Source organism: Streptomyces humidus, from assembly GCF_014649655.1.
In the GTDB taxonomy this organism is placed as follows: Bacteria; Actinomycetota; Actinomycetes; order Streptomycetales; family Streptomycetaceae; genus Streptomyces; species Streptomyces humidus.
This window is the reverse complement of sequence record NZ_BMTL01000004.1, coordinates 193,876-251,546: the sequence shown is the minus strand read 5'-3', so window position 1 is coordinate 251,546 and position 57,671 is coordinate 193,876. Positions and strand designations below refer to the sequence as shown.

At 68.5% G+C, this 57,671-nt stretch carries 46 protein-coding genes and 1 pseudogene (2 of these 47 only partly in view); 26 read left to right on the top strand and 21 right to left on the bottom strand.

Translation table 11 applies throughout. The features are described from left to right. The 4 genes from cydD to hisC form a co-directional block, all read right to left on the bottom strand. Nucleotides 1-2,884: the 5' portion of a thiol reductant ABC exporter subunit CydD gene (gene cydD / locus IE239_RS06220; RefSeq protein ID WP_229877838.1), read on the bottom strand. It extends 665 nt beyond the left edge of the window; only the first 2,884 of its 3,549 coding nucleotides appear in the window; its start codon is at nt 2,882-2,884; its stop codon lies off the left edge, out of view. A gap of 93 nt (nt 2,885-2,977) precedes the next feature. Next, nucleotides 2,978-3,982: a cytochrome d ubiquinol oxidase subunit II gene (cydB, locus tag IE239_RS06215; protein ID WP_190148233.1), complete on the bottom strand. Its 1,005-nt coding sequence runs from the start codon at nt 3,980-3,982 to the stop codon at nt 2,978-2,980. Between the two features lie 20 nt (nt 3,983-4,002). Then, nucleotides 4,003-5,511 (bottom strand): cytochrome ubiquinol oxidase subunit I, encoded by a 1,509-nt coding sequence (locus IE239_RS06210; RefSeq protein WP_190148232.1) that lies wholly within the window; start codon nt 5,509-5,511, stop codon nt 4,003-4,005. A 215-nt stretch (nt 5,512-5,726) separates the two neighbouring features. Next, entirely contained in the window at nt 5,727-6,806 is a 1,080-nt protein-coding gene (gene hisC, locus IE239_RS06205) for a histidinol-phosphate transaminase (RefSeq protein ID WP_190148231.1), read from the bottom strand. 426 nt (nt 6,807-7,232) lie between these two features. Here hisC and IE239_RS06200 point away from each other — a divergent pair, with 426 nt between their 5' ends. The 3 genes from IE239_RS06200 (at nt 7,233) to IE239_RS06190 (ending at nt 11,229) form a co-directional block, all read left to right on the top strand. Then, on the top strand, nt 7,233-8,345 hold the full coding sequence (locus tag IE239_RS06200; RefSeq protein WP_190148230.1) for a LacI family DNA-binding transcriptional regulator: 1,113 nt from the start codon (nt 7,233-7,235) through the stop codon (nt 8,343-8,345). Nucleotides 8,346-8,997: 652 nt separating this feature from the next. After that, nucleotides 8,998-10,083: a metallophosphoesterase gene (locus IE239_RS06195; RefSeq protein ID WP_190148229.1), complete on the top strand. Its 1,086-nt coding sequence runs from the start codon at nt 8,998-9,000 to the stop codon at nt 10,081-10,083. A gap of 270 nt (nt 10,084-10,353) precedes the next feature. Then, entirely contained in the window at nt 10,354-11,229 is an 876-nt protein-coding gene (locus IE239_RS06190) for a hypothetical protein (protein ID WP_190148228.1), read from the top strand. A gap of 377 nt (nt 11,230-11,606) precedes the next feature. Here the strand turns inward: IE239_RS06190 and IE239_RS06185 are convergent, their stop codons facing one another. Beyond that, nucleotides 11,607-13,136 carry a VWA domain-containing protein gene (locus IE239_RS06185; protein WP_190148227.1) on the bottom strand — a complete coding sequence of 510 codons (1,530 nt, stop codon included), beginning with the start codon at nt 13,134-13,136 and terminating at the stop codon, nt 11,607-11,609. A 288-nt stretch (nt 13,137-13,424) separates the two neighbouring features. Beyond that, a complete protein-coding gene (gene thiC, locus IE239_RS06180; RefSeq protein WP_229877836.1) occupies nt 13,425-15,332 on the bottom strand; it encodes a phosphomethylpyrimidine synthase ThiC in 1,908 nt (635 codons plus the stop codon). Between the two features lie 475 nt (nt 15,333-15,807). Here thiC and IE239_RS06175 point away from each other — a divergent pair, with 475 nt between their 5' ends. Next, entirely contained in the window at nt 15,808-17,502 is a 1,695-nt protein-coding gene (locus tag IE239_RS06175) for a YibE/F family protein (RefSeq protein ID WP_373308065.1), read from the top strand. 166 nt (nt 17,503-17,668) lie between these two features. Here IE239_RS06175 and IE239_RS06170 read toward each other — a convergent pair whose 3' ends face one another. The 4 genes from IE239_RS06170 to IE239_RS06155 all read right to left on the bottom strand — a co-directional run bounded on the left by IE239_RS06170 (nt 17,669) and on the right by IE239_RS06155 (nt 20,007). Further along, entirely contained in the window at nt 17,669-18,115 is a 447-nt protein-coding gene (locus tag IE239_RS06170; protein ID WP_190148226.1) for an SsgA family sporulation/cell division regulator, read from the bottom strand. Between the two features lie 99 nt (nt 18,116-18,214). Beyond that, a complete protein-coding gene (locus IE239_RS06165) occupies nt 18,215-19,078 on the bottom strand; it encodes an IclR family transcriptional regulator (protein WP_373308061.1) in 864 nt (287 codons plus the stop codon). Between the two features lie 216 nt (nt 19,079-19,294). Next, nucleotides 19,295-19,507 carry a DUF5326 family protein gene (locus IE239_RS06160; protein WP_190148225.1) on the bottom strand — a complete coding sequence of 71 codons (213 nt, stop codon included), beginning with the start codon at nt 19,505-19,507 and terminating at the stop codon, nt 19,295-19,297. 182 nt (nt 19,508-19,689) lie between these two features. Next, on the bottom strand, nt 19,690-20,007 hold the full coding sequence (locus IE239_RS06155; protein ID WP_190148318.1) for a cupin domain-containing protein: 318 nt from the start codon (nt 20,005-20,007) through the stop codon (nt 19,690-19,692). Between the two features lie 58 nt (nt 20,008-20,065). On the opposite strand from IE239_RS06155, the gene IE239_RS06150 reads away from it, so the two are divergent. The 6 genes and pseudogenes from IE239_RS06150 to IE239_RS06130 all read left to right on the top strand — a co-directional run bounded on the left by IE239_RS06150 (nt 20,066) and on the right by IE239_RS06130 (nt 24,590). Beyond that, nucleotides 20,066-20,443, top strand: coding sequence for a phage holin family protein (locus IE239_RS06150; protein WP_190148224.1), 378 nt, complete (start codon nt 20,066-20,068; stop codon nt 20,441-20,443). 7 nt (nt 20,444-20,450) lie between these two features. Beyond that, nucleotides 20,451-20,942 carry a low molecular weight protein-tyrosine-phosphatase gene (locus tag IE239_RS06145; RefSeq protein WP_190148223.1) on the top strand — a complete coding sequence of 164 codons (492 nt, stop codon included), beginning with the start codon at nt 20,451-20,453 and terminating at the stop codon, nt 20,940-20,942. Then, on the top strand, nt 20,939-22,096 hold the full coding sequence (locus tag IE239_RS06140; RefSeq protein ID WP_190148222.1) for a cystathionine gamma-lyase: 1,158 nt from the start codon (nt 20,939-20,941) through the stop codon (nt 22,094-22,096). Before IE239_RS06145 ends, IE239_RS06140 begins: the two co-directional genes overlap by 4 nt. A 217-nt stretch (nt 22,097-22,313) precedes the next feature. Further along, nucleotides 22,314-22,841: pseudogene (locus IE239_RS41820) on the top strand (hypothetical protein); the annotation flags it as partial. A gap of 59 nt (nt 22,842-22,900) precedes the next feature. After that, the gene (locus tag IE239_RS06135; RefSeq protein WP_190148221.1) at nt 22,901-23,383 is read left to right on the top strand and encodes an NUDIX domain-containing protein; all 483 of its coding nucleotides are present in this window, start codon (nt 22,901-22,903) and stop codon (nt 23,381-23,383) included. A 340-nt stretch (nt 23,384-23,723) separates the two neighbouring features. Continuing rightward, nucleotides 23,724-24,590 carry a GNAT family N-acetyltransferase gene (locus IE239_RS06130; RefSeq protein WP_190148317.1) on the top strand — a complete coding sequence of 289 codons (867 nt, stop codon included), beginning with the start codon at nt 23,724-23,726 and terminating at the stop codon, nt 24,588-24,590. Between the two features lie 92 nt (nt 24,591-24,682). On the opposite strand, the gene IE239_RS06125 is transcribed toward IE239_RS06130, so the two are convergent. Further along, nucleotides 24,683-25,900, bottom strand: coding sequence for an MFS transporter (locus tag IE239_RS06125; protein WP_190148220.1), 1,218 nt, complete (start codon nt 25,898-25,900; stop codon nt 24,683-24,685). A 143-nt stretch (nt 25,901-26,043) separates the two neighbouring features. On the opposite strand from IE239_RS06125, the gene IE239_RS06120 reads away from it, so the two are divergent. Further along, nucleotides 26,044-26,514 (top strand): MarR family winged helix-turn-helix transcriptional regulator, encoded by a 471-nt coding sequence (locus IE239_RS06120; protein ID WP_190148219.1) that lies wholly within the window; start codon nt 26,044-26,046, stop codon nt 26,512-26,514. Between the two features lie 10 nt (nt 26,515-26,524). After that, the gene (locus IE239_RS06115; protein WP_190148218.1) at nt 26,525-26,977 is read left to right on the top strand and encodes a GNAT family N-acetyltransferase; all 453 of its coding nucleotides are present in this window, start codon (nt 26,525-26,527) and stop codon (nt 26,975-26,977) included. A gap of 81 nt (nt 26,978-27,058) precedes the next feature. On the opposite strand, the gene IE239_RS06110 is transcribed toward IE239_RS06115, so the two are convergent. From IE239_RS06110 to dnaB, 3 genes are all read right to left on the bottom strand, one after another. Beyond that, nucleotides 27,059-28,444, bottom strand: coding sequence for a serine hydrolase domain-containing protein (locus IE239_RS06110; protein WP_190148217.1), 1,386 nt, complete (start codon nt 28,442-28,444; stop codon nt 27,059-27,061). A 361-nt stretch (nt 28,445-28,805) separates the two neighbouring features. Continuing rightward, a complete protein-coding gene (locus IE239_RS06100; protein ID WP_190148216.1) occupies nt 28,806-29,648 on the bottom strand; it encodes an alpha/beta fold hydrolase in 843 nt (280 codons plus the stop codon). Nucleotides 29,649-30,138: 490 nt separating this feature from the next. Then, nucleotides 30,139-31,617 carry a replicative DNA helicase gene (dnaB, locus tag IE239_RS06095; protein WP_190148215.1) on the bottom strand — a complete coding sequence of 493 codons (1,479 nt, stop codon included), beginning with the start codon at nt 31,615-31,617 and terminating at the stop codon, nt 30,139-30,141. Nucleotides 31,618-32,074: 457 nt separating this feature from the next. On the opposite strand from dnaB, the gene IE239_RS06090 reads away from it, so the two are divergent. Then, on the top strand, nt 32,075-33,412 hold the full coding sequence (locus IE239_RS06090; protein WP_190148214.1) for an MATE family efflux transporter: 1,338 nt from the start codon (nt 32,075-32,077) through the stop codon (nt 33,410-33,412). 120 nt (nt 33,413-33,532) lie between these two features. Here IE239_RS06090 and rplI read toward each other — a convergent pair whose 3' ends face one another. From rplI to rpsF, 4 genes are all read right to left on the bottom strand, one after another. Next, entirely contained in the window at nt 33,533-33,979 is a 447-nt protein-coding gene (gene rplI, locus IE239_RS06085; protein ID WP_057609128.1) for a 50S ribosomal protein L9, read from the bottom strand. 18 nt (nt 33,980-33,997) lie between these two features. Further along, nucleotides 33,998-34,234, bottom strand: a complete 237-nt coding sequence (rpsR, locus tag IE239_RS06080; RefSeq protein ID WP_020130672.1) for a 30S ribosomal protein S18 — start codon at nt 34,232-34,234, stop codon at nt 33,998-34,000. 81 nt (nt 34,235-34,315) lie between these two features. Further along, a complete protein-coding gene (locus tag IE239_RS06075) occupies nt 34,316-34,918 on the bottom strand; it encodes a single-stranded DNA-binding protein (RefSeq protein WP_190148213.1) in 603 nt (200 codons plus the stop codon). A gap of 76 nt (nt 34,919-34,994) precedes the next feature. Next, nucleotides 34,995-35,285 (bottom strand): 30S ribosomal protein S6, encoded by a 291-nt coding sequence (gene rpsF, locus IE239_RS06070; protein WP_006604399.1) that lies wholly within the window; start codon nt 35,283-35,285, stop codon nt 34,995-34,997. Nucleotides 35,286-35,572: 287 nt separating this feature from the next. On the opposite strand from rpsF, the gene IE239_RS06065 reads away from it, so the two are divergent. The 3 genes from IE239_RS06065 (at nt 35,573) to IE239_RS06055 (ending at nt 38,325) form a co-directional block, all read left to right on the top strand. After that, complete coding sequence (locus IE239_RS06065) at nt 35,573-35,884, top strand: hypothetical protein (RefSeq protein WP_190148212.1); 312 nt, start codon at nt 35,573-35,575, stop codon at nt 35,882-35,884. A gap of 211 nt (nt 35,885-36,095) precedes the next feature. Continuing rightward, entirely contained in the window at nt 36,096-37,217 is a 1,122-nt protein-coding gene (gene femX / locus IE239_RS06060) for a peptidoglycan bridge formation glycyltransferase FemX (protein WP_190148211.1), read from the top strand. A gap of 76 nt (nt 37,218-37,293) precedes the next feature. Next, entirely contained in the window at nt 37,294-38,325 is a 1,032-nt protein-coding gene (locus IE239_RS06055; protein ID WP_190148210.1) for an alanine racemase, read from the top strand. A 106-nt stretch (nt 38,326-38,431) separates the two neighbouring features. Here the strand turns inward: IE239_RS06055 and IE239_RS06050 are convergent, their stop codons facing one another. Together IE239_RS06050 and IE239_RS06045 are read right to left on the bottom strand one after the other, a co-directional pair. Continuing rightward, complete coding sequence (locus IE239_RS06050; RefSeq protein ID WP_190148209.1) at nt 38,432-39,931, bottom strand: glycosyltransferase family 87 protein; 1,500 nt, start codon at nt 39,929-39,931, stop codon at nt 38,432-38,434. A gap of 132 nt (nt 39,932-40,063) precedes the next feature. Beyond that, nucleotides 40,064-42,739 (bottom strand): transglycosylase domain-containing protein, encoded by a 2,676-nt coding sequence (locus tag IE239_RS06045; RefSeq protein WP_190148208.1) that lies wholly within the window; start codon nt 42,737-42,739, stop codon nt 40,064-40,066. A gap of 353 nt (nt 42,740-43,092) precedes the next feature. On the opposite strand from IE239_RS06045, the gene IE239_RS06040 reads away from it, so the two are divergent. The 4 genes from IE239_RS06040 (at nt 43,093) to IE239_RS06025 (ending at nt 46,901) form a co-directional block, all read left to right on the top strand. Next, entirely contained in the window at nt 43,093-43,776 is a 684-nt protein-coding gene (locus tag IE239_RS06040; RefSeq protein WP_190148207.1) for a PadR family transcriptional regulator, read from the top strand. Between the two features lie 44 nt (nt 43,777-43,820). Continuing rightward, nucleotides 43,821-44,903, top strand: a complete 1,083-nt coding sequence (locus IE239_RS06035; protein WP_190148206.1) for an inositol-3-phosphate synthase — start codon at nt 43,821-43,823, stop codon at nt 44,901-44,903. 94 nt (nt 44,904-44,997) lie between these two features. Next, nucleotides 44,998-46,260 (top strand): MFS transporter, encoded by a 1,263-nt coding sequence (locus IE239_RS06030; RefSeq protein WP_190148205.1) that lies wholly within the window; start codon nt 44,998-45,000, stop codon nt 46,258-46,260. Nucleotides 46,261-46,385: 125 nt separating this feature from the next. After that, complete coding sequence (locus IE239_RS06025) at nt 46,386-46,901, top strand: LppU/SCO3897 family protein (RefSeq protein WP_190148204.1); 516 nt, start codon at nt 46,386-46,388, stop codon at nt 46,899-46,901. Nucleotides 46,902-47,010: 109 nt separating this feature from the next. On the opposite strand, the gene IE239_RS06020 is transcribed toward IE239_RS06025, so the two are convergent. Then, nucleotides 47,011-48,477, bottom strand: a complete 1,467-nt coding sequence (locus tag IE239_RS06020) for a CCA tRNA nucleotidyltransferase (RefSeq protein WP_190148203.1) — start codon at nt 48,475-48,477, stop codon at nt 47,011-47,013. Between the two features lie 257 nt (nt 48,478-48,734). Here IE239_RS06020 and IE239_RS06015 point away from each other — a divergent pair, with 257 nt between their 5' ends. The 6 genes from IE239_RS06015 to trxB form a co-directional block, all read left to right on the top strand. Continuing rightward, nucleotides 48,735-51,134, top strand: coding sequence for a DUF6049 family protein (locus IE239_RS06015; protein ID WP_190148202.1), 2,400 nt, complete (start codon nt 48,735-48,737; stop codon nt 51,132-51,134). A 44-nt stretch (nt 51,135-51,178) separates the two neighbouring features. Continuing rightward, nucleotides 51,179-53,488: a murein biosynthesis integral membrane protein MurJ gene (murJ, locus tag IE239_RS06010; RefSeq protein ID WP_190148201.1), complete on the top strand. Its 2,310-nt coding sequence runs from the start codon at nt 51,179-51,181 to the stop codon at nt 53,486-53,488. 188 nt (nt 53,489-53,676) lie between these two features. Next, on the top strand, nt 53,677-55,395 hold the full coding sequence (locus IE239_RS06005) for a protein kinase family protein (protein WP_190148200.1): 1,719 nt from the start codon (nt 53,677-53,679) through the stop codon (nt 55,393-55,395). Between the two features lie 27 nt (nt 55,396-55,422). After that, a complete protein-coding gene (gene sigM, locus IE239_RS06000) occupies nt 55,423-56,148 on the top strand; it encodes an RNA polymerase sigma factor SigM (protein WP_190148199.1) in 726 nt (241 codons plus the stop codon). Then, complete coding sequence (locus tag IE239_RS05995; protein ID WP_190148198.1) at nt 56,145-57,071, top strand: anti-sigma factor family protein; 927 nt, start codon at nt 56,145-56,147, stop codon at nt 57,069-57,071. Before sigM ends, IE239_RS05995 begins: the two co-directional genes overlap by 4 nt. A 179-nt stretch (nt 57,072-57,250) precedes the next feature. Further along, a protein-coding gene (gene trxB / locus IE239_RS05990) for a thioredoxin-disulfide reductase (RefSeq protein ID WP_190148197.1) crosses the window boundary here: on the top strand, nt 57,251-57,671 show its start. It continues 548 nt past the right edge of the window; the window shows 421 of its 969 coding nt (coding positions 1-421); its start codon is at nt 57,251-57,253; the stop codon falls past the right edge of the window.

The following is a 57,671-nucleotide window of genomic DNA, read 5'->3' as shown; positions in this document are numbered from 1 at the left end:
GCGCCAGCGTGGTCTTGCCGGACCCGGAGGGCCCCACGACCGCGATCCGGCGACCTCGGGTCAGGGTCAGACCTACTCCGGTGAGCGCGTTCCGGTCCTGCCCGGCGTACCGGGCGGACAGGCCCTCGACGACAAGCGGGAAGGGCGACGCGGGCGCCTGACGGGGCCGCTGCGGCTCTCGTACCGGCTCGGGGGAGTCCAGCACCTCGAAGACCCGCTCCGCGCTCCTGCGCACTCGCTGGCGGTACTGCACGGCCAGAGGCAGTCCCAGGACGGCCTCGAAGGCGGCCAGTGGGGTCAGGACGACCACCGCCATGGTCACACCGCCCAGCCGCCCGTCACCCACCGCCTGGGCTCCCACGAGGGCCGCCGCCGCGACGGTCAGGCCGGAGACGAGGGCGGTCAGCCCGGCCCCGAGCGCGGTGGCGGTCGCCGCACGCGAGGCGATCCGGGTGAGCACGCCGTCGGCCGCACGCACCTCGGCCGCGCGGGCCGGGAGCGCGCCCGCGACGGTCAGCTCGGCGGTGCCGGTGAGCAGGTCCGCCGTGCGGGTGGCGAGCGCCCCCCGGGCAGGGGCGAGCCGGTGTTCAGCCCGGCGCGCCACGGCGCCGGTGACGAGCGGGACGCCCACCCCCGCCGTCACCAGCCCGGCGGCGAGCACGGCCCCGGCCTCGGGCAGCAGCCACGCCGTGAAGGCGACCGACCCGGCCGAGACGACGACGGCCGCGCCGGCGGGCAGCAGCCAGCGCAGCCAGTAGTCCTGCAGGGCGTCCACGTCGGCGACCAGCCGGGTCAGCAGATCGCCCCGGCGGGTCGTGCGCAGTCCGGCGGGCGCCAGCCGCTCCAGCCGCCGGTAGACGGCGACCCTGGTGTCGGCCAGCATCCGCAGCACGGCATCGTGGGAGACGAGTCGCTCCGCGTATCGGAACACCGCCCGCCCGATACCGAAGGCACGGGTCGCCGTCACGGCCACCATCAGGTACAGGACCGGCGGCTGCTGCGCGGCCCGCGAGATGAGCCACCCGGAGGTGGCCATGAGGCCCACGGCGCTGCCGAGCGCGAGGCTGCCCAGCAGCAGGGCGAGGCCGAGCCGGCCACGTCGGGCGCCTGCCATGGCGCGGACGCGGGCCAGGACACCGCCGACGGGTGTCGCGGCGCCCGTCCCGGGGTCCCGCCCGACGGGCGCTGCCGCCGTCGTCTCCTCCGGCAGGACGGGGCCGTCCTGGGGAAGGACCGTCACGGGCCCGCGCGTCTCGGTCTCGGCCAGCCGGACCACACGGTCCGCCACCGCCAGCAGCGCAGGCCGGTGCACGACGAGCAGGACCGTCCGCCCGGCCGCGAGCCGCCGTACAGCCGCCACGACCTCCGCCTCGGTCTCCCCGTCGAGCGCGGCCGTCGGCTCGTCCAGCAGCAGGACGGGACGGTCCGCGAGGAACGCACGGGCGAGAGCGAGCCGCTGCCGCTGCCCGGCGGAGAGCCCGGTCCCGTCCTCACCGAGCACCGTGTCGGCCCCGGCGGGCAGCGCGTCGACGAACTCCAGCGCGCCCGCGTCCGCCAACGCCCGGCGCAGGGCCGCGTCGTCGGCCTCGGGACGCGCCAGCCGTACGTTCTCGGCGATCGTCCCCGCCGAGAGGTACGGGCGCTGCGGCACCCACGCGACCCGCGACCGCCACTGCTCCAGGTCGGCCGCCGCGAGGTCGACTCCCCCGGCCAGCACCCGTCCCTCGTCCGGCCGTACGAAGCCCAGCAGGGCGTGCAGCAGCGTCGACTTGCCCGCGCCGCTCGGGCCGACCAGCGCGACCGTCTCCCCGGGCTCGACGATGAAGCTCACGTCCGTGACGGCGTCGCCGGAGCGTCCCGGGTAGCGGACGGTCACGCCCTCGAAGACCACCCCGCCCGCGGTCACCGCAAGAGTTCCGGGCGTCGGAACCGGAGTCTCGAGCACCTCGAAGATCTCCTCCGCGGCCGCCAGTCCCTCGGCGGCCGCGTGGTACTGCGCGCCGACCTGCCGAAGCGGGAGATACGCCTCGGGAGCCAGCACCAGGATCACCAGACCGATGTACAGATCCATCTCGCCGTGGACGAGTCGCATGCCGATCGTCACGGCGACGAGGGCCACCGAGAGCGTCGACAGCAGCTCCAGCGCGAACGACGAAATGAACGCGATGCGCAGCGTCCGCATGGTCGCCTGCCGGTACTCGCCGGTGATGCGCCGGATCGACTCGGCCTGCGCCTTGGCCCGCCCGAACACCTTCAGTGTGGGCAGCCCTGCGACGACGTCCAGAAAGTGCCCGGACAGCCGGGACAGCAGCCGCCACTGGCGGTCCATCCGTGACTGCGTGGCCCAGCCGATCAGCATCATGAAGACCGGGATCAGCGGCAGGGTGGCGACGATGATCGCGGCGGACACCCAGTCCTCGGTCACGATCCGCGCGAGCACCGCCACCGGCACGACCACCGCCAGGCCCAACTGGGGCAGATAGCGCGAGAAGTAGTCGTCGAGGGCGTCCACGCCCCGGGTGGCTAGGGCCACCAGCGAACCGGTGCGCTGTCCGCTGAGCCAGCCGGGCCCCAGGGCGGTGGCGCGCTCCAGCAGGCGCGCCCGCAGCTCCGACTTCACGGCTGCGCTCGCGCGGTGGGCGGCGAGTTCGGTGAACCAGGCGACCAGCGCGCGACCACCCGCGACAGCCGCCAACAGCATCAGGGGGGTGCGCAGTTCACCGACCGACATGCCGTGCTGGAACGCGCCGACCACCACCTCGGCGATGAGCATGGCCTGAGCGATGACCAGCGCCGCCCCGACAGCGCCCAGACCGACGACCGCCACCAGGAAGACGCGCGTGGCGCCGGCGTAGCGCAGCAGACGCGGGTCGATCGGTTTCACGTGAAACACCCTCTTCTCCAAGAGCACGTTTCACGTGAAACACGCCCTCTCCTCATGGGGTGTGTTCCACGTGAAACACACCCCAACAGGGACTCAGTGAGCAGGCTCGGCGATGTGCTGCGTACCGATCCGCTTGCGGAACACCCAGTACGTCCACCCCTGGTAGAGCAGCACCAGCGGCGTGGCGACCCCCGCACACCAGGTCATGATCTTCAAGGTGTACGGGCTAGAGGAAGCGTTGGTCACCGTCAGGCTCCAGTCCGCGTTCAACGTGGACGGCATGACGTTCGGGAAGAGCGTCAGGAAGAGCATCGCCACGGCGGCCACGATGGTGACCCCGGAGAAGGCGAACGACCAGCCTTCACGCCCCGCCTGATTCGCCACGAGCGCCGCGACCAGCGCGGCCACCGCCACCACCAGCGCGACCAGGCTCTTGGCGTCACCGCTGTCGATCTGTGTCCACAGCAGGAAGACCAGAGCGACCGCGGCGGTCACGACACCCACCTTCAGCGCCAGCTTCCGCGCACGCTCCCGGATGTCGCCGACGGTCTTGAGCGCCGTGAACACCGCACCGTGGAAGGTGAACAGGGTCAGCGTCACGAGGCCACCGAGCAGCGCGTACGGGTTGAGCAGGTCCCACACATCGCCCACGTACTCGAAGTTCCGGTCGATCTTCACGCCCCCCACGATGTTGCCGAAGGCGACGCCCCACAGAAACGCCGGCAGCAGCGAGGTCCAGAAGATCGCGGTCTCCCAGTTGCGCTGCCAGTGCTCTTCGGACCGCTTCGCCCGGTACTCGAAGGCGACGCCGCGCACGATCAGGCAGATCAGGATGAGCAGCAGAGGCAGGTAGAAGCCGGAGAAGAGTGTGGCGTACCACTCGGGAAAGGCGGCGAAGGTCGCGCCGCCCGCGGTGAGCAGCCATACCTCGTTGCCGTCCCAGACGGGCCCGATGGTGTTGATGAGCACCCGCCGCTCGGGCCGGTCTCGGGCGAGCAGCTTGGTGAGGATGCCGACCCCGAAGTCGAATCCCTCCAGGAAGAAGTAGCCGGTCCACAGGACGGCGATGAGGACGAACCAGACGTCGTGAAGTTCCATGGCAGTGCAGCTCCCTCGGCCTAGTAGGAGAAGGCCATCGGCTTGTCGGCGTCACGGGAGTCGCCGCCGATCTTCGTGGGCGGGGTGAGGTCGGCCTCGGTGAGCTCGGGCGGGCCGGCCTTCACGTACTTGGCCAGCAGCTTGACCTCCACGACGGCGAGGACGGCGTACAGCGCCGTGAAAACGAGCATGGAGGTGAGCACCTCGCCCTGGGAGACCCCGGGCGAGACCGCGTCGCGGGTCTGCAGTACGCCGTAGACGGCCCAGGGCTGGCGGCCCATCTCGGTGAAGATCCAGCCCCAGGAATTGGCGATCAGCGGGAAGCCCAGGGTCCAGATCGCCGCGAGCCAGTAGATCCTGGTGAGCTTGGGTCCCAGTGCCTTGTTCCGGAAGAGCACCACATGGGGTACCTCGTCCTCGCCGACCCTCAGGTGCTGCGGCAGCAGGAACTTCTTCCGGGTGAGCCAGAGTCCGGCCAGTCCGATCGCGAAGGACGCCATGCCGAAGCCGATCATCCAGCGGAAGCCCCAGTACGCGACCGGGATGTTGGGCCGGTAGTCGCCGGGACCGAACTTCTCCTGTTCGGCCTTGTTCACGTCGTTGATGCCGGGGACGCGCGAGCTGAAGTCGTCGTTGGCGAGGAAGGACAGCAGTCCTGGGATCTCGATGGCGACCTTGTTGTGCCCCTCCTCGACGTCGCCGTAGGCGAAGACCGAGAAGGGCGCGGGCGCCTGGCCGTCCCACAGCGCCTCGGCCGCAGCCATCTTCATCGGCTGCTGCTTGAACATGACCTTGCCGAGCACATCCCCGCTGACGGCGGTGAGCAGACCGGCGATGACCACCGTGACCAGGCCCAGCCGCAGCGAGGTCTTCATCACGGGGATGTGCTTCTTGCGGTACAGGTGGAAGGCGGCGATGCCGACCATGAAGGCGCCACCGGTGAGGAAAGCGGCGGACAGGGTGTGGAAGACCTGGCTGAGCGCGGTGTTCTGGGTCAGCACGGCCAAGAAGTCGGTGAGCTCGGCCCGGCCCTTCTCCTTGTTGATCCGGTAGCCGACCGGGTGCTGCATCCATGAGTTGGCCGCGAGGATGAAGTAGGCCGACAGGATCGTGCCGATCGAGACCATCCAGATGCAGGCCAGGTGGATCTTCTTCGGCAACTTGTCCCAGCCGAAGATCCACAGACCGATGAAGGTGGACTCGAAGAAGAAGGCGATCAGGGCCTCGAAGGCCAGTGGCGCACCGAACACGTCGCCGACGAAACGCGAGTAGTCCGACCAGTTCATGCCGAACTGGAACTCCTGCACGATGCCGGTGACCACGCCCATCGCGATGTTGATCAGGAAGAGCTTGCCCCAGAACTTCGTCGCCCTCAGGTACTTCTCGTTCTCCGTCCGCACCCAGGCGGTCTGCAACCCGGCGGTGAGGGCCGCGAGGGAGATCGTCAGAGGAACGAAGAGGAAGTGGTAGACGGTGGTGATGCCGAACTGCCAGCGCGCCAGTGTTTCCGGCGCCAGAGCCAGGTCCACGTCGTCACTCCTAACCTCACACTCGTGGATCACGCTTGTGAAAGCGTTCACATTCACAAGCAAGTATGCCGCATACCCGTTCGGCACCGAAGAGGAGGGGGGTCCCTGATCCGGACCGACAGACCCAAGGGGCGTTGGACCAGTCGGCCCCTTGGCATGCGAAAGGCGCCTTGGTTCCACGTGAAACCAAGGCGCCCACAGCTCATGACGGTCGTCTACAGATCCCTGCGGAACCCTTCCGCCACCTTGAGGAAGATGTCGTTCGCCTCATTCTCCCCGACCGTCACCCGCACACCCTCGCCCGGGAACGGCCGCACCACGACGCCGGCCTGTTCGCACGCCCCCGCGAAGGGGACCGTGTGCTCGCCGAGCCGCAGCCACACGAAGTTGGCCTGCGTCTCGGGCACCGTCCAGCCCTGCGCACGCAGGCCCTCGACCACGCGCAGCCGCTCGCACACCAGGGAGCCGACCCGGCCGAGCAGCGCGTCCTCGGCACGCAGCGAGGCGATCGCTGCCTCCTGTGCCAGCTGGCTCACCCCGAACGGCACCGCCGTCTTGCGCAGCGCCTCTGCCACCGGCTCGTGGGCGATGGCGAAGCCGACGCGCAGCCCCGCGAGGCCGTATGCCTTGGAGAAGGTCCGCAGGACGCACACGTTGTGCCGGTTGCGGTACAGCTCGACGCCGTCGGGCACCTCGGGGTCCCGGATGAACTCCCGGTATGCCTCGTCGAGCACGACCAGCACGTCACCCGGCACGCGGTCGAGGAACCGCTCCAGCTCGGCCCGCTTCACGACGGTGCCTGTGGGGTTGTTGGGGTTGCAGACGAAGATCAACCGGGTCCGGTCGGTGATCGCGTCGGCCATCGCGTCCAGATCATGCACGTCGCCCGGCGTCAGCGGCACCTGCACGGCCTTTGCGCCGCTGATCTGCGTGATGATCGGATACGCCTCGAAGGACCGCCAGGCGTACATCACCTCGTCGCCGGGGCCCGCGGTCGCCTGCACGAGCTGCTGGGCGACGCCGACGGAACCGGTGCCCGTGGCCAGGTGCGAGGCGGGGACCCCGAAGCGCTCGGCGAGCTCGCTCACCAGGCCCGTACAGGCGAGGTCGGGGTAACGGTTGAAGGAGGCGGCCGCGGCCGTCACGGACTCCATCACGCCCGGCAGCGGGGGATAGGGGTTCTCGTTGGACGACAGTTTGTAGGCCACGGGGCCGCCGACCATCGCCGGCCTGCCCGGCTTGTAGGTGGGGACCCCCTCCAGCTCGGCGCGCAGCTTGGGGCTCGTCTCGCTCACCGCAGTCCTCCTCATGACCACCACCGGCTTCAATACTGCTCACCTTATGAGGATTCGGCCCGGGTGCGTACAGGGTGCGTACACGCTGTCGACCGGAGGCCTCGTCCGGAACTGAGGGACGTCTCCGACTTATGCGGATGAAGGCACCCGAAGGCGTACTCGCCGGGGGCGCGCTCTACATATATCTACGCGCCGGTGGCTCACTCCGTGGCGCGCATCCCTCGTGCAGGTGAGTTGAGACCTCTTCGAAACATCCGCGTCTTGGCAGGCTCATGCGTGTAGACACGTCACGTCCTGGCATGGGAGCAACCAATCAGCTTTGTTTCCAAGGGCTTTGACCCCTGAAAGCCTTGCAGAAACGTGCCTGTCAACGCGTGCATATGCGTCCGCCCTACCCCACCTGATGAGCCCTACTATCGGCTCGCCATGACAGCAGCAGGGAAGCACCAGGTGAGCCGCGCGGAAACCTCACGCCGAGGCAACCGGCCGGGCCGGGCGGGCATCAGGGACGTGGCCGCCGCCGCCGGAGTCTCCATCACGACCGTCTCCGACGCCCTCAACGGCAAGGGCAGGCTCCCCGACGCCACCCGACGCCATGTCCGCGAGGTCGCCGACCGATTGGGCTACCGCCCCTCCGCGGCCGCCCGAACCCTTCGTACCGGCAAGTCAGGACTGATCGGCCTGACCGTGACCACGTACGGGGATGAACCTTTCACTTTCACCGAATTCGCGTACTTCGCGGAAATGGCGCGCGCCGCGACCTCGGCCGCGCTGGCCCGCGGCTACGCGCTCGTCATCCTCCCGGCGACCTCGCGCCACGACGTGTGGTCGAACGTCGCCCTGGACGGCACGGTCGTCATCGATCCCTCCGACCAGGATCCGGTGGTCAGCGAGCTGGTCCGGCAGGGCTTACCGGTCGTCTCCGACGGCCGCCCGGCCGGTGCTCTCCCGGTCACCGCCTGGGTGGACAACGACCACGAGACCGCCGTCCTCGACATCCTCGACCACTTGGCCGACGCCGGCGCCCGCCGCATCGGCCTGCTCACCGGCACCACGACCGACACGTACACACACCTGTCGACCAGCGCGTATCTGCGGTGGTGCGAGCGCGTGGGCCAGGACCCCGTCTACGAGGCCTACCCCGCGCACGACCCCTGCGCCGGCGCCGTCGCCGCCGACCGGCTGCTGGCGCGCCCCGACCGGCCCGACGCCGTCTACGGCCTGTTCGACCCCAACGGCACGGACCTGCTCGCGGCAGCCCGCCGGTACGGGCTGCGGGTGCCGGAGGACCTGCTGATCGTCTGCTGCAGCGAGTCCACGGTGTACGCCAACACCGAGCCGCCCGTGACGACCCTCTCTCTGAAGCCGCGCCGCATCGGAACAGCGGTCGTCCAACTGCTCATCGACGCGATCGAGGGTGTGCACGCGGACGGACCGGTCGAGCAGGTGATACCGACCGAACTGATGGTGCGGACCTCGTCCCAGCGCCGCCCCCCACGCACGACGGTCAGCCCGCCGAGGGCCCCGGAGGGGAAGTAGTCCGAGCCGCCGCAGTCCCACCGCCCGTCCTCACGGGAGCGGGACTGCGGCGGCCGTTCGGGCGAGTGGACGCCGGTCGGCGCCGGCCGGTCCGCATGGGGACGCCGGCCGGTCCGTATGGGGGCGCTTCGGCGCTCGTCAACGCAGTTGAGCGGAAGGCACGTATGGGCGATTTCCCTGAGGCTTGCCGCACGGCCGCCGACGGCGTGGGCCGATCACCAGGACGGTGGGGAACGCCGTCCTCCGGTTCCGTGGTCGGCGGCCTCGGCGTCCCCTCGCGAGCGCCGTGGACCGCACTCCGCGGCCGCCCGAGACCGGGCACGGCCCGCGAGAGGCGTTTCCCTTCCCGCAGCCGGAATCACCCCACCCCGCCCGAAACGGATTTCCGCCCCGGCCCGCGGAGCGGACCGAGGAGCCGACCGCGGAGCTGGTACGCGAGTGTGGGCACAGAGCACAGCGCGTGAGTCCGTGTTGCCGAAGACCGGCCCAATCGGGGCGAAAGCCGCGACGAACTGGAGCCTTGCTCCGATTCACCACCCCTGGGTCATCACACGGCACGATCCGCATTCCTATGATGGGCGCACGGCACCGCGGGCCGCTGCGACCAAGCAGCCCGCAGGGTGCAGCTGCGGCGCGATGGTGGAGGGGTCTGATGACTCAGGGGGCCGGTCAGGGACCCGAGGTGGAGCGGACGGCGACGTTGCGCGACTTCCGGGTGCCCGCGTACGTCAACGAGACCGGTCCGTTCGACCACGGCACACTGCCCGGCGATGCGGCGCCGCCCCTCGATGAGCCGCTGGAGCACCCCGACGGCTACACGCCCACCCAGCGCGACCTGCCCGTCATCAACCGCCGCGGCGACACCCTCCAGGTGGTCGTGGACCCGGCGACCGTGCAGGCTCCGCTGCCCGCGACCGGCCCGGGCCCGCTCTTCGTCGTCGGCGACGTGCACGGCTATCTCGACGAGCTGGTGGCCGCACTGCAGGAGAAGGGCCTGATCGACGACTCCGGCAACTGGTGCGCGGGCACCGCCCGGCTGTGGTTCCTCGGCGACTTCACCGACCGCGGTCCGGACGGCATCGGCGTCATCGACCTCGTCATGCGGCTGTCCGCCGAGGCCGCCGCGGCCGGCGGGTACTGCAAGGCCCTCATGGGCAACCACGAACTGCTGCTCCTCGGTGCCAAGCGCTTCGGCGACACCCCCGTCAACTCCGGCGCGGGCACCGCCACCTTCCAGGCGGCCTGGCTGCTCAACGGCGGCCAGAAGTACGACATGGACCGTCTCCAGGATCACCACCTGCAGTGGATGGCCCGGCTCGACGCCGTCGAGGAGGTCGACGGTCACCTGCTCGTCCACTCCGACACCACCGCCTACCTCGACTACGGCGACTCGATCGAGGCCGTCAACGACACCGTCCGCGAGACGATCACACGCAACGACGCGGACGAGGTCTGGGACCTCTTCCGTAAGTTCACCAAGCGCTTCTCCTTCCGCGACGAGGGAGGTGCCGACGCCGTCCGTTCCCTGCTCGATACGTACGGCGGCACCCGCATCGTTCACGGCCACAGCCCGATTCCCTATCTCCTGGGCGAAGTCGGCTCCGAGGAGGACGAGGACAACGACGGCCCGCATGTCGCGGGCCCGCACGTCTACGCGGACGGGCTGGCCATCGCGATGGACGGCGGCGTGACGATGGCCGGAAAGCTCCTGGTTCAGCAACTTCCCCTGGAGAGCTGAGCGTTCCGGGGGACTTCCGGGTACGGTCCCGGAGGCTTTCCCAGGGCCTGCCCGGGCCTTTCCCGGGTCTTCTCCAGGCCTGCCCCGGGCGGGCTCAGCCCCGTTTCCGGACCGCCGGCGGCATCACAGGCCGGAGTCCAATTTCGGCAAACCCCCTGTCACCGCATGCCGTCGCCGCTCTACCATCGGCTTATCCGTAGCAGGCTCCCCTCCGTTTCTGCCCGACGGCTCGTTGGCATGCGAGCCCCAAGCCCTACGGAGCATCGGGGGATGCACATGAACAGCGTTCCGCAGCACCTGCACAGCGAGGACCGCCAGGAGTACGAGCGGATCCTCGACGAGGTGCTGCGCTCCGCACCACACCACCCGGACCTCATCGCTGTGGGACAGCGGCTCAACTCCGAACAACTGCGCACCATGGCGCTCAACGCCTCCGCGCTCATCACGGTGGCCGCGGCGGCCGAGTACCAGCACTACGTGAAGGTCCGCGAGGAACTGCGCCACCCCGCACCGCCCACCGCGACGACCGCACCCGAGTCCGGCTCCGCCGAACCGGACGTCGCCACGACGGGCCTCGCCACCACCATGGGTGAGGCGGCTCAGGCCGCCGAGGCCGCGGGGGCGGGTGCCGTCGCCGCCGTCCTCACCCCCGTGCTCGCCGGGACCGCCGCGGTGATCTTCCTGCTCGTCGGCTACACCCTCAGAGCGCTCGCCCCCGAACAGGCGTTCGCGCGGACCATGGTCGCGGCCGGCTGGGCGTTCGGCACCGTGGCCGCCGCCGCGATCCTGGTCGCCACCGTCGCGCTGCTGCTCACCGCCCTGCGCAACCGGCCCTCGCTGGAGGCCGAACCGTACGGCGAACAGAACGAGGAGGTCATCCAGGCCAAGGACGCCTGGCGGGAAGCCCTGCTGGAACGCGGCATCCTGCCGTTCCTCCGGGAGGCCCTCGCCGACCCCGGCCCGGCGGCCGCCCTGCACACCGAACCGGCCCCTCCGGCTCCCACCGGCCGACTCCCGAAAATCGGCTACGGCCGCCCGGGATTCAGCAGCCCCGACGACGGCCGCTCGACCGGCCCGCGGCCGAGCTTCAGCAGCCCGGACTACACCAGCCCCGAATTCGGCGGCCCGGAACACCACCCGGAATAGGCACCGCCGCGGCACACGGCGGGGCACACTGGCCACATCGGGTCCCGGACCACATCGGTCTCGGGGCCACATCGGGTCTCCGGGCCACGTGAGGTCCGGGCCGCATCGGCTTTGACCGTACAGGCCCGGATCCCTCGGTGTGGGCTGTCATGTTGCCCTGTGGGTAGTTCGGCGTGCTCGACACCAGACGGTTCTGGCCGAAGCCCAGCGAGGTCCAGCGATGTCCAGCAGTGCCTGCCGACCGACCGGGGACGATCCCGGCGCTCAGTCTGCGCCGGCCCAAGCAACGCACCGCAGAGGCGGACACCCTGCTTCCGCCACCCCGCCACCCCACCGGACCCACTGCCCCGTCAGACCCACCGGACCCACCGGACCCGTCAGAGGATGCCGGCCCGGGTCGCCGCCTTGATCCAGTCGGGGAACTCGGAAAGAAGCCGGTCGTAGAGCTCCTGATCCGGGACGGTGCTGATGTCGTCCACAGCGAAGAAGCCCACGTTGTCGACGCGCCGCCCGGGCAAAGTGTCGAACCGCTCCAACACCCCGTAGTTGGACCTCCCCAGCCCCACGAACTGCCAGAAGACGGGTTCCTCGACCGCCTCCCGCAGCTCCCGCTCGATGGCTGCATCGCGGTACACCCCTCCGTCGGAGAAGAACAGGACCAAGGTCGGAGCATCGGCGGGATTTTCCCGAACATAGGCTCTGACCTGGGCGATCGCCTTCTGTTCCTCGTTCTGGATGCCGACCGTGCGCATGTCGACCTGTCCCGGCTCCATCCCCTTACGAGGTTTCCTGGACCGGCGGAACAGACTCATCTCGCCCACACGCACATGCAGCCTCAGCCACTCGGGAAGTTCGCCGAGCCGCAGGTCGGGAAGACGAGCCGCCTCGCTGGCGAACGTCCAGGCCTGCATCTCCCCGTCGTCGTCGAGCTGCGCCGCCACGGCTGCCATCCGTTCCACGACGTCCGCCACCACGCCCTTGGAGTACAGGAACGACATGGACCCGGAGGCGTCGAGAACGAGCAGGATGCGCGCGCTGATCCCGGCCACGCCGCGCTTGTTCAGGCTGACGGCTACCTGCTCCTTCCTCAGCGACAGCCGCTTGCGCATATCGACAGGGAGCCGCTCCTCGCCCTTCGTCAGACGCGGCCCCGAAGCCCGGTCGGTGGGAGCCGATTCCGGACGGCCGGCCGAAGGAGCGGTCCGGGGCGTGGCTGGGACAACAGTCAGAGGCGAGTCCGGACGGCTGGGCGGTGGTCCGTCTGCGTGGGCGGGCCTGGACGACCCAGGCTCAACGGGCGGAACAAGAGGAGCAGGCGGAGCAGGCGGAGCAGGCGGAGCAGGCGGAACGGTCGCCGCGGTCGCCTCCTCCGGTTCCTCGTCGACCGTGATCCCGAAGTCGGTGGCCAGCCCCGCCAGTCCGGAGGCGTACCCCTGGCCGACTGCCCGGAACTTCCAGCGCCCTTCGCGCAGATACAGCTCGCCCCCGATGAAGGCCCTCTCCGTGTCGGCCTGCATCTCGAAGCGTGCCAGCTCGGACCGACCGCCCGTGCCGAACAGTCGCAGCGTCAGACCGGCCACCTGCCCGAAGGCGCCACCATCGGCGGACGCGCACAGCACCACCCGAGTGATCGCGCCCTCCAGCGAGCGGAGGTCGACGTGGACGGCGTCGGTCATGACGCCGCCGTCGCGACGCTTGCCGACGTGCCTCACGGCGCCGGATGCGTGAAGCGGCTGGTTGTAGAACACGAAGTCCCCGTCGTCCCGAACCCGCCCGCCGTCGGTCAACAGCAGCGCCGAGACGTCGATGTCCGGTCCGCCTGCGTCCTCGGCCCAACTGAGTTCGGCCCGGACATCCGGTGAGTCGACCGGGAGATTGGCGCCCTTGCTCATGGATCGCGCTGTCATAGGGGCAAGTCTGCCGACTCGACGTCCGACTTCAACCGAACAGACAAGAACGTCTTCTCCCGATTCGGCGCCCGCCCTGACGACCCTCCGACCCACCCTCCCGCCACACCTCCTGCCGGCTCCGCAGGACCTCTGCCGGTGCTGCTGCGAAACTTCGCTTCGGCCCGTCGGCCGGCCGCCATTCCACCGGTCCCCCACCGGTCCCTCCATCGGTCGCCCCTGTCTGTCCCCCATCGGCGCCGCGCTGGGGTCGAGCCCGAGCCGGCAGCGCCGATGGGGAACGGCTGTTCAGTCGGCCAGCGGCAGGTACACCCGATTCCCGCTCGCGGCGAACTCCTTCGATTTCTCGAGCATGCCCTCAGCGATCTCGTCCGCCGACGCGCCCTCGGCCGCCCCACCGCCGAACCGCTCGGTGATGCTCTGACTGATCTTCATCGAGCAGAACTTCGGCCCGCACATCGAGCAGAAATGGGCCGTCTTCGCGGGCTCGGCCGGCAGCGTCTCGTCGTGGAACTCCCGTGCCGTATCCGGGTCGAGAGCGAGGTTGAACTGGTCTTCCCAGCGGAACTCGAATCGCGCGTCGGACAGCGCGTCGTCCCACTCCTGCGCGCCGGGGTGCCCCTTGGCGAGGTCGGCTGCGTGGGCGGCGATCTTGTAGGTGATGACGCCGGTCTTGACGTCGTCACGGTTGGGAAGCCCCAGGTGCTCCTTGGGCGTGACGTAGCAGAGCATGGCCGTGCCCCACCAGGCGATCATCGCGGCGCCGATGCCGGAGGTGATGTGGTCGTACGCAGGCGCGACGTCGGTCGTCAGCGGGCCGAGCGTATAGAACGGAGCTTCATCACAGATCTCCTGCTGAAGGTCGATGTTCTCCTTGATCTTGTGCATCGGGACATGTCCCGGGCCTTCGATCATGGTCTGTACATTGAAACGCTTGGCGACCGTGTTGAGTTCCCCGAGCGTCCTCAACTCCGCGAACTGGGCCGCGTCGTTGGCGTCCGCGATCGAGCCCGGCCGCAGGCCGTCGCCGAGCGAGTAGGTGACGTCATAGGCGGCGAGGATCTCGCAGAGTTCCTCGAAGTTCTCATAGAGGAAAGACTCTTTGTGGTGCGCCAGGCACCAGGCCGCCATGATGGAGCCTCCGCGCGACACGATTCCGGTCTTACGGTTGGCGGTGAGCGGGACGTACGGAAGCCGGACGCCGGCGTGGACCGTCATGTAGTCGACGCCCTGTTCGGCCTGCTCGACGACCGTGTCCTTGTAGATCTCCCAGGTCAGCTCCTCGGCGCGGCCGTCGACCTTCTCCAGTGCCTGGTACAGCGGCACGGTGCCGATAGGAACGGGGGAGTTGCGCAGCACCCACTCTCGGGTGGTGTGGATGTTGCGTCCGGTGGACAGGTCCATGACCGTGTCGGCGCCCCACCGGGTCGCCCAGGTCATCTTCTCGACCTCCTCCTCGATGGAGGACGTCACAGCCGAGTTGCCGATGTTGGCGTTGACCTTCACCAGGAACCGCTTGCCGATGATCATCGGTTCGATCTCCGGGTGATTGACGTTGGCCGGCAGCACGGCACGACCGGCTGCGATCTCCTCGCGGACCACTTCGGGAGAAACGTTCTCTCGGATGGCCACGAACTCCATCTCGGGTGTGATCTCCCCTTGACGCGCATACGCGAGCTGGGTGACCGCCTTGCCGTCCCGGCCGCGGCGCGGCAGCCGGGGCCGACCAGGAAAGACGGCATCGAGGTTGCGCAGGCCACCGCGCGGCGAGGTGTGCTTGATGCCGTCGTCCTCCGGGCGGACCGGACGGCCCGCGTATTCCTCGGTGTCTCCGCGCGCGATGATCCAGCTCTCCCGCAGCGGCGAAAGGCCCCTGCGGACATCGGTCTCGACGTGCGGATCGGTGTACGGGCCGGAGGTGTCGTACAGAGTGACCGACTGCCCGTTGGTGAGGTGCACCTGCCGGACCGGCACCCGGAGATCGGCGCGAACGCCCTCGATATACCCCTTGTGCCAGCCGATGGACTTCCTGGTCTCGGCGTTGTTCCCTTCGACCGCGTTCCCTCGGACCGTGTTCGCGTTCCCGATGAGTGCGGTCTCATCCACCGCGGTCTCATCCATCGCGTTCTCACTGACCGCGTTCTCGCTGGTCGCGTTCTGCATGGAGGCAGGCGTGCGTGCGTCCTTGTTGGTCATGAGACCTACTCCCTACGCCGGCATTACCCGGTAACAGGTTCAGCGGTCGACGCAGCAGCTACCGTCTGCCGACGTTTCATGTGAAACATCACTCGATGTGAGAGACGTTCCACGTGAAACATCGCGAAGACGGAGGTCAGCGCCCTCTCAGCCCGGTGCTCCGAGCTCCCGCGTGTGCAAAAGTGCCTCCACGCTAGCGTCAATTCGGGCGCGGTGAACAGAGGGCCCCTGCCGTTCTTGCGATGATCGGTCGGTGACCAGGACACCCCACCCCTCGCTTCCGTCCGAGCCGCCCCGTCGGCAGGGTGCCGGAAACGGCCCCGCCAACAGCCCCAGAGGCGTCTCCGAAGGTGGCCCCGAAGACGATCGGGACTTCGGCCGTGGTGGTCACGAGCATGGGACTCCTCGCCATCCCGGGTACGCCCAGGGACGCGACTCGGAACAGGAGTCCGGGTATGCGGGAGGCCTGGGCGGCCTGGCACGAGGTCGGACGCCCAGCGGTCAGGGGCCCGGCACCGGCCCTGAGACCGTCGCGGGCCCAAGGCAAGCACAGGGGAACAGGTACGAGTACGGGCACGGGCACGGCAGCAGCGGCCTCCAGGAGGGCGGCCAACACGGGCACGGCTACGGTCCTCGCCCCGGAACAGGCCCAGCCCCCGGCCCTGAAGTCGAGGACTGGGCCGGGTCCGGCGGTCACGGCGAGGGGCACCGCCACCGCGACGGGCGCGGGTCCGGCCACGGCGAGGGGCCTCGGCCCGGTCACGGCGAGGGTCAAGGGCATCCTCACGGCCACAGCCACAGTCACGGTCCGGCCGCCCCCGTCTCCCAGCACCTGCGCAAGGTCATCGCGGCCATCCTCATCCCGTTCGGCGCCGCGGTGCTGGTCGGGCTCGTGGTGCTGTGGCCCGGCGGTGCCCCGGCGCACGAACGCACCGGGGTCGGCTTCGACCGGCAGACCCAGCAGGCCACGGTCAGCAAGGTCGTGAGCGTGAGCTGCGCCTCGGTGAACGCCTCCGGCGACACTCCGACCGGAGACACCTCCACGGCCGAGGGCTCCTCGGCGCAGCAGCAGGCGAAGGGCACCTGCAAGAAAGCCACGATCCGGGTGGACACCGGCGACGACAAGGGCCGTACGTTCACAGAGATCATCCAGCCGGACCAGACACGGCAGTTGGACCAGGGCGAGAAGGTGGTGGTCGCCTACGAGCCCTCTGCGCCGAAGGATCTTCAGTACTCGGTCACCGACGTGAATCGCCGCATCCCGATGTCCTTGCTGGCCGGCATCTTCGCGGTCGCCGTCGTGGTCGTCGGGCGGCTTCGGGGTGTGATGGCGCTGGTCGCGTTGGCCATCAGTTTCCTGGTGCTGAACTTCTTCGTCCTGCCGGCGATCCTGCAGGGCTCGAACCCGTTGGTCGTGGCAGTGGTGGGATCCAGCGCCATCATGCTGATCGCGCTCTATCTGTGTCACGGCCTGTCGGCCCGCACCTCCGTCGCGGTACTCGGAACGCTCGTCTCACTGCTGCTCATCGGCGTCCTCGGTTCGCTGTTCATCGACTGGGCTGCGTTGACAGGCAACACGGACGACAACACAGGCCTGATCCACGGCCTGTATCCGTCGATCGACATGAGCGGTCTTCTGCTCGCCGGCATCATCATCGGCTCGCTCGGCGTCCTCGACGACGTGACGGTCACCCAGACGTCAGCGGTATGGGAGCTGCATGAAGCCAACCCGTCGATGGGCCGACGAGGGCTCTACCGGGCCGGCATCCGAATCGGACGTGACCACATCGCCTCAGTGGTCAACACACTCGTCCTCGCCTACGCCGGTGCCGCCCTGCCCCTGCTGCTGCTCTTCTCGATCGCGCAGAGCAGCGTGGGCGCCGTCGCCAACAGTGAGCTGGTGGCGGAGGAGATCGTGCGCACGCTGGTGGGATCGATCGGCCTGGTGGCCTCTGTGCCGGTCACAACGCTCCTGGCCGCCCTCGTGGTCTCCGCCGACCGTCCGGGAGCCGGCACGGCGGCCGTGCCGGCTCCGGCGGGTCGGGCGCGTCCGGCGGCTCCGTCGGATCGGATCGGTTCGGTGGATCAGGTCGGTTCGGCGGCTCCCGTGGAAGCGGCACCGCATACCACTCCGGCCCGGAGCGGCCGAGGCAGGCGCCGCAAGCACTGACCCTGCTGCACGACACCCGGCATCCATAGGGGCGTCGTGCGCGCGACCAGCCGTTCGAGCCGACCAACGGGCCTATGGGCGGGTGGGCGGATGAACCGATGAAGAAGCGTTCCTGCGCCCCCCTGCCCCATGACGAGGCTTTCCGCCGCCGCTCACTGTCGCCTCGTCAGCCCGCGCTCTGCTCCTCCGCGAGGATGCGGTCCAGGGCCTTGTCCAGATGTGCGTCGAAATCGGCGAGCGCACCCTCCTGACCGAGAGGCACCAGCTTGTCGGTGCGATCGAGGAATGCCACCAAAGGGGCCGCCGAGGAGCGGAACACAGCCTGTTCCCCGCACACCTGAAGCCGGATCAGGACCTCTCCGAGCACGTCGGGATCCACGGGCGAGACGCGGACGTCGCCCTCGCCGCACGGCCTGCCCACTCCGTCGATGAGCAACTCTCGACCGAACGCCCAGGTCACCGGGGCGTCACCAGGCAAGTGGAAGGTGAGCCGCACCGCATAGGGATCGCACGACTCGTAGCCCAGCTCCACCGGGATGCGGAAGGAGAGCTCCTCGGAGACGAGGAAGCTCATCATGACCTCTGCCTGTACTGCCTGCACGGACTCACGCATCGCCTAACCTGTCATTTGCCGTCGATTGGCCGGGAATGAACCTTCTGACACTGCAGGCATCTTGCTGAACGTACACAACAGATCACAAGAAGTGAGTTTTCAGATACTGATAGAGATCGCAAGGGAACCCAGCAGGCGTCCGACCTCGTGCTGCAGCTGCCGGGCCGCGGCGTGCAGCCGGTCAGCGTGGTGAGCGGGCAGCGACAGCGCGATCGTCGCCGCCGTGGTCCCCACAGTGATCGGAATCGCCGCACACACGGCACCCAGTGCGTACTCCTGTCGTTCGACGACCGATTCCATGCGCGGCATCCGTTCCAGGCGCCGCAGCAGAGTGTGGTTGTCACGCACGGTGTACGGAGTGATCGACTGCGCCGGGTAGCGGTGGAGGTGGTCCCGGCGCGCGTCCTCGTCCAGTTGGGAGAGCAGACACTGGCCGATGGCGTGCGCGTGTCCCGTCTCGCGGAAGTCGGCCCATTCCTCCACGGCTGGGTTGCCCGGGGTGTCGGAGACGCACATGACCTCGATCTCGCCGTCCCGGTACCGCGCGTAGTACAAGGGGACACCGATCGAATCACGCCACCGGGCGAGCATGTCGGCAACAGTGCTGCGACGTTTCTGCGCGGCCCCGCTGCTGCCGAGCCGCTCCGCGGCCTCACCGAGGAAGAACAGCCCTTTGTCCCGGCGTAGATAGCCCTCGTGCACGAGGGTGCGCAACAGGTGGTAGGCCGTGGGCAGGGCGAGGCCCGTCTCACGGGCCAGTTGCTTCGCCGGGGCTCCGAACTCGTGCTCCGCAACGGTCTCCAGCAGCCGCATGGCGCGCTGTACGGAGCCGATCAGGGTGGCCGCCGGGTTCGGCTGCTGGGGAACAGCGGGGCTCGGTGGCCGCTGGAGCGGGGGCGCGAGAGAACGTGGCGGGGTGAGGGATGCGTACGGTCCTGCGGTTGCGGTGTCGACGGTGGACAAGGGGGGCACTCCCGAAGCGCGAGGGGGCGGTCCGTGCGGGGGAACACGGGAGGGGCGTACGCCGCTCGCGGGGTGTCGTCCCCGCGTCGAATTCCGGACTTTAACCTTCTGCCACCACTTGCAGACGGGCTGTGGGAAAACTTCCCCCGGCCGAGGGAACCGGTGATTCCTGTTACCGATCACCGGTCTCCGGCGGGACTCACCGGCCGCCGCGCGTCACCACTTGCCGCCCGACGACGAACTCGACGTGAACTTCCGTACGACGTAGATCAGTCCACCGACCAGCGCCACGAAGACCAGAAGCTTGAAGAGCAGGCCGATCACGAAGCCGACGACGCTGGCTATCAACCCGCCGAACACGACCAGCGCGATGACCGGCACCGCGACCCACTTCACCCACCACGGCAGTCCCGTGAAGATCTCTTGCATCGCCCTCGTCCTCATCCTCTACGATCGACTTCCGGCGCTTGTGCCGCGCCGGATCATTTCGATGTCCTGCGTCGATGCTAGGTCCGAAGGCGGCTGTGACGGAGACCTCGCACCCCTTGTCCTCCCCTGATCGAACCCCTAGGGAACCCCGAGGCCGCACGTCGGCAGCAAGACGGAGACGCTCAGCCCTCGGGCGGCGAGAACACCACCAGGACCCGCAGATCCTCGCTGATGTGATGGAACTTGTGGGCGACGCCGGCCGGGACGTACACCACGCTCCCGCGGGCCACCTGGGTGGTCTCCAGGCCGACGGTGATCGAGGCCCGCCCGCTCACCACGAAGTACACCTCGTCCTGGCTGTGCGGGTTCTGTGGATCATGGGTGCCGGCATCGAGCGCGTACAGGCCGACGGACATGTTCCGTTCGCGCAGAAACTGCAGGTACGCACCGTCATTGGCGGCTCTCTCCGCCTCCAGTTCATCCAACCGGAATGCCTTCATCGACCTTGTCCGCTCTCGTCCGGTGCTCATTGGTGATCTCTCTGCCACGATCAGACACATGAAGAATTTCGTAGTCAAGACGATCGCCAACGCAGGTGCCCTGGCGGTCGCCGTCTGGCTGCTCGACAAGATCACCCTGACCGGTGACAGCACGGGCAAGAAGATCGGCACCCTCCTCATCGTCGCACTGCTCTTCGGCCTGGTGAACTTCCTGGTCAAGCCGGTGGTCAAGGTGCTGACCTTCCCCCTGTTCATACTTACGCTCGGCCTGATCACCCTGGTGGTCAACGCCCTGATGCTGCTGCTCACTTCATGGCTGGCCGACAAGCTCGACGTGAGTTTCCATGTGGAAGGCTTCTGGACCGCCGTTCTCGGCGGCCTGATCATCTCCGTCGTCTCCTGGGCGCTCAACGTCATGCTGCCCGACGAAGACTGAGCCCGCGATGACCTACCGCGTCTGTTTCGTCTGCACCGGCAACATCTGCCGCTCGCCGATCGCCGAGTCGGTCTTCCGCGCGCGGGTGGAGAGCGAAGGTCTCGACGGGCTGGTCGAGGTCGACAGTGCCGGCACGGGCGACTGGCACGAGGGCGAGCAGGCCGACCCGCGTGCTCAGTCCGTCCTGGAGGAGCACGGGTACGCGCTCGACCACACGGCTCGGCGCTTCGAGTCGTCCTGGTTCGCCCGCCTCGACCTGGTGGTCGCCCTGGACTCCGGTCATCTCAAGGCACTGCGCCGCCTCGCACCCACCGAGAAGGACGCGGCGAAGGTTCGGCTGCTGCGTTCCTACGACCCCGCGGCAGTCGGCGACCTCGACGTTCCCGACCCCTACTACGGGGGCCGCGACGGCTTCGAGGAGTGTCTTGAGATGGTGGAGGAGGCGAGCGCCGGTCTGCTCGCCTCCGTGCGCGAGGACGTGGAAGGACAGGTGGCATGAGCGGTTCCGCTTCGAAGGAGGGGATCTCCCCGGGTTCCGGCGACGGCACGCGCGCGGTGCGGGCTGGGCTGCCCGAGCCCGTGAAGTACGAGCCCACGCTGCCGGGGCCGGTGTTCGCGGCACACTTCCACCTGCCGGGAGACCCCACGGGCCCCTACACCTACGGCCGTGACGAGAACCCGACCTGGACGCACCTGGAGCACGCCATCGGCGAACTGGAGGCGCCGGGGCAGGACGGCGTCGAGACACTCGTCTTCGCCTCCGGCATGGCCGCGATCTCCTCGGTGCTCTTCTCTCAGTTGCGAGCCGGGGACGCTGTCGTGCTGCCGGGCGACGGTTACCAGGCGCTGCCCCTGGCCCGCGCCCAGTTGGAGGCGTACGGCATCGAGGTGCGCACGGCCCCGACCGGCTCGGACGGCCAGATCGAGGTACTCGACGGTGCGAAGCTGTTGTTGATCGAGTCCCCCTCGAATCCGGGGCTCGACGTGTGCGACATCCGCAGGCTCGCCGATGCGGCACACGCGCATGGCGCGCTGGTGGCCGTGGACAACACGCTCGCCACCCCGCTCGGGCAACGCCCGCTCGAACTCGGCGCCGACTTCTCGGTGGCAAGCGGCACCAAGCAGCTCACGGGTCACGGCGACATCCTCCTCGGCTATGTCACCTCGCGAGCCGGCGAGCCGATGGCGGCCGTACGGCGTTGGCGCAAGATCGTCGGGGCGATCCCCGGTCCCATGGAAGCCTGGCTCGCGCACCGCTCGATCGCCACGCTGCAGATGCGCGTCGACCGGCAGAACGCGACCGCCCTGGCCGTCGCCGAGGCGCTGCGGGGTAGGCCCGAGGTGAGCGGGCTGCGGTATCCGGGGCTGCCCGGCGATCCCTCACACAGGGTCGCCTCGCAGCAGATGCGGCGTTATGGATGCGTGGTCTCCTTCACGCTCGCCACGCGTGCGCGGGCCGAGCGTTTCCTGGGTGCTCTGCAGCTCGTGGACGAGGCGACGAGCTTCGGCGGGTTGCGCTCCACCGCGGAACGGCGCGGGCGCTGGGGCGGGGACGCCGTGCCGGAGGGGTTTGTCCGGCTGTCCGTCGGCGCTGAGGATCCCGAGGACCTTGTGGCGGATGTACTGCGTGCGCTGGAGGAATCGGAGCGATGAGTGGCTTGCGGACGCCCTGTCCCGTGACGGGCCCGTCGCCTTCACCGACGGCGGGCGGCTCCGCCACGGATCCCGCCGACCGCACGCGACAGACGGTCCGAGCCTCCCCCTCGTGGCTCGGACCGGACTCGGTTCTGCGCGCGAAGAACTGTGTTCACAAGGCGAGTTGACTGTGCGTCAGCGTTTCATCACAGTAGCGGCAGGGGCTTGTCGACTCCTCACCGAGACCGGTCTCGACGAAGAGTCCCCCGTATGGACGCTGCACCTTGCCGGTGCCTCCGGGTGCACCGCCGAGCGGACCCGTCCCGCGCTCACCGAGCTGTCCGGCCACGGCGGTCGGGGGTTCGCCCTACGTACGGCTTTCGGCGACTCCGAGGAGGTTCTGGAGGGCCTGGCCGCAGGCCACCACGGCCCGGCCATCAGTACGGCCCGGCCGTGAGGAGGCCTGCTCAAGGCCACCCCGCCGTGCGATGAGGAGCACGCGCTGCTCGCCGGTTCCCGGTGTCCGGGCAGTCCTCGCCTGCGCGGCCGTGGGAGCCTGTCTGGCGGCCCTGTAGCGCTATCCGTGCGCGATCACTCTCGCGCGCGGTGACATCGTCGCGGTGCACGAGCCGCGCTACGGACGCCTGTCCGGGCGGTGCGCACCGGGACATCGGCCATGCCTCGTGTCGCGCGGGCACACGACCGACGGCGGGCGCAGCCGCCGCACGATACCGACCCTGCGGACAGCCAAGTCACGGGGTGAGGTCGACCAGTGACTCCTCGCGATGTTTCACGTGGAACCAGCGGGGCCACATTTCTCCCATGACCGTCCGACCCGTGGTCAAGCGCACCGCACGAGCCGTTCTCCTGGACGGCGACAACCTGATCCTGATCAAGCGCACCAAGCCCGGTGTCGATCCTTACTGGGTGACGCCCGGTGGCGGGGTCGAGCCGGACGACGCGACGGTCGTGGACGCACTGCACCGGGAGGTACACGAAGAGCTCGGCGCCAAGATCACCGATGTGGTTCCCTGCTTCGTCGACACCGTCGAGCACATCGGCGCGGACGGCGGCGCGACCGGTGTGAAAGTGCAGCACTTCTTCGTCTGCCGTCTGGAATCCATGGACCCGGCGCTGCGGCACGGGCCCGAGGTGGAGGAGCCTGCGGGCGAGTACGAAATCGTCCGTGTGCCGTTCACCCGGGTCGGCATCGCTTCTGTTCACCTCGTCCCGCTGTCCCTGCGACACTATCTGGACGGCAACATCGAGGGCGTCCGGGCCATGCACGCCCCCGACCTCGGCTGAGGTCCATGTCCCGGTCCCGCCCGCGTCCGCGACTCGCTCGTCAACTCCTGCTGGGGACGAGCTCCTCGGCCCGCCCTCGCCGTTCCGCACAGCGCCCGCAGACCTGCTCAGCGCGCCGCTGAGGTACTAGCCGACAGCCGGACAGCGCTCGGCCCGGGTGCCGCACTTGCGCCCGCGGCCCAGGTTCCGCAAACGGGGCAGTTCCTCTGATCGTCTGTTTCACGTGAAACGCTGCCGGCTCGTCGACGCACTGTGCCGTAGGCCATGGCATGGCCAAAAGCACGCCCGCCCCGAGGAATCAGGTGGACGCCGACCGCACGGTTCGGACAGCCTGACCTGCGTGCCGACTCCTTCTCTCGCCGCTCTGCCCATCCGCCGTCTGACGCACCGCGATCTGACCGCCTGTGCCGACTTGTCGGAGGATCGGGGGTGGCATCGAGAGGAGCACAAGTGGGGCTTTCTCCTTTCCGCCGGGCGGGGCTACGGCGTCGACGATCCTGCAGGAGGCCTCATCGCCGCATGCGTCGTCACCGAGTACGGGCCGCACGGGCAGCCTCGTCTCGGTGCCATCGGCATGGTGCTGGTCGCTGAGCGACACGCCCGGCAAGGTGTCGGCCGGCGGTTGATGCGGCATGTCGTGTCTCTGATGGACGCCACCCCCCTCACCTTGCACGCCACCCCCAACGGGCGTCCGCTCTACGAGGAACTGGGCTTCACATCCACAGGCCGGGCAGAAATGGTGTGCGGGCACTTCACTCCGACGAAACCGGCTTCAGGCGTGGTGACCCGTGCTGCCACAGCCGAGGACCTCAGATCGATTCTGCGACTCGACGAAGAGGTGTTCGGCGCAGATCGCACGCATGTGATCGCCCGTCTTCCCGCGTTCGCCGACCAGTTGCGGGTCGCGGAGGACGACGGCAGGATCATCGGCTACGCCGCCGCATGGCCCAATATGGAGACCCAGGTCGTTGGCCCACTGATCGCCCGGGACACGGACACAGCAAAAGCCCTTCTGGCCTCCCTCGCCTTCCGCACGGATCGGCCACTGCGTACCGACATCGACGTCCGGCACGAGGAACTGCTGGACTGGGTGAAAGCGCACGGTCTGGAATCCGTGGCCTTCAACTCCGTGATGACCTACGGAATCGCGGAGCTGCCGGGCGACTGGCGTCGCCGTTTCGCTCCCCTGACGGTGGCGGCCGGCTGACGGCGCGCGGGCACGCGTGATGAGGCAGCCGGAGATGCACGGAGGGCTCGGCTGGTCGCCGGGACGGTCCTGGCCCGGCGAATCGGACGGGCTCAGTGCCGGACGGCCCTCTGCCGCTCGGCGACGGTGCTGCCGGTGACGACGTGCCCCGATCCGCCACGGGCGCTGTCCCGGCGCTCCAGTGCGGCCGAGACGACGGCGAGCAGCAGCGCACCCGCCGCCAGGGCGGCGCCGACCCAGTTCGGCGCGGTGTAGCCCAGTCCCGCGGCGATCACGAAGCCTCCCAGCCAGGCGGACAGCGCGTTGCCGAGGTTGAATGCACCGATATTCACCGCCGACGCCAATGTGGGAGCGCCGTGTGCCTGGTCCAGGACACGCTTCTGCAGCGGCGGGACGGTCGCGAAGCCCAGGGCACCGATCAGTGCGATCGTGACAGCCGCCAGCACCTTGTCGTGGGCGGTGAGCGTGAAGAGCGCCAGGACGACGGCCAGAGCCCCCAGAGAGACGTACAGCATGGGCATCAATGCCCGGTCGGCGTACCTGCCGCCGATCAGGTTGCCGCCTACCATGCCAAGACCGAACAGGACCAGCAGCCAGGTGACAGAACCGTCGGCGAAGCCGGCGACATGCGTCATCATCGGCGCGATGTAGGTGATGGCCGCGAAGACCCCGCCGAAGCCGAGAACGGTCATCGCCATGGCGAGCAACACCTGAGTGTTCTTGAAAGCGGCCAGTTCGTGCCTCAGCCGCACGCCCCGCGCCCGCGGCACATCGGGTACCAGCCTGGCGATGCCGACCAACCCGACGACACCTAGCGCGGCGACGACGGCGAATGTGACCCGCCATCCGACGTTCTGCCCGACGAGGGTGCCCAGGGGGACGCCGACCACGTTCGCGACAGTGAGACCGGTGAACATCATCGCGATGGCCCCGGCCTTCTTGTCGGGGGCGACCAGGTCGGCCGCGACGACCGAGCCGATGCCGAAGAACGCGCCGTGGGCGAGCGAGGCGACCACGCGGCCGATCAGCATCACGGAGAAGACCGGAGCGATCGCGGAGAGCAGGTTGCCAACGATGAACAGGCCCATCAAGAGCATCAGCATCCGCTTGCGGGAGACCTTCGTGCCGAGGACCGTCATGAGCGGGGCGCCGAACAGGACCCCGAGCGCGTAGCCGGTCACGAGGAAGCCGGCGGTGGGGATGGAGACTCCGAAGTCGTCTGCGATCTCGGGCAACAAGCCCGTGATCACGAACTCGGTCGTTCCGATTCCGAAGGCCCCGATCGCTAGGGCCAGAAGCGCGAGAGGCATAGGTGGTGACCCTTCCCAGATGATTGCAGGAGCGCTTAACGCCCTTCGACAATAATTGCACACGCGGGTTACATGCAAGCACGGGCAATTGCAGAGGTGCTCTATCCTGGTTGTCAGCCGTTACGGGACGGAGGAGAAACGCCATGACTGCGACGGACCCCGCGCTCACCGCCCTCGCCCAGGGCTGGTGCGCCCTCTCACTGCTGCACGGGAAGATCGAGGCCCACATCGAACGCGCACTGCAGGCGCACCACGACCTGAGCGTGCGCGAGTACTCCCTGCTCGACGTGCTCAGCCGGCAACACGAGGGCGACGGCGAGCATCTGCAGATGAAGCAGGTGGCCGACGCCGTCGTCCTCAGCCAGAGCGCGACCACCCGGTTGGTGACCCGTCTCGAGGACCGCGGGCTGCTCGAGCGCTACCTGTGCCCCACCGACCGCCGCGGCATCTACACCAACGTCACCGACGCTGGCCTGGAGCTGCTCGCCGAAGCTCGTCCGACCAACGACGCCGCCCTGCGCGAAGCTCTCGACGAGGCCGCCAGAAATCCGGAACTGGCCCCACTCGTAAGGGTCGTGGAGTCACTCAAAGCACCTGTGACCCTGCCTGCATAGAGTGGCGACCATGGGAGATCTTGAGATACGGGCCGCCGTCGCCGAGGACCTTCCCGCGGTCGTCGCCATGCTCGCGGACGACGTTCTGGGTGCACAGCGCGAGACACCGGACGACCTCGACCCCTACCTGGCCGCGCTCGAACGACTCACCGCCGACCCGAACCAGCGCCTGGTCGTCGCCGTCCGCGAGGGACGCGTGGTCGGGACCCTCCAGCTGACGATCGTCCCGGGTCTGTCCCGACGGGGGTCGACCAGATCCATCGTCGAGGGCGTCCGCGTGCACGCCGACGAGCGCGGAAGCGGCCTGGGCACACGGTTCATCGAGTGGGCGATCGAGGAATCCCGACGGGAGAACTGCCAGTTGGTGCAGCTGACCTCCGACAACACACGCACGGACGCCCACCGCTTCTACGAACGGCTCGGGTTCGTCGCCTCACACGTGGGTTTCAAGCTGCAGCTCTGAGAACTCCGCTCCAGGAGAACTGCGTTGCTACAGCGGGGAGGCCCTGTTTCACGTGAAACAGGGCCTCCCCGCTGCGGGCGCCTAGCCGATCCCCCGCCACCCGGCCGGGTCGACGCCGCCGGGCACTGCCACGCCCTCCTCGTACGGCTGGCGCGTGAATACGAAGGACCCAAGGTCCAGGTGATCCACTCTCCCATCACCCCGCCGCACCGCCTGCAAGAGTTCCCCGGCGTAGTACCCCTCCAGTCCGGTCCAGGTACCGTCCCCGTTCGGCCGGAACCGCGAGCGCCGACCGCCGCCGGACAAGGGCCCCAGGGAAAGGAGTCCGTCGGCTGTCACCCGCAGGGCGACGGGGCTGGTTCCCCAGTACCACTGACCCGCCAACTCCAGGACCGAATCCTCGACCTCCCGCAGCGGACGCCACGGCTCTGGGATCCGCGGCTCGGCCTCGGCGACGATTCGCACAAGGTCGGCCGCCACCTGCGACGTCAGCAGGCCCGACGTGCAGTTCGCGAGCACGACGGCGGCCACGTCGTCCTCGACGCCGACAGTGAGCGTGGCCAGGAAGCCGGGGACCGAGCCGGAGTGGCCCACGAGCAGCCGTCCGTCCCGGTGCAGAATTTGCAGTCCGAGTCCGTAAGACGCGCCGTCCGCCAGATCCGCCGGTCCGGCCGGCGCTGCGGGCGTCCCCATCTCGCGCAATGTCTCAACACTCAGCACCCGCTCGTCGCCCCGCGCCAGAAAGACGGCGAACCGGGCGAGGTCGCCCGTGGTGGACCAGAGCTGGCCCGCTGAGGCCATCCGCCCGAAGTCCTCGGCAGGCTCGGGCAGCATGACGTCGGCCCACGGATGCACTGCCCAGCCACCCGCGGCCGGAGCCTGGGGGCGGGTACTCGTGCGACGAAGCTGTAGAGGTTCGAAGACTTCGCGCCTCAGCACCTCTTCCCAGGGCGCCTCGCGGAGCTGTTCCACGAGGGCTCCGAGCACCGTGTAGCCGGGATTCGAGTAATGGAACCGGCGGCCGGCCGGATGGGCAGCGGCCCCGTCACCCAGGACGTCGGCGAGTTCGGGCCGCAGTGAGCCCGGAGTCCGTTCCCACCACGGACCAGGTGTCTCGGCCGCCAGTCCGCCCGTGTGGGCGAGCAGTTGAGCGATCGTGAGCTCGCCGACGCCCGTGTCGGGCAGATGCCTCTCCACCGGGTCGTCGAGGCCGAGCACTCCCTCGTCCCGCAATCGCAGCACCAGGACTGCGGTGAAGGTCTTGGTGATCGAGCCGATCCGGTACTGCACGTTCTCGTCCGGGCCATGTCCGTCGACCGAGGTCCGCGCCCCGTGCCACACGGCCCGCCCGTCCCTCACGACGGCAGCGACAAGCGACGGCGCCCGCCCTTCGGCCTGCGCCACGGCGATCCGGTGGAGCAGCGCACGCCGGGTGCCGGGCAGAAGCTCTTCTTGAGGTGTCGTCATAGGGCCAGTCCACCCGGCCCCACGGCTCACGTCGAGTCCATTTCGCCCTGGCCGTCCAGCGTCACACGCCACGTGCGTCGCGCCACCTCAACGCGTCAGCGCTGACCTGCGCCCCGGCCGGTCCGGTCCCTTCGGCGGCGCGTCACCTGGAGATGCGGCCTTCGATGCCGTCGGGCAAAAAGTCGAGGCCGATGCTGAAGGTGTCGTCAGCGTCCAGGTGGGCGGCATCACGCACCACCGTGGCCACCCCCGGCAAGCGGCTGGACGAAGGTCCGCTCCAAGCGCAACCATGACCGCGCCCACCGTTCACGGCTGAGGCCGGCCTTCAGGTTCTCGGCGGACCGGCCAGGACGACCGGGATTCAGTTCGGGGTGTGGAAGGCCTTCCGCAGGAGTTCACCGAACTCGGCGGGGTGGGTGGTCAGGCCGATATGACCGCCGGGGAAGTGCCGGAGCTCCGTGCCGAGACGCTCTGCCAGGACCGCGGCCGAGCGGTAGGGCAGCTCGCCGCGTGATTCCTGGCCACCGACGAGCACGAGTCGCTCCGACAGCGCCTCCAGCCGACGCGTGTCCGGGGCGTAGGACATGAAGGTGGGGATGATCCGCCCGACGAAGAACGGCAGGTTGGCCATCGTCTGCTCGGCCCGTGCCGCTGCTTGCGGCGGGAGCTTCGTCTCGGCCTGCGGTTCGGTGGTGTCGCCGTCCTTTTTCAGGCCCGCCGCGAACACGGCCATCGCCGGCATGAGCCCTTGAGTACGGAACGTCACCTCCACCCGCGCGATGAGCGCGCGGTGTTCAGCTGCGTCCGGCAGGACCTCCACTACCGGCGGCTCGTGCACCACGACGCGCGCGATGCGCTCGGGGTGGGCGGCGAGCAGGTGCAGGGCGGTGATCGCGCCCGAACTGGCGCCGAACACCCGGGCGGGCTCATCGGGTGACAGCAACTCCAGCATCCGGAACGCGTCATCGGCGTGTTTGGCCACCTGCTGCTCGGCGTCGGGGTCGTCCAGCGTGCTGCGAGACATACCGCGCGGGTCGTAGGTCGCGACGGTGTATTCGGCGGCCATGTCGTCGGCGATGCCGTCGAAGGAGGCCGCGCCGCCCGTCCCTCCGGGGATCAGCAGCAGGAGGGGACCCTGGCCGCGCACTTCATAGTGCAGGATCGCGCCGTCCACGCGCAGGCTGCCGCTGGTCGGATCGGTCACGCGGAATCTCCTTCTCGGTAAGGGAGCGTCACACGCTCCGTCGTCAGCCCGGCCCGTGCCATGCACCCCCCGATCCTTGGTCCTCTAGTTTTAACCTAGGATCCCTAGGTAAGCAATGCGGTGGGGCAGTCGCCACAGGCGGGCCGCGGCTCGCGGACGGCCGCCAGTACCTCGGTCGGCGGGCTGGTCGTGGCGTCAGCCGGTACCGACGGCTCCGCCGTCGTAGTGGCATGCCGAGACGGTCAGCCGGGCCGCGGAGGCGGTGGCCGGTGCGCAGGCGCGTCGGAACGCAGAGTCAGGGCGGCTGGGCAGCCGGTCGGCCCCGCAGCCTCGCCACGCGTCATCCCGCCCGGAACAGCCCGCGCCGCCGCATCCGGCAGGTCACCGGAAAGAGCCGGTCACAGCGGCTCCGCACCTGCCAGAACTGCCGCCGCCATGGCATTCGGCGGAGAGAACGACGCCGGACCCAGAGCATCTACCGGCCGGGAGATCAGGTCTGCGCCATGTCCACGAAGCGCGAGTAGTGGCCCTGGAAGGCAACGGTGATCGTGGCCGTGGGGCCGTTACGGTGCTTGCCCACGATGATGTCCGCCTCGCCCGCGCGCGGGGACTCCTTCTCGTAGGCGTCCTCGCGGTGCAGCAGGATGACCATGTCGGCGTCCTGCTCGATCGAGCCGGACTCACGCAGGTCGGACACCATCGGCTTCTTGTCCGTGCGCTGCTCGGGACCACGGTTGAGCTGCGAGAGCGCAATCACCGGCACCTCGAGCTCCTTGGCCAGCAGCTTGAGGTTACGGGACATGTCCGAGACCTCCTGCTGACGGCTTTCGGAGCGCTTGGAGCCGCCGGCCTGCATCAGCTGGAGGTAGTCGATGATCACGAGCTTGATGTCGTTGCGCTGTTTCAGTCGGCGGCATTTCGCGCGGATCTCCATCATCGACAGGTTCGGGGAGTCGTCGATGTAGAGCGGTGCGGAGGACACCTCGGGCATTCGGCGAGCCAGGCGGGTCCAGTCCTCGTCCGTCATCGTGCCGGACCGCATGTGGTGCAGGGCGACCCGGGCCTCCGCGGACAGCAGACGCATCGCGATCTCGTTGCGCCCCATCTCCAGGGAGAAGATGACGCTCGGCAGGTTGTGTTTGATCGACGCCGCGCGCGCGAAGTCCAGCGCCAGGGTGGACTTGCCCATGGCGGGACGGGCGGCGATGACGATCATCTGACCCGGGTGCAACCCGTTGGTCAGCGAATCGAGATCGGTGAAACCGGTGGGCACACCTGTCATCTCGCCGCTGCGCGAGCCGATCGCCTCGATCTCGTCGAGGGCGCCCTCCATGATGTCGCCGAGCGGAAGATAGTCCTCGCTGGTGCGCTGCTCGGTGACCGCGTAGATCTCCGCCTGGGCCCGGTTGACGATCTCGTCGACATCGTCGTCGGCCGCGTATCCCATCTGCGTGATGCGAGTGCCGGCCTCCACCAGGCGGCGCAGGACTGCCCGCTCGTGGACGATCTCGGCGTAGTACTCGGCGTTCGCCGCGGTCGGCACGGTCTGGACGAGAGTGTGGAGATAGGACGCGCCGCCGACCTTGTTGATCTCGCCGCGCTTGGTGAGCTCGGCGGCGATCGTGATCGGGTCGGCCGGTTCTCCCTTGGCGTAGACGTCGAGGATCGCCTGGTAGATCGTCTCGTGCGCGGGCTTGTAGAAGTCGTGGCCCTTGAGCACCTCGACCACGTCGGCGATGGCGTCCTTGGACAGGAGCATGCCGCCGAGGACGGATTGTTCGGCGTCGAGGTCCTGGGGCGGCACCCGCTCGAAGGCGGTTCCCCCTCCCTCCCACTCTCCGGTGTCGCGGCCGCGATCATGCTGATCGTCCCGGCCGCGGCCGCCATCGCCGCGTCGGCGGGAAGCGGGGAGACGATCACTGGGGCCGGTGTCGGCCCACGGGTCGTCCAAGGGCTCGGAAATGCTCACCGAGCCACCTCCTCCCGTCCGCCGAGCGGACCTCGCCGTGCCTCTTTTCTACGGCACGACACTGACAATTGAGAGGCCCAACTCCGTTTGTGGCGCGTCGTTTTTGTGCGGTTTTCTTCGACCCACGGCGGAGCAGGCGCCGGACCACGGTAGGCCCGCGGGCACCTTCAGCCAATCTGGTTATCCACAGGCCATGTGGACGACGGCCCCGATGCTGTGGACAACCCCGCGAAACCTGTGCACGACCCGGTGGACAGTGTTGTGAACAAGCCCTCTACTTTTCTTTTCGGAACTCGCTGACCTGCAGTTTCCTCATCCACCGGCTGTGCAGAAGAAAAAGTTTCCCCATCGGGCCAAGATCTCCTCGAACGAAGGGCGAGCCTGCGCGCCGCACACACAAAAGTAAGGGTCACATGGCGATTGCATCACTTACCTGTGGACGATTAGATTGGTGGCCATGACACAGGCTCCCGCGCCACCCAGGGCCGCTCGGCGACAGCACGATCGAGAGATCGTCGCCCTGGCCGTCCCGGCCTTCGGCGCACTCGTCGCCGAGCCGCTGTTCGTCATGGCTGACAGCGCGATCGTGGGGCACCTGGGCACCGCCCAACTGGCAGGCCTCGGCGTCGCCTCCGCCCTCCTCACGACAGCCGTCGGCGTCTTCGTCTTTCTTGCCTACGCCACTACCGCAGCAGTGGCCCGCCGTGTGGGCGCGCACGACCTTTCGGCGGCCATTCGACAGGGCATGGACGGCATCTGGCTGGCGCTCCTGCTCGGCACCGCCGTGATCTCAGCCGTCCTGCCCACCGCCCCAACTCTCGTGAAACTCTTCGGCGCGTCTGATACGGCGGCTCCCTATGCGATCACGTATCTGCGCATCTCGGCACTCGGGATCCCGGCCATGCTCGTCGTGCTGGCCGCCACCGGCGTTCTACGCGGCCTCCAGGACACGAGAACACCGCTTTACGTCGCTGTCGGGGGTTTCGTCGCCAACGCGGGCCTGAACGCCGGCCTGGTCTACGGCGCAGGGCTGGGCATCGCCGGTTCTGCTTGGGGCACTGTGATCGCCCAGTGGGGCATGGCCATGGTCTACCTCCTGGTGGTCATACGGGGAGCCCGTCGCCACGGTGCGTCCCTGCGACCCGACGCGGCAGGCATCAGGGCCTCCGCACAGGCAGGTGCACCACTCCTGGTGCGCACACTCTCCCTGCGGGCGATCCTGATGATCGCCACCGCGGTGGCGGCCCGCCTCGGGGACGACGACATCGCGGCGCACCAGATCGCTTTGGGCCTGTGGAGTCTCCTCGCGTTCGCCCTGGACGCGATCGCCATCGCCGGGCAGGCCATTATCGGGCGCTATCTCGGCGCCGACGACACTCAGGGCGCCCGGGAGGCCTGCCGCAGGATGGTCGAGTGGGGAATCGCCGTAGGGATCCTCCTCGGCCTCCTCGTGGTGATCGCCCGGCCACTGTTCCTGCCACTGTTCACCAGCGATCCGGCGGTGAAGGACGCCGCACTGCCGGCCCTTCTCGTGGTGGCGCTTTCCCAGCCCGTGTGCGGCATCGTCTTCGTGCTGGACGGCGTCCTGATGGGAGCGGGAGACGGGCCCTATCTGGCCTGGGCGATGGTGCTCACACTGGCCGTCTTCACTCCGGCTGCCCTGCTGATTCCGGTCATCGGCGGCGGTCTCACCGCGGTGTGGGGGGCGATGACGCTGATGATGGTCGTGCGGATGGTGACGCTCTGGCTGCGCGCCCGCTCCGGCCGCTGGCTCGTCACCGGCGCGACCCACTGATCGTTTCACGTGGAACTGACGACCGCGTAACTCTTGCGTTTCACGTGAAACACGGCACGCGGAAGGGGCCGCACCCAGAGGGTGCGGCCCCTTCTCAGCTCTACGAGCCGAACGCAGCGATCAGGCCGCGACAACCTCGATGCTGACCTTGGCGGCAACCTCGGGGTGCAGACGCACGGACGTCTCGTGGGCGCCCAGGGTCTTAATCGGCGAACCGAGCTCGATGCGGCGCTTGTCGACCTCGGGGCCACCGGACGCCTTGATCGCCGAAGCGACGTCGGCCGGGGTGACGGAACCGAAGAGTCGACCGGCGTCGCCGGAGCGGACGGCCAGACGGACCTTGACGCCCTCGAGCTGGGCCTTCACAGCGTTGGCCTGCTCGATGGTCTGGATCTCGTGGATCTTGCGAGCGCGACGGATCTGCTCGACGTCCTTCTCGCCGCCCTTGGTCCAACGGATCGCGAAGTTCCGCGGGATCAGGTAGTTGCGAGCGTAGCCGTCCTTGACGTCGACGACGTCGCCTGCGGCACCGAGGCCGGAGACCTCGTGGGTGAGGATGATCTTCATTTGTCGGTCACCCTTCCCTTATCGCGCCTGGGCGGTGTAGGGCAGCAGCGCCATCTCACGGCTGTTCTTGACGGCCGTGGCGACGTCACGCTGGTGCTGCGTGCAGTTGCCGGTCACGCGACGGGCACGAATCTTGCCGCGGTCGGAAATGAACTTCCGCAGCATGTTCGTGTCCTTGTAGTCCACGTACGTGACCTTGTCCTTGCAGAATGCGCAGACCTTCTTCTTAGGCTTGCGCACAGGCGGCTTCGCCATGGTGTTTCTCCTGTGTGATCAAGAAGTTGGGATACGACCCGCCTTCGACCCGAGCAGGCCCGGACAGCCGGACCCGCAGGTCTAGAAGGGGGGTTCGTCCGAGTAGCCGCCGCCGCTGCCACTGCCGCCGCCGGAGTTTCCTCCCCAGCCGCCACCACTGCTGCTGCCCTGGTTGCCACTGGCGGGAGCGCTGGTCGCCCACGGGTCGTCGGCGGGAGCGCCGCCGCCCTGCTGGCCGCCACCGGAGTTTCCACCCCAGCCGCCGCCGGCCTGGCCGCCGCCACCGCCGTAACCACCCTGGCCGCCCTGGCCACCGCGGCCGGAAGCCTTGGTGACCTTGGCCGTGGCACTGCGAAGGCTGGCGCCGACTTCCTCGACGTCCAGCTCGTAGACCGTGCGCTTGACGCCCTCACGGTCCTCGTAGGACCGCTGCTTCAGCCGGCCCTGCACGATGACGCGCATGCCTCGCTGGAGCGACTCCGCGACGTTCTCCGCCGCCTGACGCCAGACCGAGCAGGTCAGGAACAGGCTCTCGCCGTCCTTCCACTCGTTCGTCTGGCGGTCGAAGGTGCGGGGAGTGGACGCGACACGGAACTTCGCGACCGCCGCACCGGAGGGGGTGAAGCGCAGCTCGGGGTCGTCGACAAGATTGCCGACGACCGTGATGACGGTCTCGCCTGCCATGGGGGAACCTCTCGGCGGGTTTGCTGCTGGCTGCTAGTGCTGCTACTCAGAATCCCGAGATCAGCTGAGCGTGAGCTCAGTGGGTCTCGGGACGGAGGACCTTGGTCCGGAGGACCGACTCGTTCAGGTTCATCTGGCGGTCGAGCTCCTTGACGACCGCAGGCTCGGCCTGCAGGTCGATGACCGAGTAGATGCCCTCGGGCTTCTTCTTGATCTCGTACGAGAGACGACGACGGCCCCAGGTGTCGACCTTCTCCACCTTTCCGTTGCCCTCACGGACGACGGAGAGGAAGTTCTCGATCAGCGGGGAGACAGCGCGCTCCTCGAGATCGGGGTCGAGGATGACCATCACTTCGTAGTGACGCATGTGGAACCCACCTCCTTTGGACTCAGCGGCCACGGTCGATCCGTGGCAGGAGGGTTGTGATGCGTACGCAACGGTATCGGCCGCCACTGACAGTCGGGGGTCGACTGGCGACTTCCCCGGCCTGAGCTGGGTTGACTCCCTGGCTCTGGCTGGGCAGACACCGGTGCAGAGGGTACAGAGTACCTGCACACACGCTTCCGGTTGAAATCCGGCGTGGTTCACCGTCAGTCTGTACACGTCGGGTGTGTATGGCGCTACGATGCGCCGCCTTCCGCAGGAGGTGCCCCATGGCACAGGCATTGCGACCGAACACCGCCGGTTCTCTCTTCGCCACCGACGGCAAACCCCATCCCCTCCAGGACACTCTGCTCGCGGTGACGCTGGTGCTGGGTGTGACGGCCTTCGTCACGTCGTTCTTCCACAGCCTGCATCTGCTCAGCTCCTGGACCGGTCTGGTGGGAATCCTGACCGGCGCGTACGGACAGTGGATCTCCGAGACCACGCGTGAGCGCTTCGGCCTGATCCTCGGTCTCGGTGCCGCGGGCGTCGGTTTCTTCATCGGCATGGCGAACGGTGGTCTGTTCGGCGGAGTCTGGTGACCTCACCGGTGCCGACCCCGGCACCGGGAGCGCCGTCCTCACCGAGGGACGCGTAGGACGCCTACGAACCCACACGGAACGCCCCGGCCGCATCCGGGCCGGGGCGCAGGTGGCGTACGCCCAGTCAGGCCGCTCGCACGGCGCAGTAGGCTTCGGCGCGAGAGCCGGAGCCCCTATCCATGGGGACACCCCAGCCCGAGGAGCGCCCCGAATGAGCCTGACCCTGAGGACGATCAGCCGCGAGCAGCATCTGGCATACATCCAGAGCCTGCCGTCGGCGAGCCACATGCAGGTTCCGGCCTGGGCCGACGTCAAGGCCGAGTGGCGTTCGGAGAACCTCGGCTGGTTCGACGAACGAACCGGTGAACTGGTCGGCGCGGGTCTGGTCCTCTACCGACAGCTGCCCAAGATCAAGCGCTACCTCGCCTACCTGCCCGAGGGCCCGGTCATCAACTGGTACGCGCCGAACCTCACCGACTGGCTGGAACCGATGCTGGCGCACCTCAAGCAACAGGGCGCCTTCTCGGTGAAGATGGGCCCGCCGGTGATCATCCGTCGCTGGGAGGCCACCTCCATCAAGGCGGGCATCCAGAACCCGGACGTGAAGCGACTGCGCGACATCGAGGCCGACTTCATCGAGCCGCGTGCCTTCGAGGTGGCCGACAAGCTGCGCCGCATGGGCTGGCAGCAGGGGGAGGACGGCGGCGCCGGTTTCGGGGACGTCCAGCCGCGCTACGTCTACCAGGTGCCGCTGGCGAACCGCTCCCTCGAAGAGGTCCACAGGAACTTCAACCAGTTGTGGCGACGCAACATCAAGAAGGCCGAGAAGGCCGGCGTCGAGGTCGTGCAGGGCGGCTACCACGACCTTGAGGAATGGCAGCGGCTGTACGAGATCACGGCCGTCCGCGACCACTTCCGGCCGCGGCCCCTGTCGTACTTCCAGCGGATGTGGACGGCCCTCAACACCGAGGACCCCAACCGGATGCGGCTGTATTTCGCCCGCCACAACGGCGTGAACCTGTCGGCGGCCACGATGCTGATCGTCGGCGGCCACGTCTGGTACTCCTACGGCGCCTCCGACAACATCGGCCGGGAGTTCCGCCCCTCGAACGCGATGCAGTGGCGCATGCTGCGGGACGCCTACGCGCTGGGCGCCACCGTCTACGACCTGCGCGGCATCTCCGACTCACTGGACGAGACCGATCACCTCTTCGGCCTGATCCAGTTCAAGGTCGGCACCGGCGGTCAGGCCGCGGAGTACCTCGGCGAGTGGGACTTCCCGCTGAACAAGCTGCTCCACAAGGCGCTTGACATCTACATGTCGCGCCGCTGACGTCACGTTCAGTGATTCCATCCCTCTGACGCACCTCCCCCACACGGCAGCCACGAGAAAGGTCCCGGGTCCGGCCATGGCGCTCACGCTCTACGTCGACACCGCGCGCTGGCGGGCGCACCACAAGCACGTGCAGGAGCAGTTCCCGGGGCTCGTACCGGTCTGCAAGGGCAACGGCTACGGCTTCGGGCACGACCGGCTGGCGGAGGAGGCCACCCGGCTGGGCTCGGACGTCCTCGCCGTCGGCACGACGTACGAGGCCGCGCGTATCAAGGACTTCTTCGGTGGCGACCTGCTGGTGCTGACGCCCTACCGGCGCGGCGAGGAGCCCGTGCCGCTGCCCGACCGGGTCGTGCGCTCGGTGTCGTCGGTGGACGGCGTGTACGGCCTCGTGGGTGCGCGGGTGGTCATCGAGGTGATGTCGTCGATGAAGCGGCACGGCATCAGCGAGCAGGACCTGCCGCAGCTGCACTCCGCCATCGAGAACGTGCGGCTGGAAGGCTTCGCCATCCATCTGCCGCTGGACCGTACCGACGGCTCCGACGCCGTCGAGGAGGTCATCGGCTGGATGGACCGGCTGCGCGCGGCCCGGCTGCCCCTGCACACGATGTTCGTCAGCCACCTCAAGGCCGACGAACTCGCCCGGCTGCAGCAGCAGTTCCCGCAGACCCGCTTCCGCGCGCGCATCGGCACGCGGTTGTGGCTGGGGGACCACGAGGCCACCGAGTACCGCGGGGCGGTCCTGGACGTCACCAAGGTCACCAAGGGCGACCGGTTCGGCTACCGGCAGCAGAAGGCCGCCTCGGACGGCTTCCTGGTGGTCGTGGCGGGCGGTACGTCGCACGGGGTGGGTCTGGAAGCCCCCAAGGCCCTGCACGGCGTCATGCCGCGTGCCAAGGGCGTCGCCCGGGCCGGCCTCGCCACGGTGAACCGGAACCTCTCGCCGTTCGTGTGGGGCGGAAAGCAGCGCTGGTTCGCCGAGCCGCCGCACATGCAGGTGTCCATCCTGTTCGTGCCCTCGGACGCGCCGGAGCCGCACGTCGGCGACGAGCTGGTGGCCCATCTGCGGCACACCACCACGCAGTTCGACCGGATCGTGGATCGCTGACGGTCCCCAGGACGCCCGGGCAGAGCCCAGGGGACACGGATGTGGCCGTACGCGGGATCCGCGTACGGCCACATCCGTGTCCGGCGCCGGACAACAGACTGTTCGCTCAGGGCGAACTGTCGACGACTTCCTGCTTGCCCCACTCCACCTGTGGCCCGTCGAAGGGGAAAGAGTGCCGGGGCGGATGCGCCGCGGGGCCGAGAACGAAGACGTCCTCCGCCCCGTCGAGCACGCCGCCGGAGGGGTCGTCGTCGCCGGCTCGCCGCACCACGTCCCGTTCCGGCATGAGGATGTCGCGGACGACCACACCGCACAGGTAGAGCGTCCCCAGCAGGTGCACGCCGATCACCCAGTGGTAGCCGTCGGTCGGCAGGCCTTTGTGGGTGTCTCCGCTCATCGTGTACGCGAGGTACATCCAGATGCCGAGGAAGTAGGCGACCTCGCACGCCTGCCAGACAAGGAAGTCCCGCCACTTCGGCCGGGCCAGCACCGCCAGCGGCACCAGCCACAGGACGTACTGCGGCGAGTAGACCTTGTTGGTGATGATGAAGGCCGCCACGATCAGGAACGCCAGCTGGGCGAAGCGGGGACGGCGGGCGGCGGTCAGCGCCAGCACCGCGATGCCCACGGCGCACAGCGCGACGAGAAGGGTGGCAAGGGTGTTGACGCTGTCGGTGGTGAGCGGGTCGCTGGAGTTCTGGGCCAGGATCAGCCAGAAGGAGCCGAAGTCGACGCCCCGCTCCTGGCTGAACCGGTAGAACTTCGACCAGCCTTCGAAGGCGAAGAGCATGACCGGCAGGTTCACCACCAGCCAGGAGACGGTCGCACCGCCCAGCGCCTTGCCGAAGTCCCGCCACTTGCCCGCGCGCCAGCACAGCACGAACAGGGGGCCGAGGAGGAAGACGGGATAGAGCTTGGCGGCCGTGGCAAGCCCCAGCAGGACCCCGAAAGCCAGCGACCGGCCCCGGGACCACATGAGCATCGCGGCGGCCGTCAGGGCGACCGCCAGGAGGTCCCAGTTGATGGTCGCGGTCAACGCGAAGGCGGGTGCCAGGGCGACCAACAGGCCGTCCCAGGGACGCCGGGCATGTGTGCGCGTCACGCAGACGGCGATGACGGCCGCGCATGCCATCAGCATCCCGGCGTTGACGATCCAGTACCACTGCTCCTGATCCTGGATGCTGCCCCCGCCGGGCGCCAGCCAGTTGGCCACCTCCATGAACACGCCGGTGAGCACCGGGTACTCCAGGTAGTCCATGTCACCTGGGAGCTTGTCGAAGTACGGGACGAGTCCATCGGCGAAGCCACGCCCCTGGTAGAGGTGCGGGATGTCCGAATAGCAGGCGTGCGTGTACTGGGAGGTGGCTCCGAAGAACCAGCCCCCGTTGTAGCAGGGCGCCTTCTGGATCAGTCCGAGGGCGAACATCCCGATCGCCACGAGCGCGACGATCCGTACGGGAGTCCACCAGGACGTCCCCAGCAGGGCCCGCCGGCCGAGAGGACCGCCGATCAGCTCACTGCCGGCCGCGGCCACCGGATCGTCACTGGTCGGCTTTACCGGATCCGGCTCATGCACGCGCGCCGGCGAGGATTCTGCACTGGGCATGGGCGCCATCCTGCCGTACGGAGCCAGGAAAGCGCCGAGGGCCGCCCCACCTGGTCCGGTGGAGCGGCCCTCGTTTCACGTGAAACATGCGCATGTTTCACGTGAAACACGCAAGGTGGGCGATAGTGCCGATCACCCGCCCGGGCCTCCGAAGATGCCGCCGTTGGTGTTCCCTCTTGTGTCGGCCGGGCTCTCGGAGGGGCTCGGTGACGGGCTCGCCTCGCCCGTGCCGCCATTCCCGTTGCCGTTGGTCGTCCCACCGTCGTTCGGGCAACCGAAGAACTTGTTGCAGGTATCCGACGGCGACGGCGACGGCTCGACCGCCGACTTGCTCGGCGACGGGGAGGGTGACGGCTCCTCCTCGGGCTCGCTGGCCGACGGCGTCGGGGTCGGCGACGGTTCCGCGTTGACGACCTCACCGATGGGCTGCGGCTCCGGGAAGTCCTTCGCCGGAGTGCCCTGCAGCGCCTCGAGCATGTAGTCGTGCCAGATCTGCGCCGGGAACGAAGCGCCGTGGATCTTCTTCTGGCCACCCGTGCCGAACATCTCCAGGAACGTACGGTTCTTCTTCGTCTCGTCGTCGTCGTAGCGGAACATGGTGACCGCGGTCGACAGTTGCGGGGTGTAGCCCACGAACCAGGCCGACTTGTTGCCGTCGGTGGTACCGGTCTTGCCCGCCACCTCACGGCCCGGCAGCTGCGCGTTGGTGCCGGTGCCCTTCTCGACCACCGTCTTCAGGACATCGGTCACATTGTCGGCGACCTTGTCGGTGAACGCCTGCTTCGTCTGCGTCCTGTGCGTGAAGATCTGGCCCTTCTCGCTCGTGACCTTTTCCACGGAGTACGGGTCCCGCTGCTTGCCGCTGGAGGCGAAGGTGGCGTAGGCGCCGGCCATCCGGATCGCACTCGGGTCGGAGATGCCGATCGAGAACGACGGGAAGCCACTGTTGGTCAGGCTGGACTCCTTCAGGCCCGCCTGGACGGCGGAGTCCTTGACCTTGTCCAGGCCCACGTCCATACCGAGCTGCACGAAGGCGGAGTTCACGGACTCGCGCATCGCCTCACGCAGGTCGATCTTGAAGTCGGGCGCGTCGCCCACAGAGACGTTGCCGTCATTGGTCTGGAGCCACTCCTCGCCCTTCTCGTTCTTCCAGATCGAGCGGTCGTAGTTCCTGATCTTCAGCTTGTTCTGGCCGCTGAACAGGCTCTTGGGCGAGACGATGGTGCGCTCGTCCTGCGCCTGCGAGGACCCCAGGTCCGGATCGCGCACACCCCAGGTCATCGCGGCCGCCAGCACGAACGGCTTGAAGGTCGAACCGACCTGGGCACCGGTCTGGTCCGCGTTGTCGGTGAAGTGCTTGGTGGCGTCCTGGCCGCCGTAGATGGCCCGGATGGCGCCGGTGTCCGGCTCCACGGATGCTCCACCGAACTGGACGTGCGTGTCCGTGTCCGGCCGTCGCTCCGGCTTGATGTTGGCGTCCTGGACCTTCTTGACCGCCGTCTCCAGCTCGTTGACCTTCTTCTTGTCGAAGGTCGTGTAGATCGAGAAGCCGCCCTGCTGCAGCAGGTCCTGGGTGACCCCGGTCTCCTTGCTGTGGGTCACCAGGTAACCGTTGGCGAGGTCGACGAGATAGCCGATCTGACCCTTCAGGTCGGTGTTCGACCGGGGGTTCTGCCACTTGGGGAGCGTGGGGTACTTCGCCCGCACCGACGCGTCGAGATGGCCGTACTCGACCATCTTGTCGAGGGTGTCCTGCATCTGGCGATAGGCCCGCTTGCTGTTGGCCGCGGGCGTCGCGCCGACCGAGTCGACGGACGTCGCGCCGGCCGGGTCGTAGTACGTGGCGCCCTTCAGCATGGCGGCGAGGAACGCGCACTCACCCGGGTTGAGCTTGATCGCGTCCTTGTTGAAGTAGGCGCGGGCTGCGGCCTGGATCCCGTAGGCGTTGCGTCCGTAGTAGGCGGAGTTCAGGTAGCCCGCCATGATCTGGTCCTTGTCGACCTCCGCACCCACCTTTATGGACACGAAGATCTCCTTGAACTTCCGGGAGATCGTCTGCGACTGGTCGTTCAGCATGGCGTTCTTGACGTACTGCTGGGTGATCGTCGATCCACCCTGCGTCTGTCCGCCCCGGGCCATGTTGAACACGGCACGGGCGATGCCCTTGGGGTCGATGCCGCTGTCGTCGTAGAAGGTCTTGTTCTCCTGGGAGATCACCGCCCAGCGCATCTCCTCCGGGATCTGCGAGAGGTCGATGTTCTGACGGTTCGTCTCACCACCGGTGGCAACCATCTGGCTGCCGTCCTTCCAGTAGTAGACGTTGTTCTGCGCCGTGGCCGTCTTGGCGACGTCCGGGATGCCCACCATGGCGTACCCGATGCCTGCCACGGCCACCAGGCTGCCGACGAAGCCAACGAACAGACCCGCGACGAGCTTCCACGACGGCATCCAGCGCTGCCAGCCGTACTTGTCAGCGCGCGGGTAGTCGATCAGACGTTTCCGGTCGGGCGCCGAGCGCCCCCTGCCCCGTCCGGGGCCGGTCTGGCCGCCGCGGCGACCCGCTGCGAGATCGGCTGATCTACGCCGACCGCCGCCCTGACTTCTCTGGGACGCGCGTCGGGCGTCGGCGCGGCTGCCGGTCGGCTGCTGCTCACTTCCGGACCCGTGGCCCAACCCGTAGTCGGCAGGAGATCCGGTGGCGCCTCGCGGTGCCGCGCGGCGGCCGGAGGACGCACCGGACTGGCCGCGTCGGGCCGCGGCACGTCCGTCTCCCTGCGGCTGCGGCGGTTTGCGACGGTGCTCGCTCATCGAACGATTACTCCTCGGGCAGGCGCATCCGTGCGCGCCTGGAAAAGGCGGCTGGTTTCCTGTCCCCCCGAAGTACGGATGTGGTCGCTTGCGCATTCACCCGTACTGCACCGAGGACCTCGACGCCCCCCGGCGTCTCATGGGTCCCGGTGGTGTGCATGGCGCACAGACTACGCACCACCAAAACCCGCCTAGCCCCGAAGTTCACCCCAAATCAGGCATCTCGCCTGCAATGAATCCGTGATGTGATCCCGTTCACCATCTCTCCACTTGTCGCATCCGGAAGGCCGTTCTATCGTCTAGATGTATCGAGTCGATACATCAGCGCGGCATAAAGCCGAGAGGGGGCGACGATGAGCCGGCGTTCCGGAATCCTTGAGTTCGCCGTCCTCGGCCTCCTGCGCGAGTCCCCCATGCACGGCTATGAGCTGCGCAAACGACTCAATACGTCGTTGGGTGTGTTCCGTGCGTTCAGCTACGGCACGCTCTACCCCTGCCTCAAGACGCTGGTCGCCAACGGCTGGTTGATCGAAGAGCCGGGGAGCACCCCGGAGGACGCCCTCGCAGCTCCACTCGCAGGGCGACGCGCCAAGATCGTCTATCGATTGACGGCGGAGGGGAAAGAGCACTTCGAGGAGCTTCTCTCCCAGACCGGCCCCGACGCGTACGAGGACGAGACCTTCGCCGCTCGTTTCGCCTTCTTCGGCCAGACGTCGCGCGATGTCCGCATGCGCGTGCTGGAGGGCCGTCGCAGCCGGCTGGAGGAGCGTCTGGAGAAGATGCGCGCCTCCCTGGCACGCACCCGGGAACGCCTCGACGACTACACGCTTGAGCTCCAGCGCCACGGAATGGAGTCCGTGGAGCGCGAAGTGCGCTGGCTGAACGAGCTCATCGAGAGCGAGCGGGCCGGACGGGACCTGAAGGGTTCACCGTCCGGGGGGTCCGCTCAGCAGCACAACACATCTGGATCGACGGGCGGCCTGCCCCGTCCCGGAGTCACCTCCGGGACGGATTCGCCCGACGAAACCGCCACGTGAGCGCCCATCCAGGGCCTCACTCGTACACACAGGGAGCAACCGGAATGGGTTCGGTTCGCGTAGCCATCGTCGGCGTGGGCAACTGCGCGGCGTCGCTGGTGCAGGGCGTCGAGTACTACAAGGACGCCGACCCGGCGACCAAGGTCCCGGGCCTGATGCACGTGCAGTTCGGGGACTACCACGTCGGTGACGTCGAGTTCGTCGCCGCCTTCGACGTCGACGCGAAGAAGGTCGGTCTCGACCTCTCGGACGCCATCGGTGCCAGCGAGAACAACACCATCAAGATCTGCGACGTCCCGAACAAGGGCGTCGCGGTCCTGCGCGGTCACACCCTCGACGGTCTCGGCAAGTACTACCGCGAGACCATCGAGGAGTCCGCCGAGACGCCGGTCGACGTGGTCCAGGTCCTCAAGGACAGGCAGGTCGACGTTCTCGTCTGCTACCTGCCCGTCGGTTCCGAGGACGCGGCGAAGTTCTACGCCCAGGCCGCCATCGACGCCAAGGTCGCCTTCGTCAACGCCCTCCCGGTCTTCATCGCCGGCACCAAGGAGTGGGCGGACAAGTTCACCGAGGCGGGCGTCCCGATCGTCGGCGATGACATCAAGTCCCAGGTCGGCGCCACCATCACGCACCGCGTGATGGCGAAGCTGTTCGAGGACCGCGGTGTCCGTCTCGAGCGCACCATGCAGCTCAACGTCGGCGGCAACATGGACTTCAAGAACATGCTGGAGCGCGACCGCCTCGAGTCCAAGAAGATCTCGAAGACGCAGGCCGTCACCTCGCAGATCCCCGACCGCGACCTGGGCGAGAAGAACGTCCACATCGGTCCCTCGGACTACGTGGCCTGGCTGGACGACCGCAAGTGGGCGTACGTCCGCCTCGAGGGCCGCGCCTTCGGCGACGTCCCGCTGAACCTGGAGTACAAGCTCGAGGTCTGGGACTCCCCGAACTCCGCGGGTGTCATCATCGACGCGTTGCGCGCCGCGAAGATCGCCAAGGACCGCGGCATCGGCGGCCCCATCCTGTCGGCGTCGAGCTACTTCATGAAGTCCCCGCCGGTGCAGTACTTCGACGACGAGGCGTACGACAACGTCGAGAAGTTCATCCGCGGCGAGGTCGAGCGCTAACCCGCCCCGCACGGAAAATACGCTCCTGCCAGGGCTGTGGAGGGTCCCCGGGTCACCTGTCCCGGGGACCCTCCCCGTATGTGAGGCTGTGCCCATGGCTGTCGTCCGTGATCTGCGCGTTCTGCTGCGCCTGAGCGACTTCCGGCGGCTGCTCGCCGTACGGCTGCTCTCCCAGTGCGCGGACGGCGTCTACCAGGTCGCGCTCGCCACCTATGTCGTGTTCTCGCCGGAGAAGCAGACGTCGGCCACTGCGATCGCCTCGGCGATGGCGGTCCTGTTGCTGCCCTACTCGCTGGTCGGTCCCTTCGCGGGCGTCCTGCTCGACCGCTGGCGCCGTCGCCAGGTGCTCCTGCACGGCAACCTGCTGCGAGCGGTGCTGGCTTCGGTGACGGCCTTCCTGATGATCGGCAAGGTCCCCGACTGGCTCTTCTACGCCTCGGCGCTCTGTGTCACGGCGGTCAACCGTTTCGTCCTCGCCGGGCTGTCGGCGGCCCTGCCCCGCGTGGTCGACGGCGAACGGCTGGTGATGGCCAACTCCCTTTCCCCGACGGCCGGGACGCTGGCCGCGGTCGCGGGCGGTGGTCTCGCCTTCGTCGTCCGCCTGACGGTCTCGGACACCGACGCGGCCGTGGTGCTGCTGGCGTGCGCGCTGTATCTGTGCGCCGCACTGGTCTCCCTCTCGATGGCGGTGAATCTGCTCGGCCCCGACGACGGTCTCGGCAGGTCCCGGCTGGCGGGCGCTCTCCAGGGCACCGCCCACGGACTTTCCGCCGGCATACGTCACCTCGCAGAGCCCCAGCGCAGAAAGGCCGCCTGGGCTCTCGGCTCGATCTCGCTGATGCGGTTCTGCTACGGCGCCCTGACCGTCATGGTGCTGATGCTGTGCCGGTACGCCTGGTCGTCCGACCCGGACGACGGACTGGCCCTCCTGGGACTGGCGGTGGGCGTCTCCGGCGCCGGCTTCTTCGTCGCGGCGGTCGTGACCCCCTGGGCTGCGGACCGGCTCGGTCCGGTCCGCTGGATCGCCGTCTGTGCCGCGGTCGCCGCGGTTCTGGAGCTCGCCCTGATGCTTCCGTTCGCCCAGCTCACCACGTTCACCGCCGCGTTCGTCCTGGGGCTGGTCACCCAGGGCGCGAAGATCGCCACCGACACGGTCGTACAGGCCTGCGTGGAGGACGGCTTTCGCGGCCGGATCTTCTCGCTCTACGACGTCCTGTTCAACGTCGCGTTCGTCGGCGCCGCCGCTGTCGCCGCGCTGATGCTGCCCGCCGACGGACGCTCACCGGGGCTTGTTGTCACGGTCTCCGTTATCTACGGAGCAGTTGCTGGCGCTATGGTCCGCTTTGCGCGTAGGTGAGTGTCACATCAGTGACACAGACCTTCGCCCGGCTTCAGGGTTGTCAGTGGGGCCCGGTAACTTACGTGCGTCTTACCTCGCGAGCGATTTCGCGCCACGTCCAAGTTTTCTAGGGGGACCCCCAAATGTCGACTCCGCCGCCCCAGGGCCAGAACCCGTTCGCGCAGCCGGGCCAGCAGTCCTATGGCCAGCCCCAGGGCCAGGCTCCGTACCCGCCGCAGGGCGGCTACCCCCAGCAGCCCGGCCAGCCCGGCTACCCCACCGCCCCCTACGGCGCGGTCCCGCCGGAGCAGCCCCGCCGCAAGGTCAGCTTCAAGCTGATCATGCGAGTTGTCGTCGTCATCGCGGTCATCGGTGCGGTCATCGGCGGATACATATCGAGCCAGGACGACGCCAAGACGGCAGCTGTCGGCGACTGCATGCACCGTGGCAACAGCGACGACAACAACCCGGACCTCGAGGTCGTCAAGTGCGACTCCTCGCAGGCGCAGTTCATCGTGCTGGCGAAGGTCGAGGGTACCTACACGCAGACCACGGCCGACAGTAAGTGCGAAGAGAAGTCCAAGGACTTCCAGTACTCGTACACCGAAAGCGGTGACGGCACCAACTTCCTGCTCTGCCTGAAGGACTACAAGAAGTAAGGCAGTAGCAGGCAGGGGCGGTGTTTCACGTGAAACACCGCCCCTTCGCATGTCCATCCACCGCATCGGCCAGGTGTGTTTCACGTGAAACACACCCGCGTCTCACACGTCAGTCCTGCTCTGCCCACCATTCCTTGAGAGCCGACACCGCGGCGTCGTACTCCATCGGGCCATTCTCCAGGCGCAGTTCCAGCAGGTACTTGTACGCCTTGCCGATGGCGGGACCGGGGCCGACGCCCAGGATCTCCATGATCTGGTTGCCGTCCAGGTCAGGACGGATTGCATCCAGCTCCTCGCGCTCCTTCAGCTCGGAGATGCGCTCCTCCAACCCGTCATACGCCCGGGAGAGCGTGGCCGCCTTGCGCCTGTTACGCGTCGTGCAGTCCGAACGCGTCAGCTTGTGGAGCCGTTCGAGCAGCGGCCCGGCGTCCCGCACATAGCGACGCACCGCGGAGTCCGTCCATTCGCCCGCGCCGTAGCCGTGGAAGCGCAGATGGAGTTCGACCAGACGAGAGACGTCCTTCACCAGCTCGTTGGAGTACTTCAGAGCAGTCATCCGCTTCTTCGTCATCTTCGCGCCGACCACCTCGTGGTGGTGGAACGAGACACGGCCGTCCTTCTCGAAGCGACGGGTGCGCGGCTTGCCGATGTCGTGCAGCAGCGCGGCGAGCCGCAGAACGAGGTCGGGCCCGTTCTGCTCCAGAGCCATGGCCTGTTCAAGAACGATCAGGGTGTGCTCATAGACGTCCTTGTGCCGGTGGTGCTCGTCACTCTCCAGCCGGAGCGCGGGCAATTCGGGCAGCACACGGTCGGCAAGACCTGTGCCGACCAGCAGGGAGAGTCCTTTACGCGGGTACGCGGAGAGGATCAGCTTGTTCAGCTCGTCCCGGACCCGCTCGGCCGAGACGATCTCGATGCGCTCGGACATCTCCGTCATCGCCGTGACCACATCCGGTGCGACCTCGAAGTCGAGCTGGGCGGCGAAGCGGGCGGCGCGCATCATGCGCAGCGGATCGTCCGAGAAGGACTCCTCCGGAGTGCCCGGCGTACGCAGCACACGTGCCGCGAGGTCACCGAGGCCCCCGTGCGGGTCGATGAACTCCTTCTCAGGAAGGGCCACGGCCATGGCGTTCACCGTGAAGTCCCGGCGCACGAGGTCTTGCTCGATGGAGTCGCCGTACGACACCTCAGGCTTGCGCGAGGTGCGGTCGTACGCCTCCGAGCGGTAGGTGGTGACCTCGATCTGGAAGCTTCGATCGATGTCTCCGACGCGGACATCCTTCTGGACGCCGACGGTGCCGAAGGCGATGCCGACCTCCCATACGGAGTCCGCCCACGGCCGCACGATCTTGAGGATGTCCTCGGGCCGGGCGTCCGTCGTGAAGTCCAGGTCATTGCCGAGCCGGCCGAGCAACGCGTCACGGACCGAGCCGCCGACCAGGGCGAGGGAGAACCCGGCCTTCTGGAAGCGGCGGGCGAGGTCGTCGGCGACAGGGGCCACCCGCAGCAGTTCGCTCACCGCACGGTGCTGCACCTGGCTCAGGACGCTGAGATTGTCTTCGTTGGCGTTCGGCACAACAGAAGAGGGTACGTGGCCGCGCGGGCCGCGGCCGCCTCGTTTCGCCATGGACGGACACCTCCGCCGATACGCTGTCAAGACCGCCTCTTGCCCGCTTACGAGCCCTTCTCCTTATATATGCATATAGCGGACGAGCCGGTTGTCTTCCGCGATCTTGTGGAGGAGTCCGTGGCACTTCCCCTCAGCGCGCATCGTTACGATGCGTGGACGCACATTCCGACGACCACTGACGACGACGAGGGACGGACGAACGCGTGGCCGAGGCGGCAGACTTCCCGGGGATGACTCCCTCACCTGCCCGCCGGTTGCTGCGGCGCACCGGAGCACTGCTCGCCGGGGCGCCCCTGCTGGCCGGTCTTCTCCAGCTGCCCGCCGCCGGCACCGCGCAGGCCGCCGTCCAGGCCGGCGTCAAGGAGGCCTCCGACGGAGGCACGGTGGCCGTCGCCGTCGACTCGCTCAGCCCGAGCGCCCCTGCCGACGGGGACACGTTGACCGTCTCGGGCACGGTCACGAACAACGGCAAACAGGCGGTCACCGCCGCTCACGTGGACCTGCGCCTGGGCGAGGCGCTCGCCACCCGCTCGGCGATCGACAGGGCGGCCGCACGAGCGGACTCCCTCCCCGTCGACGACGGTTCCCCGGTCGGCGGCAAATACGTCGCCAAGTTCGCCAAGCTCATGCCCGGCGTGGCCCAGCACTTCAGCATCTCCGTCCCGGTCGACAAGCTCGACCTGGGCAAGGAGGGGGTCTATCCGCTCGGAGTCTCCCTGTCCGGCCAGACGTCCGCACAGCAGTGGGACCAGGTCCTGGGCGTACAGCGGACCTTCCTCCCGTGGCAGGCCGACGAGGCCGACTCCCGGACCTCGACGACTGTGCTGTGGCCGCTGGTGTCCACCGTCCACATGACGGCGGAGACCGGCTCGAACGCGCAGCAGACCCCGGTCTTCCTCAACGAGGACCTGGCCAAGGAGATCGCCCCCGGCGGTCGCCTGGACCAGATGCTGACCCTGGGCAAGGACCTCGACGTCACGTGGGTCATCGACCCGGACCTGCTGGCGTCCGTCGACGCCATGGCCGGCAGCTACCGCATCCGGGGCGACGGCGACACCACGACGCCCGGAACCCAGCAGGCGGTCGCGAAGCAGTGGCTCGGCGAGCTGCAGGCCGCGGTCACCGGCAAGGAGGTCGTCGCGCTGCCCTTCGCCGACCCCGACCTGGCCTCGCTGGCCCACAACGGCACCGGCGTCGCCGGCTCCCTGAGCCAGCTCAAGGAGGCCACCGACGTCGCCGCCACCACGGTGGAGACGGTGCTCCACGTGACCCCGAGCACCGACTTCGCCTGGCCGGTGGACGGCGCCGTCGACCCGTCGATCGTCAAGGTCGCCACCTCCGCCGGCGCCGACAAGGTCATCGCACGCAGCGACAGCCTCGCCGAGACCGGCGACCTCTCCTACACTCCCTCCGCAGCCCGCCCCATCGGCGGCGGCACCACGGCACTCGTCGCGGACTGGCGGCTGTCCAGGATGTTCGAGGGAGATCTCACGAAGGCCTCCGCGTCCACGCTCGCCGTGCAGGAGTTCCTCGCGCAGAGCCTGGAGCTGAACCAGCAGACGGACAAGCAGCGCAGCATCGTCGTCGCGCCCCAGCGCATGCCGACCGCGAATCAGGCCCGGGCGCTCGCGGAGGCCGTCACACAGCTCCAGGGCGGCACCTGGTCGCAGCCCCAGCAGCTCGCGGTGGCCGCCAAGGCCAAGCCCGACCCGGCCGCCAGCACGAAGGTACCGTCCAGGTCGGCGTATCCGGCGTCGCTGCGCAAGCGGGAGCTGCCCCGGGCGGCCTTCGAGGAGATCGCGGACACCCAGGACAAGCTCGACAACTTCAAGGTGATCCTCGCCAACGAGGCAAGGGTGGTGACCCCCTTCGGGCGGGCCATAAACCGCGAGATGTCCACGTCCTGGCGGGGTCGCAGCGCCGTGGTGAGCGCGTTCAGGCAAAGCGTGCGGACGTACCTCGACACGCTGACCGGGCAGGTCAAGCTGATCGACAAGTCGGAGACCAAGCTCTCCGGACGCAGCGCCACGATCCCGGTGACCGTGCAGAACAACCTCGTGCAGGGCGTCGGCCACCTGGTCCTGCGGCTCACCTCCACGAACTCGACCCGTCTGGAGATCTCCGGCGAGCCCTACGCGGAGCAGCCGATCACGGTCTCCGGCGGCCATACGACGACAGTGAAGTTCAGCACATCCGCGAAGGTCAACGGCCAGACGACGGTGATCGCCCAGCTGTACACCGAGGACGGCCAGGAGTACGGAGCGCCGGTGACCTTCGATGTGAAGGTCACCGAGATCACGGCCACGGTGATGCTGGTCATCGGTGGCGGCGTCCTGCTGCTGGTGCTGGCCGGCTTCCGCATGTACACCCAGCGCAAGCGTGCCGCCGCCCGCGACGCCGGGGAAGCCGACGAGGACGGCCCCGACGAGGGCGACGAGACCGCGGGCGCCCCGCAGAACCCTGCGGGGCCCCGGGACCGTCACAGGGAATACTCCGGCGCGTCAGCCGGGGCAGACGACCCGGAGCAGCCGAGTGACGAGAGCCCGGACACCGAAGCGGAAAGCGCAGACCCGTCCGGCACGGGTGAGAGAGTGGACCGTTGAGGATGTCGTGGCCGGTGGGCCGGGGACGATGAGGTGGGGTAACCATGAACGCGCCGTACGACGGTGACCGCGGCCGGGCCGCGGGCGGCTCGGGGCACCCCGAGGGCCCGCCACCCGAGCAGGGCCAGGTGCCGCCGCAGCACCCCGCGGACATGTACCTCCAGGACGCCTACGACCAGGACCCCTACCGGGCCCAGGACCTCACCGCGCAGGACCCGGTCGCCGAGGCGCTCTACGACCGCGCCGCGCACCCCCCTCCGCCTCCGGGCGCCTATGAGCCACAGCAGCCCCTCTACGGCCCGCCCCCGCAGTCCCCGTACGCCCCCGACCCGCACGTGTGGGCCAAGACACCGGCACCCGAGCCGGAAGGCCCCACGCAGTACCTCCCGTACGGCGACGACCCCCGCACCACCCAGTTCGTGGGCGTCGACGACCTGGTCACGCACTCCGGAGAACAGCAGCACCAGCCGGATGCCTTCGCCCACCTCTTCCGGGACCAGCAGCAGAGCGGCTACCAACAGCAGACCGGCCATCAGCCGCAGAGCGACTCCCGGCCGTCGGCGGAGCCTCCGGCCGTGCCGGGCCCGGCCCAGCCGTCGGGCGGGCCGGGAGCACCGCAGCGGTACCCGGCTCCGATGGCCGCCACCCCCGCGGTGGACCAGACCATGAACCTCACCGCGGCCCCCGGCACGGCCCGTGAGCCGGCCCCCGCCCCGAAGAAGGGCGGTCGGGCGTCGGGACTGCTGAAGTCCAGCGCCGTCATGGCCGCGGGCACGATGGTCTCCCGGCTCACCGGCTTCGTCCGCTCCGCGCTGATCGTCTCCGCGCTGGGCGTCGGCCTGCTCGGCGACACCTTCCAGGTCGCCTACCAGCTCCCGACGATGATCTACATCCTGACCGTCGGCGGCGGACTCAACTCCGTCTTCGTGCCGCAGCTCGTGCGCGCCATGAAGGAAGACGAGGACGGCGGCGAGGCCTACGCCAACCGCCTGCTCACCCTCGTCATGGTGGCGCTGGGCCTGCTCACGGTCGCCGCGATCGCCGCGGCTCCCGTCCTGATCCGCCTCCTGTCCGACTCGGTCGCCAGCAACCCGGCGGCCAACGAGGTCGGCGTCACGTTCGTCCGCTACTTCCTGCCCTCGATCTTCTTCATGGGCGTCCACGTGGTGATGGGTCAGATCCTGAACGCGCGCGGAAAGTTCGGCGCGATGATGTGGACGCCCGTCCTCAACAACATCGTCATCATCGTGACGCTGGGCATGTTCATCTGGGTCTACGGCACCGCCGCCGACTCCGGCATGAAGGTCACGAGCATTCCGCCGGAGGGTGAGCGCCTCCTCGGCATCGGGATCCTGCTCGGCCTGGTCGTCCAGGCTCTCGCCATGATCCCGTACCTGCGCGAGACCGGGTTCCGGCTGCGGCTGCGCTTCGACTGGAGGGGCCACGGCCTCGGCAAGGCGGCGACGCTCGCCAAGTGGACCGTCCTCTTCGTCCTGGCCAACCAGGCGGGCGCGCTCGTCGTGACCCAGCTGTCCACCTCGGCCGGCAAGGACTCGCCGGTCGACGGCACGGGCTTCGCGGCCTACGCAAACGCCCAGCTGATCTGGGGCCTGCCCCAGGCCATCATCACCGTCTCCCTGATGGCCGCCCTGCTGCCCCGCATCTCGCGCTCGGCCGCCGAGGGCGACGGCGGCGCGGTCCGCGACGACATCTCGCAGGGCCTGCGCACCACGGCCGTGGCGATCGTGCCGATCGCCTTCGGCTTCCTCGCCCTCGGCATCCCCATGTGCACGCTGATCTTCGGTTCCTCGGGCACCAGCGAAGCCACGAACATGGGCTTCATGCTGATGGCCTTCGGCCTCGGCCTGATCCCCTACTCCGTGCAGTACGTCGTCCTGCGCGCCTTCTACGCCTACGAAGACACCCGCACCCCCTTCTACAACACGGTCATCGTGGCCGCGGTCAACGCGAGTGCCTCGGCGGTCTGCTACTTCGTCCTGCCCGCCCGCTGGGCCGTGGTCGGCATGGCGGCTTCCTACGGTCTGGCCTACGCGATCGGCGTCGGCGTCGCCTGGAACCGGCTCCGCAAGCGGCTCGACGGTGACCTCGACGGCTCCCACGTCCTGCGGACGTACGCCCGTCTGTGCATCGCCTCGGTGCCTGCCGCGCTGATCAGCGGCGCGGCCTGCTACGGCATCGGACACAGCCTGGGCCAGGGCGTTCTCGGCTCCTTCGCCGCTCTGCTGGCCGGCGGGGCGCTCCTGCTCGGCGTGTTCTTCCTCGCCGCCCGCAGAATGCGCATCGAGGAGCTCAACTCGCTCGTCGGCATGGTCCGCGGCCGCCTGGGGCGCTAGAGACCGCCGGACGGAGCAGATCCGGGAAAAGAAACGGCTGCACGAAGGTGAGCGAGCGCCAGTCGCACAACCATCGTTCGCCCCCGTGTGTCGTGCATAGCGGCGGACTGTGGGCACAATTGGGTTCGGCGTCGGACGGCGCGCACGAGGTCGCACGGCGCGCACTGAATGGGGAGGCAGGAACGACGGTGGCGGAACGGAGCACAGCTGCCGTCGACGTGGCAGACAACAGCGGTGACGAACCGCTGACCGCACAAGCGGACCAGTCCACGGCCGACGGGGTGGTCAAGAACCGGGAGCAGGACACGGACACCGACGAGGCACAGGGGAGTGGCGGGGCGGAGCGCCTCGGGAAGGCCTCACCGCCGGAACTGCACAGCGGCCACAAGCTCGCCAGACGCTACCGTCTCGAAGAGTGCGTCACCCGTCTGGACGGTTTCAGCAGTTGGCGTGCCGTCGACGAGAAACTCCGTCGTGCCGTGGGCGTCCATGTCCTGCCCGCGGACCATGTCCGGGCCCGTTCGGTGCTGGCCGCGGCGCGCTCCTCGGCGCTGCTCGGCGACCCCCGCTTCGTCCAGGTACTGGACGCCGTCGAGGAGAACGACCTCGTCTACGTGGTCCACGAGTGGCTGCCCGACGCCACCGAGCTGACCACTCTGCTCGCGGCGGGCCCGCTCGAGCCGCACGACGCCTACCAGATGGCCAGTCAGATCGCCTCCGCGATGGCCGCGGCTCACCGAGAGGGCCTGGCTCATCTGCGGCTGAACCCCAACGCCGTGCTGCGCACCTCGTCGGGGCAGTGGCGCATCCGCGGCCTCGCCGTGAACGCCGCCCTGCGCGGCATCGCCACCGACGCCCCGCAGCGCACCGACACCGAGGCGATCGGCGCGCTGCTGTACGCCGCGCTCACGCAGCGCTGGCCCTACGAGAACGACGCCTACGGCCTGTCCGGACTGCCGAAGGACGTCGGGCTGATCGCCCCCGACCAGGTGCGCGCCGGTGTCCACCGGGGACTGTCGGAGCTGTCCATGCGCGCGCTGGTCAACGACGGCGCGACCGCCTCCCGACACGAAGCCGCCTGCACCACACCGGAAGAACTGGTGAAGGCCATCGGCGAGATGCCGCGCATCCGGCCCCCGGAGCCCGCGTTCACCGCCCCGCCCGAGTACCAGCGCACGACGTACCAGCAGGGCACCTACGGGCGACCGGCGACGCATCCCGGCGTCACCCAGCAGATCACGGCCCCGCCGCCCCCGCTGCAGAGCCGTACCGGCAAGGCCCTGAAGTGGGCGGTGTCCGCCCTCCTCATCGCCGCCCTCGGTCTGGGCAGCTGGCAGCTCGCCGACGCCCTGATGGACCGGGGGAACTCCGATGACAGTAACCGGACACAGACGACGGACGAAGGCGACAAGAACAGCACCGCGCCCAAGCCGGTCAAGCCGCTGAAGATCCAGGACGCGGCCGAATACGTGGTGAGCGGCAGCGCACAGCACCCAGGCGACGTCGGAGAGACCTACGACCGCGACAGCTCGACCTACTGGCGGACGTCGAGCTTCATCGGCGGCCCGAACCTCGCGCCGTACAAGCCGGGCGTGGGCATCGTCTACGACCTGGGATCGGCGAAGGAGATCTCCACAGCAGCCATAGGGCTCTACTACGGCGGCGACCACACGACCGTGAACCTGTACGCCGCGGACTCCCTGAACCCGTCGCCGAGTGCACTGAAGTCGATGAAGAAGATCGGCACACTCACCACGACCGGAACCACCGCCACAGTGAAGGCGTCCAAGCCGGTCAAGACACGGTACGTGCTCGTCTGGCTCACAGCCCTGCCGTACGCTGCCGGCGACCAGTACAGCGACGCCGGCCACAAGCAGGGCATCACCGACGTGAAGTTCACGGGTTGACGTCTGACCGAAGGGGGAGGGGGTCCGATGGTGGAAAGCTCCGGATACGACGGAGTGAGCGACCAGGACCTCCTCACCCGCCACGTCGAGGGCGACCCCGACGCCTTCGGTGAGCTCGTACGGCGGCACCGCGACCGGCTGTGGGCGGTTGCCCTGCGCACGCTCGCAGACCGCGAGGAAGCCGCTGACGCCGTCCAGGACGCCCTGGTGTCCGCCTACCGGGCCGCCCACACCTTCCGCGGCCAGTCCGCCGTCACTACCTGGCTGCATCGCATCACCGTGAACGCCTGTCTGGACCGGGCTCGCAAGGCGGCCTCCCGCAAGACCTCCCCGGTCGACGACACCGAGCGACTGGAGCAACTGCTCGACCCTCACGAGTCGGCCTCCGCGCCGGCGGAACGCAATGACGTGCACCGCCAGCTCATCGAAGCGCTCGGCACTCTCCCGCCCGATCAACGGGCCGCCCTCGTCCTCGTGGATATGCAGGGCTACCCGGTCGCCGAGGCCGCCCGCGTGCTCGATGTGCCGACCGGGACGGTGAAGAGCCGCTGCGCCCGGGGCAGAGCCAGACTCCTGCCCCTGCTCAGCCACCTGCGGCCTGAAGGCTCCGGGGGCAGGAGAGAAAGCGACCCAGGAAGGAACCGGGCGCAGGGGACATCCGTCCCACCGGCAGCGGGTCCTCGGGGCGAGGAGTCGGGCAACGCCGGTACAGGTGATTCAGCTGCTGTGAAGGGCGGAGGTGGGCGAGCGTGACATCAACGGCGGACACGGCAGGGCACCCGGACGTCGCGGAGATCTCCGACCTCACCGAGGGCCTGCTCTCCCCCACCCGAAGCGCCGACGTACGTCGGCATCTCGACGCCTGCGCACTCTGCGCCGACGTACACGCCTCGCTTCAGGAGATCCGAGGCCTGCTGGGCGATCTTCCCGGCCCACCGCGCATGCCGGACGACGTCGCCCACCGCATCGACGCCGCTCTGGCGGCCGAGGCTCTGCTGAACGCCACGGTCCCGGACGGAAAGCGTGCTCACGAGACGGCTGCCGCCATCACCGCGGACACCAATGAGATCACCGACTCCGACGCCTTCCATGTTTCACGTGAAACACCGGCTTCGGCCGACCGCCCCTCGGGGCATGCTCGGGCCGCCGCCTCCGGCCCGGGGCGCAAAGACCGCCCGAACCGCAAGCGGACCAACCGCCGCAAGGCCGCCGTCCTCGGCGCGGTCTTCACGGCGGCGGCATTGGGGCTCGGCTCCGTGCTGATGTCGTCCCTCACGGACGGCGGAAACCCGGGCAGCGCGGCCCATCAGTCCACAACGCCCGACACCTTCTCCGCGAGCAAGCTGGAGAACCAGGTCACCGATCTCCTGGCCAAGACCGGCGGCTCCCGTGCCTCGTCCAGCATGGGCATCCAGGGCGAGCCCGACCATCAGACGCCGAAAACCCTGCGGCAGCCCACGATTCCCCCCTGCGTGCAGAAGGGCATCGGACGCAGCGAAGGGGCCCTCGCCACCGAGGCGGGCACCTACCAGGGCAGGGACGCTGTGCTCGTCGTACTGCCCGACGCCAAGGACAGCACGAGGGTCGACGCCTACATCATGGACACGGCCTGTGTGGATCATCCGTCGTCGGGCCCTGCCAGGGTTCTACTGACGACCACCTACGCCCGCCGCTGACGAGACGCCGCCCCTACTCGTTCTCACGCCGCCTCCTGGGCGTCTGCCCCTGTGACGTCCTCCCTTCGTGTGCCCGGACACAGCGGGAATGGAAGCCCCTTAGGATCCGTTGGGTGGGGTGAGAGTCCAGAGAAGCTCCCCCGGTCGATCGACGCTGTCCAGAGACGAGGAAACAAGCCGTGAGCGACGTCCGTAACGTGATCATCATCGGCTCCGGGCCCGCCGGCTACACCGCGGCCCTCTACACCGCGCGCGCCTCGCTGAAGCCGCTGGTGTTCGAAGGCGCCGTCACCGCGGGCGGCGCACTGATGAACACCACCGAGGTGGAGAACTTCCCCGGCTTCCAGGACGGGATCATGGGCCCCGAGCTCATGGACAACATGCGGGCCCAGGCCGAGCGCTTCGGTGCCGAACTGATCCCCGACGACATCGTCTCGGTCGACCTCACCGGTGAGATCAAGACCGTCACGGACACCGCCGGCACGGTCCACCGCGCCAAGGCCGTCATCGTGACCACCGGCTCGCAGCACCGCAAGCTCGGCCTGCCGAACGAAGACGCGCTCTCCGGCCGCGGTGTCTCCTGGTGTGCCACCTGCGACG

Coding starts and splice junctions, on each gene's coding strand:
- cydB (WP_190148233.1), bottom strand. CDS start 3,982: ATGGAACTTCACGACGTCTGGTTCGTCCTCATCGCCGTCCTGTGGACC.
- IE239_RS06200 (WP_190148230.1), top strand. CDS start 7,233: ATGACAGCAGCAGGGAAGCACCAGGTGAGCCGCGCGGAAACCTCACGC.
- IE239_RS06195 (WP_190148229.1), top strand. CDS start 8,998: ATGACTCAGGGGGCCGGTCAGGGACCCGAGGTGGAGCGGACGGCGACG.
- IE239_RS06190 (WP_190148228.1), top strand. CDS start 10,354: ATGCACATGAACAGCGTTCCGCAGCACCTGCACAGCGAGGACCGCCAG.
- IE239_RS06185 (WP_190148227.1), bottom strand. CDS start 13,136: ATGACAGCGCGATCCATGAGCAAGGGCGCCAATCTCCCGGTCGACTCA.
- thiC (WP_229877836.1), bottom strand. CDS start 15,332: ATGACCAACAAGGACGCACGCACGCCTGCCTCCATGCAGAACGCGACC.
- IE239_RS06170 (WP_190148226.1), bottom strand. CDS start 18,115: ATGCGTGAGTCCGTGCAGGCAGTACAGGCAGAGGTCATGATGAGCTTC.
- IE239_RS06160 (WP_190148225.1), bottom strand. CDS start 19,507: ATGCAAGAGATCTTCACGGGACTGCCGTGGTGGGTGAAGTGGGTCGCG.
- IE239_RS06155 (WP_190148318.1), bottom strand. CDS start 20,007: ATGAAGGCATTCCGGTTGGATGAACTGGAGGCGGAGAGAGCCGCCAAT.
- IE239_RS06150 (WP_190148224.1), top strand. CDS start 20,066: ATGAAGAATTTCGTAGTCAAGACGATCGCCAACGCAGGTGCCCTGGCG.
- IE239_RS06145 (WP_190148223.1), top strand. CDS start 20,451: ATGACCTACCGCGTCTGTTTCGTCTGCACCGGCAACATCTGCCGCTCG.
- IE239_RS06140 (WP_190148222.1), top strand. CDS start 20,939: ATGAGCGGTTCCGCTTCGAAGGAGGGGATCTCCCCGGGTTCCGGCGAC.
- IE239_RS06135 (WP_190148221.1), top strand. CDS start 22,901: ATGACCGTCCGACCCGTGGTCAAGCGCACCGCACGAGCCGTTCTCCTG.
- IE239_RS06125 (WP_190148220.1), bottom strand. CDS start 25,900: ATGCCTCTCGCGCTTCTGGCCCTAGCGATCGGGGCCTTCGGAATCGGA.
- IE239_RS06120 (WP_190148219.1), top strand. CDS start 26,044: ATGACTGCGACGGACCCCGCGCTCACCGCCCTCGCCCAGGGCTGGTGC.
- IE239_RS06115 (WP_190148218.1), top strand. CDS start 26,525: ATGGGAGATCTTGAGATACGGGCCGCCGTCGCCGAGGACCTTCCCGCG.
- IE239_RS06110 (WP_190148217.1), bottom strand. CDS start 28,444: ATGACGACACCTCAAGAAGAGCTTCTGCCCGGCACCCGGCGTGCGCTG.
- IE239_RS06090 (WP_190148214.1), top strand. CDS start 32,075: ATGACACAGGCTCCCGCGCCACCCAGGGCCGCTCGGCGACAGCACGAT.
- rplI (WP_057609128.1), bottom strand. CDS start 33,979: ATGAAGATCATCCTCACCCACGAGGTCTCCGGCCTCGGTGCCGCAGGC.
- rpsR (WP_020130672.1), bottom strand. CDS start 34,234: ATGGCGAAGCCGCCTGTGCGCAAGCCTAAGAAGAAGGTCTGCGCATTC.
- IE239_RS06075 (WP_190148213.1), bottom strand. CDS start 34,918: ATGGCAGGCGAGACCGTCATCACGGTCGTCGGCAATCTTGTCGACGAC.
- rpsF (WP_006604399.1), bottom strand. CDS start 35,285: ATGCGTCACTACGAAGTGATGGTCATCCTCGACCCCGATCTCGAGGAG.
- IE239_RS06065 (WP_190148212.1), top strand. CDS start 35,573: ATGGCACAGGCATTGCGACCGAACACCGCCGGTTCTCTCTTCGCCACC.
- femX (WP_190148211.1), top strand. CDS start 36,096: ATGAGCCTGACCCTGAGGACGATCAGCCGCGAGCAGCATCTGGCATAC.
- IE239_RS06055 (WP_190148210.1), top strand. CDS start 37,294: ATGGCGCTCACGCTCTACGTCGACACCGCGCGCTGGCGGGCGCACCAC.
- IE239_RS06050 (WP_190148209.1), bottom strand. CDS start 39,931: ATGCCCAGTGCAGAATCCTCGCCGGCGCGCGTGCATGAGCCGGATCCG.
- IE239_RS06045 (WP_190148208.1), bottom strand. CDS start 42,739: ATGAGCGAGCACCGTCGCAAACCGCCGCAGCCGCAGGGAGACGGACGT.
- IE239_RS06040 (WP_190148207.1), top strand. CDS start 43,093: ATGAGCCGGCGTTCCGGAATCCTTGAGTTCGCCGTCCTCGGCCTCCTG.
- IE239_RS06035 (WP_190148206.1), top strand. CDS start 43,821: ATGGGTTCGGTTCGCGTAGCCATCGTCGGCGTGGGCAACTGCGCGGCG.
- IE239_RS06030 (WP_190148205.1), top strand. CDS start 44,998: ATGGCTGTCGTCCGTGATCTGCGCGTTCTGCTGCGCCTGAGCGACTTC.
- IE239_RS06025 (WP_190148204.1), top strand. CDS start 46,386: ATGTCGACTCCGCCGCCCCAGGGCCAGAACCCGTTCGCGCAGCCGGGC.
- murJ (WP_190148201.1), top strand. CDS start 51,179: ATGAACGCGCCGTACGACGGTGACCGCGGCCGGGCCGCGGGCGGCTCG.
- sigM (WP_190148199.1), top strand. CDS start 55,423: ATGGTGGAAAGCTCCGGATACGACGGAGTGAGCGACCAGGACCTCCTC.